Origin of the sequence: Streptomyces sp. MCA2, from assembly GCF_023544705.1 — a bacterium.
GTDB lineage: Bacteria > Actinomycetota > Actinomycetes > Streptomycetales > Streptomycetaceae > Streptomyces > Streptomyces decoyicus.
On the sequence record NZ_JAMJFM010000005.1, the window covers coordinates 172,338 to 229,574 of the forward strand.

General features: G+C 71.8%; 54 protein-coding genes (2 of these 54 running past the window's edge). 36 read left to right on the top strand and 18 right to left on the bottom strand.

What is annotated here, in order from left to right; translation table 11 throughout:
- Positions 1-172: the beginning of a 2-phospho-L-lactate guanylyltransferase gene (cofC, locus tag M8I34_RS06175; RefSeq protein ID WP_250048260.1), read on the bottom strand. 566 nt of this gene lie to the left of the window's left edge; 172 of the gene's 738 nt are visible here — the first part of the coding sequence; its start codon is at positions 170-172; its stop codon lies beyond the left edge, outside the window.
- Between the two features lie 140 nt (positions 173-312).
- On the opposite strand from cofC, the gene M8I34_RS06180 reads away from it, so the two are divergent.
- From M8I34_RS06180 to M8I34_RS06190, 3 genes are all read left to right on the top strand, one after another.
- Positions 313-1,155: a lysophospholipid acyltransferase family protein gene (locus M8I34_RS06180; RefSeq protein WP_250048261.1), complete on the top strand. Its 843-nt coding sequence runs from the start codon at positions 313-315 to the stop codon at positions 1,153-1,155.
- Positions 1,152-2,153, top strand: coding sequence for an NAD(P)H-dependent glycerol-3-phosphate dehydrogenase (locus M8I34_RS06185; RefSeq protein WP_308371943.1), 1,002 nt, complete (start codon positions 1,152-1,154; stop codon positions 2,151-2,153). The genes M8I34_RS06180 and M8I34_RS06185 overlap by 4 nt, the downstream gene beginning before the upstream one ends.
- A 68-nt stretch (positions 2,154-2,221) precedes the next feature.
- Positions 2,222-3,358, top strand: coding sequence for a D-alanine--D-alanine ligase family protein (locus M8I34_RS06190; protein ID WP_250048262.1), 1,137 nt, complete (start codon positions 2,222-2,224; stop codon positions 3,356-3,358).
- Between the two features lie 59 nt (positions 3,359-3,417).
- Here the strand turns inward: M8I34_RS06190 and M8I34_RS06195 are convergent, their stop codons facing one another.
- Complete coding sequence (locus M8I34_RS06195; RefSeq protein ID WP_244418532.1) at positions 3,418-3,897, bottom strand: DUF3515 domain-containing protein; 480 nt, start codon at positions 3,895-3,897, stop codon at positions 3,418-3,420.
- A gap of 21 nt (positions 3,898-3,918) precedes the next feature.
- The gene (locus tag M8I34_RS06200; protein WP_030982260.1) at positions 3,919-4,152 is read right to left on the bottom strand and encodes an Lrp/AsnC ligand binding domain-containing protein; all 234 of its coding nucleotides are present in this window, start codon (positions 4,150-4,152) and stop codon (positions 3,919-3,921) included.
- A 158-nt stretch (positions 4,153-4,310) separates the two neighbouring features.
- On the opposite strand from M8I34_RS06200, the gene M8I34_RS06205 reads away from it, so the two are divergent.
- Together M8I34_RS06205 and thiD are read left to right on the top strand one after the other, a co-directional pair.
- A complete protein-coding gene (locus M8I34_RS06205) occupies positions 4,311-5,279 on the top strand; it encodes a thiamine-phosphate kinase (RefSeq protein WP_244418531.1) in 969 nt (322 codons plus the stop codon).
- A 91-nt stretch (positions 5,280-5,370) separates the two neighbouring features.
- On the top strand, positions 5,371-6,180 hold the full coding sequence (thiD, locus tag M8I34_RS06210; protein ID WP_250048263.1) for a bifunctional hydroxymethylpyrimidine kinase/phosphomethylpyrimidine kinase: 810 nt from the start codon (positions 5,371-5,373) through the stop codon (positions 6,178-6,180).
- A 128-nt stretch (positions 6,181-6,308) separates the two neighbouring features.
- On the opposite strand, the gene rpmB is transcribed toward thiD, so the two are convergent.
- A complete protein-coding gene (rpmB, locus tag M8I34_RS06215; protein WP_018087178.1) occupies positions 6,309-6,494 on the bottom strand; it encodes a 50S ribosomal protein L28 in 186 nt (61 codons plus the stop codon).
- Between the two features lie 232 nt (positions 6,495-6,726).
- Here rpmB and M8I34_RS06220 point away from each other — a divergent pair, with 232 nt between their 5' ends.
- The 9 genes from M8I34_RS06220 to mutM all read left to right on the top strand — a co-directional run bounded on the left by M8I34_RS06220 (position 6,727) and on the right by mutM (position 17,124).
- Positions 6,727-8,370 (top strand): DAK2 domain-containing protein, encoded by a 1,644-nt coding sequence (locus M8I34_RS06220; protein WP_250048298.1) that lies wholly within the window; start codon positions 6,727-6,729, stop codon positions 8,368-8,370.
- 76 nt (positions 8,371-8,446) lie between these two features.
- On the top strand, positions 8,447-11,485 hold the full coding sequence (locus M8I34_RS06225) for a helicase-related protein (RefSeq protein WP_250048264.1): 3,039 nt from the start codon (positions 8,447-8,449) through the stop codon (positions 11,483-11,485).
- 221 nt (positions 11,486-11,706) lie between these two features.
- Positions 11,707-12,306 carry a 16S rRNA (guanine(966)-N(2))-methyltransferase RsmD gene (gene rsmD, locus M8I34_RS06230; RefSeq protein ID WP_244418528.1) on the top strand — a complete coding sequence of 200 codons (600 nt, stop codon included), beginning with the start codon at positions 11,707-11,709 and terminating at the stop codon, positions 12,304-12,306.
- Positions 12,307-12,332: 26 nt separating this feature from the next.
- Positions 12,333-12,815: a pantetheine-phosphate adenylyltransferase gene (gene coaD / locus M8I34_RS06235; protein ID WP_244420201.1), complete on the top strand. Its 483-nt coding sequence runs from the start codon at positions 12,333-12,335 to the stop codon at positions 12,813-12,815.
- Between the two features lie 127 nt (positions 12,816-12,942).
- Positions 12,943-14,118, top strand: coding sequence for an ATP synthase F0 subunit B (locus tag M8I34_RS06240; protein WP_250048265.1), 1,176 nt, complete (start codon positions 12,943-12,945; stop codon positions 14,116-14,118).
- Positions 14,119-14,319: 201 nt separating this feature from the next.
- On the top strand, positions 14,320-14,919 hold the full coding sequence (locus M8I34_RS06245) for a DUF177 domain-containing protein (RefSeq protein WP_234340959.1): 600 nt from the start codon (positions 14,320-14,322) through the stop codon (positions 14,917-14,919).
- A gap of 2 nt (positions 14,920-14,921) precedes the next feature.
- A complete protein-coding gene (rpmF, locus tag M8I34_RS06250) occupies positions 14,922-15,095 on the top strand; it encodes a 50S ribosomal protein L32 (protein WP_030087884.1) in 174 nt (57 codons plus the stop codon).
- Positions 15,096-15,114: 19 nt separating this feature from the next.
- Complete coding sequence (gene rnc, locus M8I34_RS06255; RefSeq protein ID WP_244418526.1) at positions 15,115-15,933, top strand: ribonuclease III; 819 nt, start codon at positions 15,115-15,117, stop codon at positions 15,931-15,933.
- A gap of 264 nt (positions 15,934-16,197) precedes the next feature.
- Positions 16,198-17,124 (top strand): bifunctional DNA-formamidopyrimidine glycosylase/DNA-(apurinic or apyrimidinic site) lyase, encoded by a 927-nt coding sequence (gene mutM, locus M8I34_RS06260; protein ID WP_250048266.1) that lies wholly within the window; start codon positions 16,198-16,200, stop codon positions 17,122-17,124.
- 27 nt (positions 17,125-17,151) lie between these two features.
- Here the strand turns inward: mutM and M8I34_RS06265 are convergent, their stop codons facing one another.
- Positions 17,152-17,577: a helix-turn-helix domain-containing protein gene (locus tag M8I34_RS06265; protein ID WP_250048267.1), complete on the bottom strand. Its 426-nt coding sequence runs from the start codon at positions 17,575-17,577 to the stop codon at positions 17,152-17,154.
- Positions 17,578-17,729: 152 nt separating this feature from the next.
- On the opposite strand from M8I34_RS06265, the gene M8I34_RS06270 reads away from it, so the two are divergent.
- Positions 17,730-18,320: a flavodoxin family protein gene (locus M8I34_RS06270; RefSeq protein WP_250048299.1), complete on the top strand. Its 591-nt coding sequence runs from the start codon at positions 17,730-17,732 to the stop codon at positions 18,318-18,320.
- Between the two features lie 118 nt (positions 18,321-18,438).
- Here M8I34_RS06270 and M8I34_RS06275 read toward each other — a convergent pair whose 3' ends face one another.
- Positions 18,439-19,371: a CAP domain-containing protein gene (locus tag M8I34_RS06275; protein WP_250048268.1), complete on the bottom strand. Its 933-nt coding sequence runs from the start codon at positions 19,369-19,371 to the stop codon at positions 18,439-18,441.
- 179 nt (positions 19,372-19,550) lie between these two features.
- On the opposite strand from M8I34_RS06275, the gene M8I34_RS06280 reads away from it, so the two are divergent.
- From M8I34_RS06280 to M8I34_RS06300, 5 genes are all read left to right on the top strand, one after another.
- Positions 19,551-19,832 carry an acylphosphatase gene (locus M8I34_RS06280; RefSeq protein WP_250048269.1) on the top strand — a complete coding sequence of 94 codons (282 nt, stop codon included), beginning with the start codon at positions 19,551-19,553 and terminating at the stop codon, positions 19,830-19,832.
- Between the two features lie 382 nt (positions 19,833-20,214).
- A complete protein-coding gene (locus tag M8I34_RS06285) occupies positions 20,215-20,418 on the top strand; it encodes a hypothetical protein (RefSeq protein WP_030084672.1) in 204 nt (67 codons plus the stop codon).
- Positions 20,419-20,722: 304 nt separating this feature from the next.
- Positions 20,723-24,622 carry an AAA family ATPase gene (locus M8I34_RS06290; RefSeq protein ID WP_250048270.1) on the top strand — a complete coding sequence of 1,300 codons (3,900 nt, stop codon included), beginning with the start codon at positions 20,723-20,725 and terminating at the stop codon, positions 24,620-24,622.
- A gap of 311 nt (positions 24,623-24,933) precedes the next feature.
- On the top strand, positions 24,934-26,352 hold the full coding sequence (locus tag M8I34_RS06295; protein WP_244418519.1) for a sugar porter family MFS transporter: 1,419 nt from the start codon (positions 24,934-24,936) through the stop codon (positions 26,350-26,352).
- A gap of 304 nt (positions 26,353-26,656) precedes the next feature.
- Positions 26,657-26,980 carry a cupin domain-containing protein gene (locus M8I34_RS06300; protein WP_250048300.1) on the top strand — a complete coding sequence of 108 codons (324 nt, stop codon included), beginning with the start codon at positions 26,657-26,659 and terminating at the stop codon, positions 26,978-26,980.
- Positions 26,981-26,995: 15 nt separating this feature from the next.
- Here M8I34_RS06300 and M8I34_RS06305 read toward each other — a convergent pair whose 3' ends face one another.
- From M8I34_RS06305 to M8I34_RS06315, 3 genes are all read right to left on the bottom strand, one after another.
- Positions 26,996-28,009, bottom strand: coding sequence for an LLM class flavin-dependent oxidoreductase (locus M8I34_RS06305; RefSeq protein ID WP_250048271.1), 1,014 nt, complete (start codon positions 28,007-28,009; stop codon positions 26,996-26,998).
- A gap of 100 nt (positions 28,010-28,109) precedes the next feature.
- Complete coding sequence (locus tag M8I34_RS06310) at positions 28,110-29,594, bottom strand: cytosine permease (protein ID WP_250048272.1); 1,485 nt, start codon at positions 29,592-29,594, stop codon at positions 28,110-28,112.
- A gap of 226 nt (positions 29,595-29,820) precedes the next feature.
- Positions 29,821-31,053, bottom strand: a complete 1,233-nt coding sequence (locus M8I34_RS06315) for an NAD(P)/FAD-dependent oxidoreductase (protein WP_250048273.1) — start codon at positions 31,051-31,053, stop codon at positions 29,821-29,823.
- 146 nt (positions 31,054-31,199) lie between these two features.
- Here M8I34_RS06315 and ftsY point away from each other — a divergent pair, with 146 nt between their 5' ends.
- The gene (gene ftsY / locus M8I34_RS06320; RefSeq protein ID WP_250048274.1) at positions 31,200-32,429 is read left to right on the top strand and encodes a signal recognition particle-docking protein FtsY; all 1,230 of its coding nucleotides are present in this window, start codon (positions 31,200-31,202) and stop codon (positions 32,427-32,429) included.
- 176 nt (positions 32,430-32,605) lie between these two features.
- Here the strand turns inward: ftsY and M8I34_RS06325 are convergent, their stop codons facing one another.
- Positions 32,606-33,274: a bifunctional DNA primase/polymerase gene (locus M8I34_RS06325; protein ID WP_250048275.1), complete on the bottom strand. Its 669-nt coding sequence runs from the start codon at positions 33,272-33,274 to the stop codon at positions 32,606-32,608.
- 493 nt (positions 33,275-33,767) lie between these two features.
- On the opposite strand from M8I34_RS06325, the gene M8I34_RS06330 reads away from it, so the two are divergent.
- From M8I34_RS06330 to ffh, 5 genes are all read left to right on the top strand, one after another.
- Positions 33,768-35,246 (top strand): hypothetical protein, encoded by a 1,479-nt coding sequence (locus M8I34_RS06330; protein WP_250048276.1) that lies wholly within the window; start codon positions 33,768-33,770, stop codon positions 35,244-35,246.
- 358 nt (positions 35,247-35,604) lie between these two features.
- Positions 35,605-36,945: an ammonium transporter gene (locus M8I34_RS06335; protein ID WP_250048277.1), complete on the top strand. Its 1,341-nt coding sequence runs from the start codon at positions 35,605-35,607 to the stop codon at positions 36,943-36,945.
- Positions 36,942-37,280 (top strand): P-II family nitrogen regulator, encoded by a 339-nt coding sequence (locus M8I34_RS06340; RefSeq protein ID WP_030084644.1) that lies wholly within the window; start codon positions 36,942-36,944, stop codon positions 37,278-37,280. Before M8I34_RS06335 ends, M8I34_RS06340 begins: the two co-directional genes overlap by 4 nt.
- Before the next feature lie 234 nt (positions 37,281-37,514).
- Positions 37,515-39,980: a [protein-PII] uridylyltransferase gene (locus M8I34_RS06345; protein WP_250048301.1), complete on the top strand. Its 2,466-nt coding sequence runs from the start codon at positions 37,515-37,517 to the stop codon at positions 39,978-39,980.
- Between the two features lie 119 nt (positions 39,981-40,099).
- Positions 40,100-41,659 carry a signal recognition particle protein gene (ffh, locus tag M8I34_RS06350; protein ID WP_250048278.1) on the top strand — a complete coding sequence of 520 codons (1,560 nt, stop codon included), beginning with the start codon at positions 40,100-40,102 and terminating at the stop codon, positions 41,657-41,659.
- Between the two features lie 360 nt (positions 41,660-42,019).
- Here ffh and M8I34_RS06355 read toward each other — a convergent pair whose 3' ends face one another.
- The 8 genes from M8I34_RS06355 to M8I34_RS06390 form a co-directional block, all read right to left on the bottom strand.
- The gene (locus M8I34_RS06355) at positions 42,020-43,192 is read right to left on the bottom strand and encodes an alanine racemase (protein WP_250048279.1); all 1,173 of its coding nucleotides are present in this window, start codon (positions 43,190-43,192) and stop codon (positions 42,020-42,022) included.
- A gap of 2 nt (positions 43,193-43,194) precedes the next feature.
- Positions 43,195-44,325 (bottom strand): aminotransferase class V-fold PLP-dependent enzyme, encoded by a 1,131-nt coding sequence (locus M8I34_RS06360; RefSeq protein ID WP_250048280.1) that lies wholly within the window; start codon positions 44,323-44,325, stop codon positions 43,195-43,197.
- A complete protein-coding gene (locus M8I34_RS06365) occupies positions 44,322-45,308 on the bottom strand; it encodes a phosphotriesterase (RefSeq protein WP_250048281.1) in 987 nt (328 codons plus the stop codon). The genes M8I34_RS06360 and M8I34_RS06365 overlap by 4 nt, the downstream gene beginning before the upstream one ends.
- A 51-nt stretch (positions 45,309-45,359) precedes the next feature.
- The gene (locus tag M8I34_RS06370; RefSeq protein WP_250048282.1) at positions 45,360-46,724 is read right to left on the bottom strand and encodes a YhfT family protein; all 1,365 of its coding nucleotides are present in this window, start codon (positions 46,722-46,724) and stop codon (positions 45,360-45,362) included.
- A gap of 3 nt (positions 46,725-46,727) precedes the next feature.
- A complete protein-coding gene (locus M8I34_RS06375) occupies positions 46,728-47,087 on the bottom strand; it encodes a DUF2620 family protein (protein ID WP_250048283.1) in 360 nt (119 codons plus the stop codon).
- On the bottom strand, positions 47,084-47,488 hold the full coding sequence (locus M8I34_RS06380; protein ID WP_250048284.1) for a transcriptional antiterminator: 405 nt from the start codon (positions 47,486-47,488) through the stop codon (positions 47,084-47,086). The genes M8I34_RS06375 and M8I34_RS06380 overlap by 4 nt, the downstream gene beginning before the upstream one ends.
- 190 nt (positions 47,489-47,678) lie before the next feature.
- Complete coding sequence (gene yhfZ / locus M8I34_RS06385) at positions 47,679-48,653, bottom strand: GntR family transcriptional regulator YhfZ (RefSeq protein ID WP_250048285.1); 975 nt, start codon at positions 48,651-48,653, stop codon at positions 47,679-47,681.
- 72 nt (positions 48,654-48,725) lie between these two features.
- The gene (locus tag M8I34_RS06390; RefSeq protein ID WP_244418504.1) at positions 48,726-49,592 is read right to left on the bottom strand and encodes a methyltransferase domain-containing protein; all 867 of its coding nucleotides are present in this window, start codon (positions 49,590-49,592) and stop codon (positions 48,726-48,728) included.
- A gap of 545 nt (positions 49,593-50,137) precedes the next feature.
- Between M8I34_RS06390 and M8I34_RS06395 the strand changes: the two genes are divergently transcribed.
- From M8I34_RS06395 to lepB (M8I34_RS06440), 10 genes are all read left to right on the top strand, one after another.
- Positions 50,138-50,728, top strand: coding sequence for a hypothetical protein (locus tag M8I34_RS06395; protein WP_030982331.1), 591 nt, complete (start codon positions 50,138-50,140; stop codon positions 50,726-50,728).
- Between the two features lie 156 nt (positions 50,729-50,884).
- Entirely contained in the window at positions 50,885-51,325 is a 441-nt protein-coding gene (gene rpsP / locus M8I34_RS06400; RefSeq protein ID WP_030080385.1) for a 30S ribosomal protein S16, read from the top strand.
- Between the two features lie 2 nt (positions 51,326-51,327).
- Positions 51,328-51,567 carry an RNA-binding protein gene (locus tag M8I34_RS06405; protein ID WP_030080383.1) on the top strand — a complete coding sequence of 80 codons (240 nt, stop codon included), beginning with the start codon at positions 51,328-51,330 and terminating at the stop codon, positions 51,565-51,567.
- Between the two features lie 168 nt (positions 51,568-51,735).
- Positions 51,736-52,281 (top strand): ribosome maturation factor RimM, encoded by a 546-nt coding sequence (gene rimM, locus M8I34_RS06410; protein WP_250048286.1) that lies wholly within the window; start codon positions 51,736-51,738, stop codon positions 52,279-52,281.
- Positions 52,281-53,090, top strand: a complete 810-nt coding sequence (gene trmD, locus M8I34_RS06415; RefSeq protein ID WP_250048287.1) for a tRNA (guanosine(37)-N1)-methyltransferase TrmD — start codon at positions 52,281-52,283, stop codon at positions 53,088-53,090. Before rimM ends, trmD begins: the two co-directional genes overlap by 1 nt.
- 132 nt (positions 53,091-53,222) lie before the next feature.
- Positions 53,223-53,570: a 50S ribosomal protein L19 gene (gene rplS, locus M8I34_RS06420; RefSeq protein WP_018087148.1), complete on the top strand. Its 348-nt coding sequence runs from the start codon at positions 53,223-53,225 to the stop codon at positions 53,568-53,570.
- A 96-nt stretch (positions 53,571-53,666) separates the two neighbouring features.
- Complete coding sequence (gene lepB / locus M8I34_RS06425) at positions 53,667-54,431, top strand: signal peptidase I (RefSeq protein WP_244418503.1); 765 nt, start codon at positions 53,667-53,669, stop codon at positions 54,429-54,431.
- Complete coding sequence (lepB, locus tag M8I34_RS06430; protein ID WP_250048288.1) at positions 54,424-55,581, top strand: signal peptidase I; 1,158 nt, start codon at positions 54,424-54,426, stop codon at positions 55,579-55,581. Before lepB (M8I34_RS06425) ends, lepB (M8I34_RS06430) begins: the two co-directional genes overlap by 8 nt.
- On the top strand, positions 55,523-56,500 hold the full coding sequence (gene lepB / locus M8I34_RS06435) for a signal peptidase I (RefSeq protein ID WP_244420197.1): 978 nt from the start codon (positions 55,523-55,525) through the stop codon (positions 56,498-56,500). Before lepB (M8I34_RS06430) ends, lepB (M8I34_RS06435) begins: the two co-directional genes overlap by 59 nt.
- A 54-nt stretch (positions 56,501-56,554) precedes the next feature.
- Positions 56,555-57,237, top strand: the 5' portion of a protein-coding gene (gene lepB / locus M8I34_RS06440; RefSeq protein WP_250048289.1) for a signal peptidase I. The gene runs 46 nt beyond the window's last position; the window shows 683 of its 729 coding nt (coding positions 1-683); its start codon is at positions 56,555-56,557; its stop codon lies beyond the right edge, outside the window.

A 57,237-nucleotide genomic window follows, 5' to 3' on the forward strand; every position in this document is an offset into this window, starting at 1 on the left:
TGCAGGCCAGAGCCGCTGCCACGGTATCCAGGGCGAACGCGAGGGCCAGTCGGGGACGGAACTCCTCACCGGCGGCCCCGGAGAGCCTGCTCTTGGCCCGCACCAGCGGTTTCAGCGGCACGACCAGGCTCCAGGCCGCCTCTGCTCCGCCCTCTGTTCCGTCTCTTCGCATCGGCGCCATTCTCACCTGCTGCCGCCGCTCCGCGGGAGCGTCGGGGTTACGGTGTCCTCGACATAGCGGGTACCTGGGGCGACACTTGTGCGGCTGCCGGCCCGCAGCAGCTTTGCAGGTCCCACAAGGAGGGTGTCCCAGTGTCCCGCCGCAGAATCGGCTTCTGGTACCGCTTGGCCGCGGTCATCTGCAAACCGCCGCTCTTGGTTCTGTTCAAGCGGGACTGGCAGGGAATGGAGCACATTCCGGCCGACGGCGGATTTATCACCGCGGTCAACCACAACTCGTATCTTGATCCGCTCTCGTATGCGCACTATCAGTACAACACCGGGCGGGTCCCCCGATTCCTCGCCAAGGCCGGACTCTTCAAGAGCGGCTTTGTGGGCCTGATGATGCGCGGCACCGGACAGATCCCCGTGTACCGGGAAACCACCGACGCCGCGACCGCGTTCCGCGCCGCCGTCGACGCCATCGAGAAGGGCGAATGCGTCGCCTTCTACCCCGAGGGCACCCTCACCCGCGACCCCGAGCTGTGGCCCATGCAGGGCAAGACCGGTGCCGCCCGGGTGGCGTTGCTGACCAAGGCGCCGGTCATCCCCGTCGCCCAGTGGGGCGCCAATGACGCGATGCCGCCGTACGCCACGGAGAACAAGCTCCGCCTCCTGCCGCGCAAGACGCTGCGGGTGAAGGCGGGGCCGCCGGTCGACCTGAGCGCGTTCTACGACCGGGAGCCGACCGCGGAGGTGCTGCGGGCCGCCACCGACGTCATCATGGCCGCGATCTCCGAGCAGCTGGCCGGCCTCCGCGGTGAGCCCGCGCCGGCCGAACCGTACGACTGGCGCAAGGCGATCGCCCGGGAGCGCCGCGCCGCCCGGGAGGCCGCCAAGGCCGCCACAGCGGCCGCGGCCGCCGCCCCCGAACCGGCCGTCGGCCCGCAGCAGGCCCGAAGCACCCAGCAGGCACAGGAGGATGAAAGCAAGTGACGCGCTGCGCCGTCTACGGCACGGGGTCCTGGGGTACCGCCTTCGCGATGGTGCTCGCCGACGCGGGATGCGAGGTGACCCTGTGGGGGCGCCGGACGGCCCTGGTCGACGCCATCAACAACGGCCGTACGAACCCTGACTATCTGCCGGGGATCGAGCTCCCCGCGTCCGTACGGGCCACCACCGACCCGGCACAGGCAGCACACGGCGCGGAGTTCGCCGTGCTGGCCGTGCCCGCGCAGACGCTGCGCGGCAATCTCGCCGAATGGGCGCCCCTGCTGCCCGACGGCACGGTCCTGGTCTCCCTGATGAAGGGCGTCGAACTGGGCACCGCCAAGCGCATGAGCGAGGTCATCGAGGAGGTCGCGAAGGTGCCGGCGGAGCAGGTCGCCGTGCTGACCGGCCCCAACCTCGCCAAGGAGATCGCCGCCCGGCAGCCGGCCGCCGCGGTCGTCGCGTGCGCCGACGAGGCGGTCGCCCAGCGGTTCCAGACCGCCTGCCACACCTCCTACTTCCGCCCGTACACCAACACCGACGTGGTGGGCTGTGAACTGGGCGGCGCGGTCAAGAACGTCATCGCGCTCGCCGTCGGCATCGCCACCGGCATGGGCCTGGGCGACAACGCCAAGGCGTCCCTGATCACCCGCGGTCTGGCCGAGACCACCCGGCTCGGCCTCGCCATGGGCGCCGACGCGCACACCTTCGCGGGTCTGGCCGGCATGGGCGACCTCGTCGCCACCTGCTCCTCGCCGCTGTCGCGCAACAACACCTTCGGCACCAACCTCGGCCGCGGAATGACGCTCCAGGAGACCATCGCGGTCACCAAGCAGACCGCCGAGGGCGTCAAGTCCTGCGAATCCGTACTGGATCTGGCCCGCAGGCACGGCGTCGACATGCCGCTCACCGAGACGGTCGTGGAGATCGTCCACGAGGGCAAGCCGCCGATGGTCGCCCTCAAGGAGCTGATGTCGCGCAGCGCCAAGTCCGAACGGCACTGAGGCGCCACGCCACTATCGGCGGCCGCAGCGCTGACTCCACGGCTACCAGCAGGTACCCTCAACCCGATATGAGCAGCGAGACCTCCCCACACAAGCCCCGCGTCGCCGTCGTGTTCGGCGGCCGCAGCTCCGAGCACGCGATCTCCGTGCTCACGGCTGGCGCCGTGCTGCGCGCCATCGACCGTGACAAGTACGACGTGCTGCCCATCGGCATCACCACCGACGGCCGCTGGGCGCTCACCGCCGACGACCCCGAGCGGATGGCCATCGCGGACCGGCGGCTGCCCAGCGTGGCCGAGCTCGCCGAGTCCACCGAGGGCGGCGTGGTGCTCCCCGTCGACCCCACCAACCGCGAGGTCGTCTACAGCGAACCGGGCTCGGTGCCCAAGGCGCTGGGCGAGGTCGATGTGGTCTTCCCGGTGCTGCACGGCCCCTACGGCGAGGACGGCACCCTGCAAGGCCTGCTGGAGCTCTCCGGTGTGCCCTACGTCGGCTCGGGCGTCCTCTCCTCCGCCGTCGGCCAGGACAAGGACTACATGAAGCGGGTGTTCGCCTCCTTCGGGCTGCCGGTCGGCCCGTACGAGGTCATCCGCCCGCGCGAGTGGGATAAGGATCCGGCGGCCGCCCGCAGGAAGATCGTGGACTTCGCCGGCGAGCACGACTGGCCGCTCTTCGTGAAGCCCGCCCGGGCCGGCTCGTCCATGGGCATCACCAAGGTCGACGACCTCGCGGGCCTGGACGAGGCGGTCGAGGAGGCCCGCCGGCACGACCCCAAGATCCTCGTGGAGTCGCTGCTGAGCGGCCGCGAGATCGAGTGCGGGGTGCTGGAGTTCGAGGACGGCCCGCGGGCCAGCGTGCCGGCCGAGATCCCGCCGGTCACCGCGCACGACTTCTACGACTTCGAGGCCAAGTACATCGACTCGGCCGACGGGATCGTGCCGGCGCCGCTGACCGCCGAGCAGACCGCCGAGGTCCAGGAGCTCGCCGTCGCGGCCTTCGAGGCGGCGTCCTGCGAGGGTCTGGTGCGCGCGGACTTCTTCCTTCAGGACAACGGCGAGTTCGTGATCAACGAGATCAACACGCTCCCGGGATTCACGCCCATCTCGATGTACCCGCGGATGTGGCAGGAGAGCGGCGTGAGCTACCCGGAGCTGATCGACCGGCTCCTCCAGGCCGCGCTGGAGCGCTCCACGGGACTGCGCTGAGCCGGTTCCGGCCCCCGGCCCCTCGCCGTACGGCACCGGGCTGATCCGGGAGGGAAGTCCTAGACCCCCACGGGCACGGTCTTCTTCACGGCGCGCCCGAGATCGGTGAGCACATCGACCTCGGGCGCGTACTTCCGGGGAACGGTCACCTCGACGAAGGCCTTCCGCAGCACCGTCGTGAAGCGATAGCCGTCCTCCTGCTTCTCGAAGAGCCATTCGACCCCATTGACTTCCGCCGCGTCGGCCTTGGGGTTGTAATGTTCACTCCCGTACGTCAGGACGTCGGGCTTCGGCACCCCGCAGCGCAGTTTCACGGCAGGATCGCCCCATATGGCAGTGAAGTCGGAGACGGGCTCGGGAGTACCCCGCTTCAGCCCGTCCACGGTCTGCGGCAACTCCTTGTGGAGCGCCCGGCAGTGCCGCGCCGCCTCACCCTTGGGGGAGGGTACGGCCACGTCTTCGGAAGCGGAGCAGCTCACCGCGGCGAACAGGACCGTGAGCAGGGGGAGGGCCAGGTACCGGCGGCGCGTAGAGATCACCCGGCCGAGGATACGGGGGAGCTAAATATGGACGACCGGGCAGGTAAGGGTGCGCGTGATGCCTTCCACTTGCTGGACCTTCGCGACCACCATGCGGCCCAGCTCATCGACGGTTTCGGCCTGCGCGCGCACGATGACGTCATAGGGCCCGGTCACGTCCTCGGCCTGAAGCACACCATGGATCGTGGAGATCGTCTCAGCTACCGCCGAGGCCTTGCCGACCTCGGTCTGGATCAGGATGTAGGCCTGTACCACGGAACCTCCAGGGCGGCTACGAGGATCATGTGGGAAGAAGGGACGCCACGGTACCGCGTCACCGAGCGGAGCGGGGAGACCCGCGCGGTGAACTCGGCAAGTGCGGCACAGTCGTCAGCCACGTACGGACCGTCCGTACACATGGGAAGGGCAACAGCATGAAGGGCACCGTGGGCGAGCTGGGGGAGTTCGGGCTGATCAGGGAGCTCACCTCCCGGCTCACCACCACTCCGGCCGTACGGATCGGGCCGGGTGACGATGCCGCGGTGGTCACCGCGCCGGACCGGAGGGTGGTCGCCAGCACCGACATCCTCCTGGAGGGCCGGCACTTCAGGCGCGACTGGTCCACCGCCTACGACGTCGGCCGCAAGGCCGCCGCCCAGAACCTCGCCGACATCGCGGCGATGGGCGCGGTGCCCACCGCGATCCTGCTCGGCCTGGTCGTGCCCGCGGAGCTCCCCGCGACCTGGCCGACCGAGCTGATGGACGGCCTGCGCGACGAATGCCAGGTGGCCGGCGCCGCGGTCGTCGGCGGGGACGTCGTACGCGGTGACACCATCACCATCGCGATCACCGCGCTCGGCGATCTGCGCAACCAGGAGCCGGTCACCCGCGCCGGTGCCCAGCCCGGCGATGTGGTCGCGGTGACCGGCTGGCTCGGCTGGTCCGCCGCCGGGCACGCCGTCCTCTCCCGCGGCTTCCGCTCGCCGCGCGCCTTCGTGGAGGCCCACCGCCGCCCCGAGCCGCCGTACCACGCGGGCCCGGCGGCCGCCGGACTCGGCGCCACCGCCATGACCGATGTCAGCGACGGACTGGTCGCCGACCTCGGGCACATCGCCGAGGCCAGCAAGGTCCGGATCGATCTGCGCTCCGCCGGTATCGACATCCCCTCGCAGATGTCCGACATCGGCACGGCCGTGGGCGTGGACCCGATGCAGTGGGTGCTCAACGGCGGTGAGGATCATGCGATCGTGGCCACTTTCCCGCCCGATGTGAAGCTGCCCGCCCGGTGGAAGGTCATCGGCGAGGTGCTCAACCCCTCCGCGCTGCCCCAGGTGACGGTGGACGGCGCCCCGTGGGCCAAGGCCGGCTGGGACCACTTCGGGGACAACGGGGACACCGAATAGGTTCCGAACGGACCACGGACGACGCGGGTACGGGCGGAGCCGGTACGGGCGCCCGCAGGTCCGCGGGGTGCCGCCGAGTAGATTCGGCGGTATGCACATACCTCCACGCGTCCTGACCGTCGCCGGGTCCGACTCCGGCGGCGGCGCGGGCATCCAGGCCGACCTGAAGACGATGCTGGCGCTCGGCACCCACGGCATGAGCGTGCTCACCGCCGTCACCGCCCAGAACTCCCTGGGCGTACAGGGCGCGTGGGAGCTGCCGGCCGAGGCCGTACGGGCCCAGTTCCGCAGCGTCGTCGACGACATCGGCGTGCAGGCGGTGAAGACCGGGATGCTCTCCTCGGCCGAACTCGTCGAGACCGTCGCCGAACTGCTCGCCGGACTGCGGGTCCCGGTGGTCGTCGACCCCGTAGGGGTCTCCAAGCACGGTGACGCACTGCTCGCCGCCACCGCCCTGGACGCGGTCCGCACCGCGCTGCTGCCGACCGCCACCGTCGCCACCCCCAACCTGGACGAGGTCGCCCAGCTGACCGGGATCCGCGTCGAGGAGGAGGCCGATATGCGCCGGGCGGCCGCCGCGGTCCTCGACTTCGGGCCGCGCTGGGCGCTCATCAAGGGCGGCCATCTGACGGCCGGGCACGGCGGCAGCGCCGTCGATCTGCTCACCGACGGCACCGAGGAACACTGGCTGCGCGCCCCCCGCCACGACAACCGGCACACCCACGGCACCGGCTGCACCCTCGCCAGTGCGCTCGCCGCGCAGCTCGCCAAGGGGGACACCGTCCCGCAGGCCGCCGCGGCGGCGAAGGACTATGTCACCGGCGCCCTCGCGGCCGGCTTCCGGCTGGGTGCGGGCATCGGCCCCGTGGACCACGGCTGGCGCTGGCGCGACGCGCACTGACCGCGGGCACCGGGGCCCCACGGGCGAAGCGTCCGCGGCGCCCGGCCCCGGGAAAGGCAGAAGCCGGTCCACCACGAAGGTGGACCGGCTTCGCAAGCAACCGGTTGGGCTGCGCTACGGCTTAGGCGTCAGCGCGAGACCTTGCCGGCCTTGATGCACGAGGTGCAGGCGTTCAGCCGCTTCGGCGTGCGCCCGATCACTGCACGCACCGTCTGGATGTTGGGGTTCCAACGACGGTTGGTACGGCGATGCGAGTGCGAGACACTCTTGCCGAAGCCCGGCCCCTTGCCGCAGACGTCGCAGTTGGCAGCCACGGGTCACTCCAAAGACTTCAGATGCACTTACGGTGAAATCCCGACGAGCCGAGTGCATTGCCCGAACGGCACCGTCAGGAGAGGAATGGCCCGATTCTCATCGGGCAACCGGAGCAGCATACAACGACCGCTCCCGTAGAACGAAACTACCACGCACCCCCGGGCCCCCGCCCCGGCCCTCCCGCCGGAGCGCGGCTACTGTGCGGTGCATCCCGTGACCCAGGAGGACGACGTGCCGTACCCGCTCGACGCCGCCGCGGTCCGCTCCTGGTGCGGGCTCGCGCTGGAGGCGCTCGGCCGGGAACGCGAGCGGATCGACGCGATCAACGTCTACCCGGTGGCCGACGGCGACACCGGCACCAACCTCTATCTGACGCTCGAATCGGCCGCCCGCGCGGTCGAGGCCGCCTTCGACGGGCACGCCTCGGCCGGTACCGCGCCCCGCCTCGCGGACGCCATCGGGGCCATGGCGCACGGCGCCCTCATCGGGGCGCGCGGCAACTCCGGCACGATCGTGGCGCAGCTGCTGCGCGGGATGACCGAGGTGCTGGCCGCCACCGACGGCTCCGCGGACGCCCTGTGCCGGGCGCTGCGCCGGGCCGCCGCATCGACGTACGAGGCCGTCGCGCACCCCGTGGAAGGCACCGTGCTGACGGTGGCGACCGCAGCCGCGGACGCCGCGGAGCGGGCCGCGGGCGAAGCCGCCGGGGCCGCCGAGGTCGCCCGCGCCGCCCATGAGGGGGCACGGACCGCCCTCCGGGCGACCCCCGGGCAGCTCGCGGTCCTGGAGCGGGCCGGTGTGGTGGACGCCGGCGGCTGCGGGCTCGTCGCGCTGCTGGGCGCGCTCGCCGATGTGCTCTCCGGTGAGGTCTCGGCGGCGCCGGTCGCCGTACGGGCCGACGCCCCGCTCCCCGAGGCGGCCGGCTGCGAGGCCGCGGGCCGGGTGGCGGCGGCCGGCTGCGCGGAGCCGGCCGGGCCCGCCTTCGAGGTGATCTATCTGCTGGAGGCCGACGACGCCGCTGTGGCGCGGCTGCGGACCCGGCTCGACGGGCTCGGTGACTCGCTGGTGGTGGTCGGCGGGGACGGTCTGTGGAACGTCCATGTCCATGTCGACGACGCGGGCGCCGCCGTGGAGGCCGGTATCGAGGCGGGCCGCCCCTACCGGATCCGTATCCAGCACTTCGGCGGCGCCCGCGCCAAGGAGCCGGAGATGACGGCGCGTGCCGTGGTCGCGGTGGTGCCCGGCGCCGGGCTCGCCGCACTGTGCGCGGAGGCCGGCGCCACCCCTGTCTCCGTACGCCCCGGAGAGCCGCCCGCCAGCGGCGAACTGGTGCAGGCGATCCGGCAGGCGCACGCCCGTGAGGTGATGCTGCTGCCGAACGACCACGACCTGCGGCACACCGCCGCGGCCGCCGCCGAACAGGCCCGCACCGAAGGCGTACGGGTCGCCCTGATCCCCACCCGCTCCGCCGTCCAGGGCATCGCGGCGCTGGCCGTGCACGAACCGGGCCGCAGCTTCGACGAGGACGTGGTCGCGATGACCGCGGCCGCGGGGGCCACCCGCTACGCCGAGCTGGCCCTCGCCGAGCGGCAGTCGTGGACGATGGCAGGCGTCTGCCAGGCCGGGGACGTCCTCGGCCTGATCGACGGGGACGTCGTGGTGATCGGCTCCGAGCTCACCGCTACCGCGATGACCGTGCTCGACCGGATGCTCTCCGCGGGCGGGGAGATGGTGACCCTGGTCCTCGGCGCGGAGGTGCCCGACGGGCTCGCCGGGCAACTGGAGGGCTATGTCCGCGAGCACCATCTCGCCGTGGACACGGTCGTCTACGACGGCGGCCAGCATGCCGCGCCGCTGCTCATCGGCGTGGAGTGAGCGCACAGGGCCCGTGTGAGCGCGCCGGGCCGGTGAGCGGGCCACGATTGTCACAGGCGTGGTGTGCAATAGATGCGTGGCAGCGCTCGACGAACCTCTGAAGAAAATCCTCGGTGGCACCACCGCGAAGGTGCTGGCCGAGCATCTCGACCTGCAAACGGTCGGCGATCTGTTGCATCACTATCCGCGCCGCTATGCCGAGCGCGGCGAACTGACCCGCCTCGCCGACCTCCCGCTGGACGAACATGTCACGGTCGTCGCTCAGGTCGCGGATGCCCGGGTGATGAAGTTCAACGGCGGCCGGGGACAGCGCCTGGAAGTGACGCTCACCGACGGCAGCGGCCGGCTCCGGCTGGTCTTCTTCGGCAAGGGCATTCACAAGCCCCACAAGGACCTGCTCCCGGGGCGCCGCGCGATGTTCGCCGGCAAGGTGTCGGTCTTCCACCACAAACTCCAGCTCGCCCACCCCGAATACGAGCTCCTCGACGGGGACGGGAGCGGAGCCGACGCGGTCAGCGCCTTCGCCAGTCAGCTCCTGCCGATCTACCCGGCCTGCCAGCAGATGGCGTCCTGGAAGATCGCCAAGGCGGTCGACGCGGTGCTGCCCAGCGCGCAGGACGCCGTCGATCCGCTGCCCGGAGCGCTCCGTGAGGGCCGGGAGCTGGTCCCGCTCACCGAGGCGCTGCTCAAGATCCACCGGCCGGCCACCAAGGCCGATATCGCCGCCGCGCGGGACCGGCTGAAGTGGGACGAGGCGTTCGTCCTCCAGGTCGCACTCGCCCGGCGCCGCCTGGCCGAGACCGAACTCCCCGCGGTGGCCAGGACCTTGGTGGCGGGCGGCATCCTCGATGCCTTCGACGCCAAGCTGCCCTTCACGCTCACCGACGGCCAACAGAAGGTCAGCCGGGAGATCTTCGACGATCTGGCGACCGAGCACCCCATGCACCGCCTCCTCCAGGGCGAGGTGGGCTCCGGCAAGGCCCAGCCGCTCGATGCGCTGGTACTGACGCCGCGCGGCTTCCGCCCCATGGGGGAGATGACCGTCGGCACCGAAGTGGTGGTGCCCAGCGGTGAGCTCGCCGTGGTGGACGGGGTCTTCCCGCAGGGCGAGCGGGAGGTGTGGCGGCTGGTGCTCTCGGACGGGAGCGCCGTCGAGTGCGATGACGAGCATCTGTGGATCGTCGGGGCCCGCGGTACGGGCGAGCAGGTACGGACGACGCGTGAGCTGCGGGGCGATCTGCTGGAGGCCGACGGCCGGCCCAAGTGGTCCATCGCGGCGGCCACGCCGGTGGATCTGGAGGGCGGCGAGGACCGGCCGCTCGATCCCTACGGGGTGGGGCGGGCGCTGGCCGACGGCAGCGGCGGCCGCCCGGCGGACCGGGTGCCGTCCGCGTACCGCAACGCCCCCCTCAAGGACCGGCTGGCCGTGGTGCAGGGGCTGATGGATGCCGGCGGGCAGCCCGCTGGGGATGCCGCGGTGTACCGCTCGGCGGCCGGTCCGCAGGCCGGTGACCTCGCCTGGCTGGTGCGCTCCCTGGGGGGCCGCGCCGAGCTCCATCCCGTACAGGACGGCGTGTATGACGTCTCCGTGGCGCTGCCGGCCGCGTATCCGCCCTTCCGCGACCAGGTCCCCGAACCTGCGGTGACGCGTGGGGACGCCGCCGGACCGGAGGGCGGGGCCGGCTTCCGGCGTACCGTCCGGGCCATCGAGTACGTCGGCCGCAAGCCCGTCCAGTGCATCAGCGTCCGGCACCCCGGCCACGCCTATGTGACCGACCACTTCACCGTCACCCACAACACCATGGTCGCGCTGCGCGCCATGCTCGGCGTGGTCGACAGCGGCGGCCAGGCCGCGATGCTGGCGCCGACCGAGGTCCTCGCCCAGCAGCACCACCGCTCGATCACGGAGATGATGGGCGAGCTGGCCGAGGGCGGGATGCTCGGCGGCGCGGAGAAGGGCACCAAGGTGGTGCTGCTGACCGGCTCCATGGGCGCCGCCGCCCGTCGCCAGGCGCTGCTCGACCTGGTCACCGGCGAGGCCGGGATCGTCGTCGGCACCCACGCCCTGATCGAGGACAAGGTGCAGTTCCACGACCTGGGCCTGGTCGTCGTCGACGAACAGCACCGCTTCGGCGTCGAGCAGCGGGACGCGCTGCGCGGCAAGGGCAAGCAACCGCCGCATCTCCTGGTCATGACGGCCACCCCCATTCCGCGTACGGTCGCCATGACCGTCTTCGGCGATCTGGAGACCTCCGTCCTGGACCAACTCCCCGCCGGACGCTCGCCGATCGCCACCCATGTGGTGCCCGCCAAGGACAAGCCGCACTTCCTCGCGCGCGCCTGGGAGCGGGTCCGCGAAGAGGTGGCGGCCGGCCATCAGGGCTATGTGGTGTGCCCGCGGATCGGCGACGAGGAGGAGACCCCCAAGGGGGCGAAGAAAGCGGCGGGCTCCAAGGGCGCGGCGGCCAAGGAGAGTTCACCGGAGGACGCCGAGGAGAAGCGGCCGCCGCTCGCGGTCCTCGACATCGCCGAGCAGCTCGCCCGGGGACCGCTCGACGGGCTGCGGGTGGCGGTGCTCCATGGCCGGATGGCGCCGGACGACAAGGACGACGTGATGCGCCGGTTCGCCGCGGGCGAGCTGGATGTGCTGGTCGCGACCACGGTCATCGAGGTCGGGGTGAACGTCCCGAACGCCACCGCCATGGTGATCATGGACGCTGACCGCTTCGGTGTCTCCCAGCTCCACCAGCTGCGCGGCCGGGTCGGCCGTGGCACGGCGCCCGGCCTGTGCCTGCTGGTCAGCGAGATGCCCGAGGCCAGCCCGGCGCGCGCCCGGCTCGCCGCCGTGGCCGGCACCCTCGACGGCTTCGAACTCTCCCGTATCGACCTGGAACAGCGGCGCGAGGGCGATGTCCTCGGCCAGGCGCAGTCCGGCGTCCGCTCCTCGCTGCGGATGCTCGCGGTCATCGACGACGAGGAGGTGATCGCGGCCGCCCGCGAGGAGGCCACCGCGCTGGTCGCCGCAGATCCCGGGCTGACCGGCTTCCCCGAGCTGCGGATCGCCTTGTCCGCCCTGCTGGACGAGGAACGGGAGCAGTATCTGGACAAGGGGTGAGCGCGGGCCGGGGCTCCGGCCGGGCGCGGTCGGCGGGCGTCCGGCCGCGCGCCGCGGTGCCGGGCCGCCCGCCGCCACGTGAGATCGATCACCGCTCCGTGCGCTCCCGGGGAGCCCCGGCCGGACCCGGGGCACCGGCCGACGGAATATCGTGGAGGAGCGGCGGAGCCTGCCCGGCTCCTGCCCACCACATCGACCACGCGCAACGTAAGGACGGGCCCATGACCCGCGTGATCGCCGGTACGGCCGGCGGCCGCCGCCTGGCCGTGCCACCGGGAAACGGCACCCGCCCGACCTCCGACCGAGCGCGCGAAGGCATGTTCTCCACCTGGGAGTCGCTCGACGGGCCGCTGGCCGGTGCCCGGGTGCTCGATCTGTACGGCGGGTCGGGCGCGGTCGGCCTGGAGGCGCTCTCCCGCGGCGCCGCCCACGTCCTGCTGGTCGAGGCCGACGCCCGCGCCGTGCGCACCATCCGGGACAACGTCCGTGCGGTCGGCCTCCCGGGCGTCGAGGTCCGGGCCGGCAAGGCCGAGCAGACCGCCGCCGCGGCGGCCCCGGGCGAGCCCTACGACCTCGTCTTCCTGGACCCGCCCTACGCGGTCACCGACGCGGAACTCCGCGAGATCCTGATCACACTCCGTGGTCAGGGGTGGCTTGCGGACGACGCACTCGTCACCGTGGAGCGCAGCACCCGAGGCGGCACATTCCCATGGCCGGACGGTTTTGAAGCGATCAAGGCCCGTCGCTACGGCGAGGGGACGCTTTGGTACGGTCGCGCCGCTTCGACGTCTGCCGAATCGACGTCAGTAAGCGTGTCATGACCGGATCGGAGAGCGAGGAACCCGAGTTGCGCCGCGCCGTCTGTCCGGGGTCGTTCGACCCCATCACCAACGGGCACCTGGACATCATCGCCCGTGCCTCCAAGCTGTACGACGTCGTCCATGTCGCCGTGATGATCAACCAGTCCAAGCAGGGGCTGTTCACGGTCGACGAGCGGATCGAGCTGATCCGCCGGGCCACCGCCGAGTACGGCAACGTGGAGGTCGAGTCCTTCCACGGCCTGCTCGTCGACTTCTGCAAGCAGCGCGACATCCCCGCGATCGTCAAGGGGCTGCGGGCTGTCAGCGACTTCGACTACGAGCTCCAGATGGCCCAGATGAACAACGGCCTGTCCGGAGTGGAGACCCTCTTCGTCCCCACCAACCCCACCTACAGCTTCCTCTCCTCCAGCCTCGTGAAGGAGGTCGCCGCCTGGGGTGGCGATGTCTCCCATCTGGTGCCGGCGTTCGTCCTGGAGGCCCTCACCGAGCGCCTGCGCAAGAAGGGCTGACACCGCACCGGGCGCACCGTCCCGATGCCTGACTGATGGGGCGTCAGTTGGTGTCGGGCGAAGGGCCCGTGGACGTACAGTCGTCCCGTTCCGTCGTTCCAACCCCTCAGAGAGTGGCGAGTCCAAGGTGGACGTGCAGAAGAAGCTCGACGACATCGTCGCGACCGTCGGCGGTGCCCGGTCCATGCCCATGTCGGCATCGTGCGTGGTCAACCGCGCCGAGCTGCTCGCCATGCTGGAGGAGGTGCGCGCGGCGCTCCCGGGCTCCCTCGCGCAGGCGCAGGAGCTGCTCGGCGGGCGGGAGCAGATGGTCGAGCAGGCGCGGGCCGAGGCGGAGCGGATCATCGAGACCGCGCACGCCCAGCGCGGGTCGCTGATCTCCGACACCGAGGTCGCCCGGCAGTCCCAGGACGAGGCGGACCGGATCCTCGCGGAGGCCCGCCGGGAAGCCGAGGAGATCCGGGCCGAGGCCGACGACTACGTCGACAGCAAGCTCGCCAACTTCGAGGTCGTGCTCACCAAGACCATCGGATCCGTCGACCGCGGCCGCGAGAAGCTGCTCGGCCGCGGCCCCGGGCTCGACGACCAGGGATACCCGGACGAGGACGGCACCGAGGCCCCGGAGCGCAGTGCCGACCCGGAGACCCTCCGGCGTCGCGCCGACGCGTATGTGGACGCCAAGTTCGGGGCCTTCCAGGCCGTGCTGACCAAGACGCTCGAAGCGGTCGGCCGGGGCCGTGACAAGCTCCAGGGCGCCCAGGCGATCGACGAGCTGGGTGCCCACCTGGCGGCGCAGGGCGATCCGCAGTCCGGGCACCAGGCCGACGCCGAGTATCTGGCCGGTCTGGCGGGCATCGGTGCCGACCAGGCGCCGCAGCCGCCCCAGGCGCCCCCGATGCCTCAGGCGTCGCCCCTCATGCCCCAGGCGCCGCCGCCCATGCCCGAGGTGCAACCCCAGCCCCAGGAGCTCCAGCAGCCCCTCCAGCCCCAGTTCCAGGACCAGGGCTACTACATCGACCCGGCGGCCTACCCGCAGCAGGACGTCTACGGCTATCAGCAGCCGCAGGAGGTCCCCTACGCCCAGCACCCGGACCCGTACGGCTACGACTGGCAGCAGCAGGCCCAGCAGCAGGGCTACGACCCGAACGCCTATCTCCAGCAGCAGATGCCCCAGCAGCAGGTGCCGCAGCAGCCCCAGCACGGCCACCCCGCGCAGCCCGGCGCACTGGACGAGACCAGCCTCTTCGACACCAGCATGATCGACCTGGACCAGCTCCGGGCCTACGAGGAGGGGCGCCAGTAGGCGGCCCGGCCCGCGGTCCGGGGGAGAGGCCGGGAGCGGATTGGGCCTATCGGGGCCCGTCCAGTATCCTGGCTCTTCGGTCGCGCGTATCTCCGCGATCTCTGCTGCCCGAATCCTCTACAGCAGGAACACGGACGGCACGGAAAACCCCGTAGAAAGCAGGAAGCCATCAACGCCCGCCTCGACCACCGTTCCCCTCTCGTGTTCGACACGCGCGAGCTGGGCCGGCGTCCCGGTGCGCTGAAGAGGGCATCCCGCTCCGCCGAGGCCCCCCGGGACCTCGGCAATGAGGTCATCGGTGTGCCCGAGGGCGCACCGGTCGAGCTCGACCTCCGCCTGGAATCGGTCATGGACGGGGTGCTTGTCACAGGCACCGCCCGTGCAACCGTCAAGGGGGAGTGCGTAAGGTGTCTGGAGCCGCTGGAGCGAGAGCTCGACGCGGATTTCCAGGAGATGTTCTCCTACCCCGACGCCGATGCCCGGGTCCGCGAGTCGGACGCCGGCGACGACGCCGAGGACGAGGAGGACACCCTCTTCCTCGAGGACGACTTGTTCGACCTCGAGCCCGTGCTGCGAGACGCGGTGGTGCTTGCACTGCCGATGCAGCCGGTGTGCCAGGACGACTGTCCGGGTCTGTGCTCCGAATGCGGAGTGCGGCTCGCGGACGACCCGGACCACCACCACGACGCCGTCGACATCCGTTGGGCGGCATTGCAGGGACTCGCCGGGACCGTCAAGGACGGCGAGAAGGACAACATGGGCGGCGCCGAAGCGGGCGTCGACGAGAAGCAGGAGAAGTAGCCGTGGCTGTTCCGAAGCGGAAGATGTCGCGCAGCAACACGCGCCACCGCCGGTCGCAGTGGAAGGCTGCGGTCCCCACCCTGGTGGCATGCGCTAGCTGCCACGAGCCGAAGCTCCAGCACATCGCGTGCCCGAGCTGCGGCACCTACAACAAGCGCCAGGTCCTCGAGGTCTGAGCGGCTGGTGACAGGCTTCATGTCAGACGCCAATTCGACTTCCCGCAAACGCGGGGATGAACCGACTCCGGCGGACACGGCCTCGTCCCACACGCTTCTGGAAGGGCGGCTCGGGTACAAGCTCGAGTCCGCCCTTCTGGTGCGTGCGCTGACACACCGCTCGTACGCATACGAGAACGGCGGTCTGCCCACCAACGAGCGGCTCGAATTCCTCGGGGATTCGGTGCTCGGCCTGGTGGTCACCGACACGCTGTACCGCATCCACCCCGATCTTCCGGAAGGCCAGCTGGCCAAACTCCGGGCCGCGGTGGTCAACTCGCGTGCACTTGCCGGGGTGGGCCGCGGCCTCGACCTCGGCGCCTTCATCCGCCTCGGACGGGGCGAAGAGGGCACGGGCGGCCGGGACAAGGCATCCATCCTCGCCGACACCCTTGAAGCGGTGATCGGCGCGGTCTATCTCGACCAGGGCCTCGACGCGGCCGGCGAGCTGGTGCACCGGCTCTTCGACCCGCTCATCGAGAAGTCCTCCAGCCTGGGCGCGGGCCTGGACTGGAAGACCAGCCTCCAGGAACTCACCGCGACCGAGGGTCTCGGCGTTCCGGAGTACCTGGTCACGGAGACCGGTCCGGACCACGAGAAGACCTTTACTGCTGCCGCCCGCGTCGGTGGTGTCTCGTACGGCACCGGCACCGGCCGCAGCAAGAAGGAAGCCGAGCAGCAGGCGGCCGAATCCGCATGGCGCGAGATCCGCGCCGCGGCGGACGAGGCGGCCAAGGTGGCCGAGGCGGAGAAGGCGGCCGAGACCGTCGAGCCCGCCGGCGAGGACACCGTCGGCTGACCGCACAGCTCACGCCCCTGTGGCGCGGTGCCTCCACCCCCGGTGCGCTTCGGCGCACCGGGGGTCCTTCTTTGCCCGACCCGGGGCGGCGTCCCGACGGGCCGGGCGGCCCAACTGTCGTGCGGGCGAGGCGATATGGCCGGCCCAGGAGCTGACGGCCACGGGCCGGACCGGGGAACCCCGTGCGGCACCGGGCGGGCCCGTAGGGCGTCGGAGGGGAGAGGTACGCTGCGGCTGTCGTCCCCCGTTGTCCCGAGGAGTCCCGTGCCCGAGCTGCCCGAGGTCGAGGTCGTACGCCGCGGACTGGAGCGCTGGGTCAGCGGCCGCACGATCGACGAGGTCGAGGTGCGGCATCCGCGTGCGATCCGGCGGCACACGGCCGGTGCGGCCGACTTCGCGGCCCGGCTCAAGGGGCTGCGCATCGGCGCGGCGTGCCGGCGCGGCAAGTACCTCTGGCTGCCGGTGACCGGCGGCGGTCCGGCCGCACAGACCGCCGCCGAAGGCATCACCCCGATGATCACGCCGTCCGTCACCCACGGCCTGGCGATCCTCGCCCACCTCGGGATGAGCGGTCAGCTGCTGGTCCAGCCGCAGGAGGCGCCGGACGAGAAGCATCTGCGGATCCGTGTCCGCTTCGCCGACGCTCTCGACACCGAACTCCGCTTCGTCGACCAGCGGACCTTCGGCGGCCTCTCGCTGCACGACACCGTCCCCGGCGACGCGGACCACCTTCCCGACGTGATCGCCCATATCGCCCGCGATCCGCTGGACCCCGCCTTCGACGACGCCGCCTTCCACGACGCGCTGCGCCGCCGCCGGACCACCGTCAAGCGGGCGCTGCTCGACCAGACGCTGATCAGCGGCGTCGGCAACATCTATGCGGACGAGGCGTTGTGGCGCAGCAGGCTCCACTACGAGCGGCCGACCGCGACCTTCAGCCGTCCGCGCACCGCCGAGCTGCTCGGCCACGTACGGGACGTGATGAACGCCGCGCTCGCCGTCGGCGGCACCAGCTTCGACAGCCTCTACGTCAACGTCAACGGTGAGTCCGGCTACTTCGAGCGCTCCCTGGACGCCTACGGCCGCGAGGACGAACCCTGCCGCCGCTGTGGCACCCCGATCCGCCGCCGTCCCTGGATGAACCGCTCCAGTTACTTCTGCCCCCGCTGCCAGCGGCCGCCGCGCGGCTGAGCAGTGCGCGCGGGCGCGTCCGCGGGCTCAGCCCGCGGCGTGCCGGGCGTCATAGCGTTCCCGCGCCCGGAGCACCTCCGGCATCCGGTCCTCCACCAGGGTGATCAGCATCTGAAGCTGACCGGCGACCTGGTGGCCCAGCGGCGTCAGCGCGTAATCCACCCGGGGTGGGTTGGTCTGCTGTGCCTCGCGGTGGACGAGGCCGTCCCGCTCCAGTGCGTGCAGGGTCTGGGCCAGCATCTTTTCGCTCACCCCTGACACCCGGCGCCGCAGTTCGTTGAAACGGAAGGTGCCGTCGAGCAGCGCGCCCAGGGTCAGGCTGCCCCATCGGTCGGTGACGTGCTTGAGCGCCTCACGGGACGGGCAGTCGCGCGCGAAAACGTCGTAGGCCAGGTCGTCCGTACAGCCGGTGGTGGGCTCGTCGGCCGTCTCGGCAGTGCTCTCGGTCGCCATATCGCACACCATACCTCTGCGCAGCGCTAACCAATGGGTTGCGCTTTCTAAAAGTTAGTGCTTCTCTTCTCTCATCGCAGCCCGACGTCCGGGGCGCCGACCGCCCCGGGCTGCCGTGACCTTGAGGAGAAACCGCCGTGACCAGCCCTGCCCTGCCCGCCCCCGTCGTGTCCCTCGCGTACCACTCCGGCTTCGGCCACACCGCCGTACTGGCCGAGGCCGTCCGCGCCGCGGCCGCCGAGGCGGGAGCCACCGTCCACCTGATCAAGGTCGATGAGATCACCGAAGCCCAGTGGGAACTGCTCGACGCCTCGGACGCGATCGTCTTCGGTTCGCCGACCTATATGGGGACGGCCTCCGGCGCGTTCCACACGTTCGCCGAGGCGACCTCCCAGCGCTGGGCGACCCGCGCCTGGCAGGACAAGCTCGCGGCCGGCTTCACCAACTCCGCCTCCAAGAGCGGGGACAAGCTGCACACCCTCCAGTTCTTCACGGTGCTCGCCGCCCAGCACGGCATGAGCTGGGTCAGCCTCAACCTGCTCCCCGGCTGGAACTCCTCCACCGCCTCGGAGAACGACCTCAACCGGCTGGGCTTCTTCCTGGGGGCCGCTGCCCAGTCCCCCAGCGACCAGGGCGCCGAGGGGGTCCACAAGGCCGATATCGCCACGGCCGAGCACCTCGGCCGCCGGGTCGCCGAGCAGGCCCGTATCTTCGCCGCGGGCCGCGCCGCTCTCGCCGGCTGACCTGCGCACCAGGCCGCCAAGGGCCCGTACGTAGTACGCCCGCGCCGCCCGTGACGGATCACGGGCGGCGCGGGCGTCTCATGTGTCCGGGGCTGTCACCCCGGGCCGGGCGGCCGGCTCAGAAGCCGAAGTCCTGCGTCCACCACGGGCCGCCCGCCCCGACGTGCACGCCGACGCCGAGGGTCTTGTAGTCGCAGTTGAGGATGTTGGCGCGGTGTCCGGGGCTGTTCATCCAGGACTCCATGACGGCCTGTGCGGTGGCCTGGCCGCGGGCTATGTTCTCGCCGCCCAGGTCCTTGATGCCCGCGGCGTCGGCGCGGTCCCAGGGCGTGTCGCCGTCCGGGTCGGTGTGGTCGAAGAAGCCGCGCCGGGCCATGTCGTCACTGAACTGCTGTGCGAGTCCGGCCAATGCCTTGTCCGCCGTCACGGGGGAGCAGCCGGCCTGCGCGCGCTCCTGGTTGACCAGGGACAGGACCTGCTCCTCGGCGGACGACCCGGTGTCGGGCGCCTTCGTCGGGGCCGCGCTGCGTACGGGCGCCGCCGAGGACGGCCGCTCGGCGGGCTCGGCGGACCGCTGCGAACCGGTCTTCGCCGTGGGCGATTTGGCCGGCCGGTGCGGAGAGGGGGACGTCGAGGGGGTGGTGGGGGAGGAGGCGCGGTCGGTGCCGGGGGCCGCGGAACGGGCGCCGCCGCGGCTCGCCTGCTCCGTGGCGCGGTCGGCCGGGGTCGCCGACCGGCCGCCCAGGGGCGCGGTGGCCTCCGGCAGCGCGCCGGCCCGGACGCGGTCTCCGTGGTCGCCGCTCGTTCCCCCGTCGAACTGGCCGTGGCCGGGGATCAGTCCGGAGGCGACCGCCACGGCCCCCATCGCCATCGCGGCGGACGCGCCGAGCAGTCCGGTGCGGACGGGTGCCCTTCCGCGGCGCGGAGCCGCACGGTGTCCGCGGCGCCGGGCCGCGGCCGACGCGCCGGGCCGTTCGGCCGTCGGTGCGTCAACAGCCCCCGCGCCGGGGGCTTCGGGGGCTGGGGGAGCAGAGCGTCGATGGCGGCCCATCCGCTGTCTTCCTTCCCCCGGTGCAAGCACCGGTTCCACTGGAGCGGCTACCGCCGCAGAGCTTCCTAGGCGTCAAGACGGCTCACCCATAAGAGTGAGCCTCGCTTGTCGGGGGACTGTACGCCATGGCGCAAGGGGCAGAAGTGACCGCTGAGCAATTGGCCGGTTAACGTGCACACATGAACGAAGATGTCCGTGTGACCGCCTGGGTGCGTGGTCAGGTCCAAGGCGTCGGGTTCCGTTGGTTCACCCGGGCCAACGCCCTTCGCATCGGCGAACTCGCGGGATTTGCCGTCAATCTCGGTGACGGCCGCGTCCAGGTGGTCGCCGAGGGACCGAAGGATCACTGCGATGCACTGCTGGAGTGGCTCCGCACCGGAGACACGCCCGGGCGGGTCACCGGAGTCACTGAGATATGGGACACGCTCCGCGGCGGTTACGACGGCTTCGAGATCCGCTGAACGAGCCCGCCGAAAGCGTCCGGACGGGCGTCACGGACGATCTCGCGGATGCGTCTTTGTCAGCTGCTTACAGGAGATAAGGCCTGGTGGTTGCCAACTCGCCCGACCCGTGCAAGGCTGCCGCTGTACGGATGATCTCTACGCCCCCGCGGGACCTTTCTGGGGAGTCGGCGCAGCGCCCTCGCGGCCGCGCACTCTCAGGTGCCCGAGGATACGGGGTGTGATCGTGTTGACCGTCAAACCGTTTGGTGAGACTCTGGAATCCCCGCGCACCTTAGCTGTTTGGCATTGAGTACACCAGAGAATGACAAGCACCGCGGGTGCGAATCCCTCACGACCCACACCGCTTCGGTCGGTCACTCATTGTGGAGGACCATCCATCATGGCAAAGGCGCTTCTCGGTTACGTCGGCGGCTCCGACCCCCGAGTCCTCTCCGAGATGCGACGGCTTCAGCAGCGCGTCCAAGACCTTGAATCCGAGCTTATTCGGATGCAGGCCGAAAACGACATGCTGTCCGCTGCCGCACGTCACGACGACTCGATGCTCGACCTCGACGTACCCCAGGCGGAGCCCGCGCTCACCTGACCTCAACCCAAGGGCGGGTAGGGCTGCTCGCCAGCCGCTTGAGGACCGCTCTCTTCAAGATCTTCAAGGGACGCTTCGGCGTCCCTTCGTCGTTTCCCGCTACTGAGTTACCCCCGCGTTTCTCGCGGACCGTACGGCCACTTTCCGCCGTGCCGCCCCTCCCTTACCGCATGATGTGCCCTGCGCTTTCGTCAATGAAACCGAAAATGAACGGTGCGGTATACCCGGGGGCCGTACGGGGCCGGAGACCGGCGCCGGAATGTTGGGGTCGCCCGCCGAGGAGCGGCCGGTAGAGTCCAACGGCGTGCATCTCAAGAGTTTGACCCTGCGAGGTTTCAAGTCCTTCGCCTCCGCCACGACGCTGCGGTTCGAGCCGGGCATCACCTGCGTCGTGGGTCCCAACGGCTCCGGCAAGTCCAATGTCGTGGACGCGCTGTCCTGGGTCATGGGCGAGCAGGGCGCCAAGTCGCTGCGCGGCGGGAAGATGGAGGACGTCATCTTCGCCGGGACGACCGGGCGGCCGCCGCTCGGCCGTGCCGAGGTCTCGCTCACCATCGACAACTCCGACGGTGCACTGCCGATCGAGTACGCCGAAGTCACCATCACCCGGATCATGTTCCGCAATGGCGGCAGCGAGTACCAGATCAACGGTGACACCTGCCGGCTGCTGGACATCCAGGAATTGCTCTCCGATTCCGGAATCGGCCGGGAGATGCATGTCATCGTCGGGCAGGGGCAGCTCGACTCCGTTCTGCACGCCGATCCGATGGGGCGCCGGGCCTTTATCGAGGAGGCGGCCGGCGTCCTCAAGCACCGCAAGCGCAAGGAAAAGGCGCTGCGGAAGCTGGACGCGATGAAGGCCAATCTCGCCCGCGTCCAGGATCTGACCGATGAGCTGCGGCGCCAGCTCAAGCCCCTGGGACGGCAGGCCGCGGTCGCCCGGCGCGCCGCCGTCATCCAGGCGGACCTGCGCGACGCCCGGCTGCGGCTGCTCGCCGACGACCTCGTCACCCTGCGCCGGGCGCTGCGCGCCGAGATCGCGGACGAGGCGGCGCTCAAGGAGCGCAAGCAGGACGCCGAGGACCGGCTGCGCAGTGCCCAGCAGCAGGAGGCGGCGCTGGAGGAGGAGGTGCGTACGCTGACGCCGCGGGTGCAGCGCGCGCAGCAGACCTGGTACGAGCTCTCCCAGCTCGCGGAGCGGGTGCGCGGCACGATCTCGCTGGCCGAGGCGCGGGTGAAGAGCGCCACGGCGGCCCCGCCCGAGGAACGGCACGGGCGCGACCCCGAGGACATGGAGCGCGAGGCCGCCCGGATCCGCGAGCAGGAGGCGGAGTTGACAGCCGCGCTGGAGGCGGCGAGCCGGGCGCTGGAGGACACCGTCGAACACCGTGCCGGGCTGGAGCGGCAACTGGCGGACGAGGAACGGCGGCTGCGGGACGTGGCCCGGGCCATCGCCGACCGCCGCGAGGGCCTGGCCCGGCTGAGCGGACAGGTCACCGCCGCCCGTGGCCGGGCCGCCTCGGCGCAGGCGGAGATCGGCCGGCTGGCCGAGGCCAGGGATGACGCCCGGCGCCGGGCGGCCGTCGCCCAGGAGGAGTACGAGCAGCTCAAGGCCGAGGTCGACGGGCTGGACGCGGACGACGAGGAGATCGCCGAGCGGCACGAGGCGGCCCGCAAGGAGCTGGCGCAGGCGGAGTCGGACCTGTCCGCCGCACGCGAGGCGCTGACCGCGGCCGAGCGTGAGCGGGCCGCGACCGCCGCACGGCATGACGCGCTGGCGCTCGGGCTGCGCCGCAAGGACGGTACCGGCGCGCTGCTGGCTGCCGCGGACCAGCTCACCGGCCTGCTCGGCCCGGCCGCTGAACTGCTGACCGTCACCCCCGGTTTCGAGGTCCCGGTGGCGGCCGCCCTCGGGGTGGCCGCGGACGCGCTCGCCGTCACCGGCCCCGGCACTGCCGCCGAGGCCATCCGGCTGCTGCGCAAACAGGACGCGGGGCGGGCGGCGATGGTGCTGGGGGGAGCCGGGAGCCGGAGCGCTGCGGGGCTGGTTCCTGCGCCCGCGCGGGCTGTGGAGTCGACGGAGTCGGCAGAGTTGGCGGAGTCGGCAGAGGGCATGGGGGCTGCTGCGGTCGGGGGAGTCGCGGATGACGCCGAGGCTGCCGAGGCAGTTCGGGTGTCGGTGCGGAGTGGGGCCCACAGCACCCACGGGGCTCATGAGGGTGATGCGGCTCTTGGGGCTGGTGGAGCCAATGGGATCGCTGGGAGTAATGGGGCTAGTGGTGGCAATGGTGCGACCGATGGGGGCGAGGGAGCGGTAGGTGACTCCCGTCAGGGGGCGGCCGGGGCGTCGGTGGTTCCCGGGCAGGCCGGGCACCGTGTGCCCGGACCTCGTTCCGAGCCCGTGCCGGCGGATGAACTGGTGCGGGGGCCCGCGGAGTTGACGGCCGCCGTGGCCCGGCTGCTGCGGGATGTCGTGGTGGTCGGGACGCTGGAGGAGGCCGAGGAGCTGGTGGCCGCCCGGCCGGAGCTGATGGCCGTGACCGGTGAGGGCGATCTGCTCGGGGCGCATTTCGCGCACGGCGGCTCCGCCGGTGCGCCGAGCCTGCTGGAGGTACAGGCCTCCGTCGACGAGGCGGCGGCCGAGCTGGAGGAGCTGGCGGCGCGCTGCGAGCGGCTGACGGAGGCGCAGCGGTCCGCGGCGGAGCGCCGTACGGAGTGTGCCGCGCTGGTCGAGGAGCTGGCCGAGCGGCGGCGGGCGGCGGACCGGGAGAAGTCGAAGGTCGCCGGGGACCTGGGCCGGCTCGGCGGGCAGGCGCGGGGGGCCGCGGGCGAGGCCGAGCGGTCCGACGCGGCGGCGGCCAAGGCCGAGGAGGCGCTGCTGCGGGCCACCGAGGAGGCCGAGGAGCTGGCCGAGCGCCTTGCGGTGGCCGAGGAGGAGCCGGGCGTCGGCGACGAGGAGCCCGATACGTCCGTACGGGACCGGCTGGCCGCCGACGGTGCCAATGCGCGGCAGACCGAGATGGAGGCCCGGCTCCAGGCGCGTACGCACGAGGAACGGGTGAAGGCGCTGGCGGGGCGGGCGGATGCGCTGGACCGGGGGGCGCGCGCGGAGCGCGAGGCGCGGATGCGGGCCGAGCGGCGGCGTGCCCGGCTGCGGCACGAGGCGGAGGTGGCCGGTGCGGTCGCCGCAGGTGCCCGGCAGCTGCTGGCGCATGTCGAGGTGTCGGCCGTACGGGCCGAGGAGGAACGGAGCGCGGCGGAGCGGGCCAAGACGGAGCGGGAGCAGGCGCTGGTGGCCGAGCGCAACCGGGGCCGGGAGGTGAAGTCCGAGCTGGACAAGCTGACGGACTCGATGCACCGCGGCGAGGTGCTGGGCGCGGAGAAGCGGCTGCGGATCGAGCAGCTGGAGACCAGGGCGCTGGAGGAGCTGGGGGTGGAGCCGGCCGGGCTGATGTCCGAGTACGGCCCCGAACAGCTCGTCCCGCCCTCGCCGGCCGCCGAAGGCGAGGAGCTCCCGGACGATCCGGAGCATCCGCGCAACCAGCCGGTGCCGTATGTACGGGCCGAGCAGGAGAAGCGGCTCAAGGCCGCCGAGCGGGCGTATCAGCAGCTCGGGAAGGTGAATCCGCTGGCGCTGGAGGAGTTCGCTGCGCTGGAGGAGAGGCACCAGTTCCTGAGTGAACAGCTTGAAGACTTGAAGAAGACCCGGGCCGATCTGATGCAGGTGGTCAAGGAGGTCGACGAGCGGGTGGAACAGGTCTTCACGCAGGCCTACCACGACACCGCGCGCGAGTTCGAGGGCGTCTTCGCGCGGCTCTTCCCGGGCGGCGAGGGCCGGCTGGTGCTGACCGATCCGGACGACATGCTGGCGACCGGGGTGGATGTGGAGGCGCGTCCCCCGGGGAAGAAGGTCAAGCGGCTGTCGCTGCTGTCGGGCGGTGAGCGGTCGCTGACCGCGGTGGCGCTGCTGGTGTCGATCTTCAAGGCACGGCCCAGCCCGTTCTATGTGATGGACGAGGTGGAGGCCGCGCTGGACGACACCAATCTCCAGCGGCTGATCCGGATCATGGAGGAGTTGCAGGAGAGCTCCCAGCTGATCGTGATCACACATCAGAAGCGGACGATGGAGGTCGCGGACGCGCTCTACGGCGTATCGATGCAGGGCGACGGCGTATCCAAGGTCATCAGCCAGCGGCTGCACTGAGCGGGGGCGCGGGGCCCCGTCCACGACGGCTTCGCGGGCCGGTACGGACCGGAATCGGCGGCTCTGGGGCCCTCCGCGGCGCCGTCATTGATCGCCCGGAGTGTCCGACGACCCATCAGTTCAGAACTTGAACGAACTGTCTCTCGGGGGGCCGAGAAACAAATTCATTACGCCCTATTGACTTCGAAACTTGAAGGCATAGTCTCTGCAACGTTGCTTTTACCTTCAAGTGGTGGGTGCCCCCAAGCTATGCACCACTAGAAGGGCCAGCCCCCTAACCCGGCAGCGCAGCCGGGCCACTGGAGTTCACGTTGACCAGCACCGCGCAGCCGACGGGTTCGGAAGGCCGCAAGGCCCATCCCGAGCATCTCGGCCATGTCATCTTCATCACCGCGGCTGCCGCGATGGGCGGCTTCCTCTTCGGCTATGACAGCTCCGTCATCAACGGTGCCGTCGAGGCGATCCGCAGCCGCTACGACGTCGGATCCGCACTCCTCGCCCAGGTGATCGCCATTGCGCTGATCGGCTGTGCCATCGGCGCCGCCACCGCGGGCCGCATCGCGGACCGCATAGGCCGCATCCGCGTGATGCAGATCGCCTCGGTGCTGTTCACCGTCAGCGCCGTCGGCTCCGCTCTGCCGTTCGCCCTCTGGGACCTCGCCTTCTGGCGGATCATCGGCGGCTTCGCGATCGGTATGGCCTCGGTCATCGGCCCGGCCTACATCGCCGAGGTCTCGCCGTCCGCCTACCGGGGCCGTCTCGGCTCGTTCCAGCAGGCTGCCATCGTCGTCGGCATCGCCGTCTCCCAGCTCGTCAACTGGGGCATCCTCAACCTCGCCGACGGTGACCAGCGCGGCAAGATCGCCGGCCTGGAGGCCTGGCAGTGGATGCTCGGGGTGATGGTCGTCCCGGCCGTCCTCTACGGTCTGCTCTCCTTCGCGATCCCCGAGTCGCCGCGCTACCTGATCTCCGCCGGCAAGGTCTCCCGTGCCAAGGAGGTGCTGGCCGAGGTCGAGGGCCACAGCGTGAACCTCGACACCCGGGTCACCGAGATCCAGGACGCGATGCGCCGCGAGCACAAGTCGTCGTTCAAGGACCTGCTCGGCAGCAGGATGGGCTTCCTGCCGATCGTCTGGGTCGGTATCGGCCTGTCGGTCTTCCAGCAGCTGGTCGGCATCAACGTCGCGTTCTACTACTCCTCGGCGCTGTGGCAGTCCGTCGGCATCGACCCGAGCGCCTCGTTCTTCTACAGCTTCACGACGTCGATCATCAACATCATCGGCACCGTGATCGCTATGGTCTTCGTCGACAAGATCGGCCGCCGTCCGCTGGCGCTGATCGGCTCGGCCGGTATGGCCATCTCGCTCGCCCTGGAGGCATGGGCCTTCTCCGCCAAGACCGCGGCCGGCACCCTGCCGCCCACCGAAGGCACCGTGGCCCTGATCGCCGCCCACGTCTTCGTGCTCTTCTTCGCCCTCTCCTGGGGCGTCGTGGTCTGGGTCTTCCTCGGCGAGATGTTCCCGAACAAGATCCGTGCCGCCGCGCTGGGCGTCGCCGCCTGTGCGCAGTGGATCGCCAACTGGGCCATCACGGCCAGCTTCCCGAGCCTGTCCGACTGGAACCTCTCGGGTACGTACGTCATCTACGCAGTCTTCGCCCTGCTCTCGATCCCCTTCGTGCTCAAGTTCGTGAAGGAGACCAAGGGCAAGGCGTTGGAGGAGATGGGCTAACCCCCCGCCAGTCCTTCTCCTCAGTACTGGGTACTGCCCCGGGTCATCAGGGACCCCGGGCAGTACCCGTTTTTTGTGCCCGGGGCCGCCGCGCGCCCCGGGCGTCGTCGTTTTTCCCGGCTCGCGGTGCCGCGGCGATCCGGCGATGGCAGGAAAGTACTCCGGCGCGTCATTTCTGACACTGGGGGAGGGCGTCCCGTCCGGCGAGGGTGGAGACATGAGCGAGACGGAGACGACCGCAAAGGCGGCCACGGACCCGGCCGGGGACGCGCCTCGGACGAGGCACGGACGGGGCGCCGAAGGCGTGGGCGGGACCGCGGGCTATGTGTGGAGCACAGTGGACGACGCCCCGGTCAGGGAGCTGTTCCCCGGCATCCGGAGCAGGCCGCTGTGGACCGGCGCCAACGGGGCGAAGGCCCAGGTGCTGGAGATGGCCCCGGGCAGCTGCTGGGAAGGCATCGATGTCCATGCACCGGGGCCCGAGGAGGTCTTCGTGGTCTCGGGCACCTTCCACGACGGCGACCGGGACCACCCGGCCGGATCCTTCCTCCATGCGCCCGCCGGGTCCTGGCACGTACCGCAGTCGGCGGCGGGCTGTGTCCTGTTCGTCTTCTACCCGGAAGGCTGAAACCCGCCCCTGCCATCAGTCCTTGAGGCCCGGCAGCACCCGCTCGGCGAACAGATGCAGCGAGCGCCAGCCCTCGTCGACGGGCATACCCCCGCACAGCGGATGCAGGATCAACGAGCCCTGGCCGCCCGCCTGCCGGGCGAGCGCGAGGCACTCGTCCGGGGTGACGACGCGGTAGACGCCCTCCTCCCGCAGCGCCGCGGCGTCCCGGGCGGACGAGCGCACCGCCGAGCGGATACCGGCGGACTGCCAGGAGGCGTACATCCGGGCCTCGTGCAGCAGATGGCCGCCGTACTCGGCCCAGGCGCGGTCCGGGTCCTCGGAGACATGGAGGAGCGAGGTCCGCTCGGGCGGCTGAAGCACCCAGCCCTCGGTGCCGAAGTCGGCGCGCTGCTGGTGGTAGTAGGCCTCCAGTGCGGGGAGGTGCGCGCTGGGGAAGAGGGGGAGCCCCAGCCGGGCCGCGCGCCGGGCCGCGGCCCGTGAGCTGCCGCCGATCAGCAGCAGCGGGTGCGGCCGGGTGTACGGGCGGGGGGTGACCTGGACCGTACGCCCCTGGTAGGTGAACGGTTCGCCGGTCCAGGCGGACAGCAGGGTCTCCAGTACCTCGTCCTGGAGCGCGCCACGGCCCGTCCAGTCCTTGCCGTGCGCCGCGTACTCCTCGGGGCGGTAGCCGAGGCCGGCGACGGTGACCAGCCGGCCGCCGCTCAGGAGGTCGAGCGAGGCGAGGTCCTCGGCCAGCCGCAGCGGGTCGTGCAGCGGGGTGATCAGCGCGGAGAGGGTGACGCCGATGCGGCGGGTGGCGCCGAAGACGGCGCCCGCGAAGGTCAGCGGGGAGGGCATCCAGCCGTTGGTGGTGGCGTGGTGCTCCTCGGTCTGGACCATGGTGAACCCGCGGTCGTCGGCGAACGCGGCCATCTCGACGGCGGCCCGGTAGCGCGCGGACAGCGTGGCGGGGGCGGGCGCGGGGTCGACGAGGTTGATCCGCAGGACCGTGACCGGCAGGGAGGGCAGGGAAGGCTGGGCAGACATGGCAAACATCCCCTTCGCCAAGGCGGTTGGCGAAGGGGACGCTAGCTGACGTTGCGTCAGATCACTAGAGGGGGGATCCGGTCCGCGGGGCGGCGCCGGGTCAGCCCACCTCGGCCGGCTCCCGGGCCTCGGACGCGCCCTCGGCTCCGGCCGCCGGGACGGACTCCCGGGGCGCCGGCAGCACGGCGAAGACCAACGCGGCGATCGCGATCGTGGCCGCCCAGCCCAGACCGTTCTCGCCGATCCAGGTGGTGGACAGCGGACCGGCGAACCACTGGACCTTGGTGAAGCACAGGCCCGCGGCCAGCGCGAGGGCCCAGGCCGTCATGGCCTGCCAGCAGAAACCGCCGGTGTACCAGTAGCGGCTGGTGCGGCCGGTGTTCATCAGGCTGTCGGCGTCATAGCGCACCGCCAGCTTGCGCCGCCGGGCCATGTCGATGCCGTAGACCCCGATCCAGGCGGAGAAGGAGACCGCGAGCAGCGTCAGGAAGGCGATGAACTGGCCGATGAAGTCCTTGGCCACCAGCATCATGAACAGGCCGCCGACCAGGCTGATGACGGCGTTGATGCTGACCGCGAGGGCACGCGGCAGCTTGACGCCCATGGTCTGGGCGGTGAAGCCGGCGGAGTACATCGACAGGCTGTTGATCAGCACCATGCCGACCAGCGCGGTGATCAGGTACGGCACCGCGAGCCAGGACGGCAGGATGGTGCCGAGGAACGACATCGGGTCGGTGTTCTGGCCGGCCAGCTTCGGGTTCGAGACGGCCATCACGCCGCCCATCAGCACCATCGGCAGCAGCACCAGGGCCGCGCCGGAGACGGTGGTGCCGACGATCTTCTTCCCGGACGCGGAGTGCGGGAGGTAGCGCGCGAAGTCGGGCCCGGTGGGCACCCAGCTGATACCGCCGGCCGCGATGGTGCCGATGCCCGCGATCACCATGGCGGTGGTGCCGGCCTTCTTGGCGAAGATGGCGTCCCAGTCCATCGTGGCGACCAGGTAGACCAGCACCATGATGCTGAACAGGCCGAACAGATACGTCGAGTACTTGTTGCAGACGTTCAGCGCCTTGCGGCCCAGACCGCTCACCAGGTAGGTGACGGCCACGAAGGCGAGCAGGGTGACGACGACGAGGACGTTGTTGCTCTCGATGCCCAGCAGCAGATGCAGCACGGTCAGTACCGCGTAGGCGCCGGTGACCGCGTTGATCGTTTCCCAGCCGAAGCGGGCGACCCACAAGATCGCGCCGGGGAAGTAGTTTCCGCGGACGCCGAAGGTGGCCCGGGAGAGCATCGCGCCGGGCGCGCCGCCCCACTTGCCGGAGACCGACAGCACGCCCACCATGCCGAAGGCGACGGACGCGGCGATCGCGGCCACCAGCAGGACCTGCCAGAAGTTCAGCCCGTTGCTGACCACGAGCGAGGCGCCCATGGTGAGCAACAACACGCTGATGTTGGCGGCGACCCAGGTCGGGAAGAGCTCGCGGACGCGGCCCTGGCGCTCGTTGTCGGGAACGGGCTCGATGCCGCGGATCTCGACGGCGCCCTCGGGTGCGGGAGCGGAAGTGGAGGACGTGGTGCCCATTGGTGCAGGTATCTCCGTGCGGGGATCTGGACGCACCCCCACGGGGGAGGAGGTGCAGGCAGCGGCTGTGATGCCCGGCCAGAATTGATTGCCAGGACTCTACGCGCGTTGCGCGGCCGTCGACCATCGTACTTTGATCCAACTTGCGCCGGTACGCACTGTTGGACCCCACGACGAGAACGAGTGTCGCCCAGCCTCGTCGAAGGGTCCAGTCGGAGGGTCCTGATCAGGCCGTGGGCGGTACGGGCTGCCGCTGTCCGACCCGGTGGTCGGCCCGCCGCAACAGCTCCTGCGGGTCGTCGACCGGCGGGGAGATCCACGTCTCGTTGATGGCCCGCTTGAGCTCCTTGGCGAACCCCTCCGGCCCCTCCCGCAGGGTCCGGTTCCAGCCAATCGTCGACACCGCACCGGCCGCGCCGAGATCGAGACAGGTGCGGTACGGCCCGGACGCGAAGTCCACCGGCGGCAGGCCGAGCAGATCGGCCGCGGCGTTGTGGCCGGCCACCTTGCCGAGCGGTGTGGCGTGCTGGCAGCTCTGGAGAACGGTGTGGCCGCCCTCGGCAGCGGCCGCCGCGGTGTCCCCGGCCGCGTAGACGCCCTCGACACCGCGCACCCGCAGGGCGCCGTCCACCGCGAGCCGTCCCAGCCCGTCCCGGGGAGCGGGGATCTGCGCGGTCAGGGCGCTCGCCCGCATCCCGGCGGTCCACACGGCGGTACGGGCCGCGAGGGTGCTGCCGTCCGCGAGGTGCACCGCGCGCTCGTCCAGGCGGGTGACCGTGGTGCCCAGGCGCCGCTCCACGCCCAGCTCGTCCAGCGCTCGGGTGATCACAGGCCGGGCCTCCGTGCCCAGCCCCGCGCCGACCACCTCCGCGCGCTCGACCAGCACCACCCGCACCTCGTCCGCCACCCCGCACGGAGCGGCCAGTGCGCGCAGCCGGCCGACCAGCTCGGTGGCGATCTCCAGCCCGGTGAAACCGGCACCGACGACCACCGCGGTCCAGCGGCCCGGCCCGTCCGGCGCCTCGGGCAGCGCCCGCAGATGGTCCGCCAGCCGCACCGCGGCCGGCAGGGTGTCGATGTCGTGCAGCAGCGCGGCGCCGGGCAGTTCCGGCCGCACCACCGCGCTCCCGGTCGCCAGCACGAGGCGCCGGTAGGCCACTGCGCTACGGGTGCCGTCGGGCGCGGTGGCGGTGACCTCGCGCCGGACGGTGTCCACGGCGGTCGCGGTGGCGGCGATCCGCCGCACCCCGACGGGGCCCAGTACCCGGTCGAGCGGCACCCGCAGCCGGGCCGGATCGGGCTCGTAGAGGCGCGGGCGGAGGGCCAGATCGGGGTGCGGGGTGAGCAGCGCGACGGAGCGGCCGGCGGGCCCGGTCTCCGTTGCGCGCAGCAGCCGTGTGGCCGCCGCGGCGGCCCACAGGCCGGCGAAGCCGCCTCCCAAAACCAGGACATCAAACATCCGGATTCTCCTCCCGGTGCACCGCGGGCCGTTCCCGGGCGATGGAATCCGGATACTACCCATCCAGATTTGATTCAGGACACCACTCATCCAGGTTCGGCGCGTGCAGTCCCCACGGACGGGCCGTGGCTGATACTGGAGGGGTTATGGAAACCGTCATCCTTGCCGTAGTCATCGCCGTGGTCGTGCTCGGCGCGATCAGCGGGCTCGTCGTCAGCGGCCGCAAGAAGAAGCAGCTGCCGCCGTCCCCGCCGGCTGCCCCGAAGCCCTCCGTTACCGCGCCCCCCGCCGAACCGCAGGTCGGCGAGGAGGCCGAGACCCCCCGCGACGAAGAGCGTCGCACCATCGAAGAAGTCACGCTGCCCACCGCCGAGGCCCCCGTGGCCGAAGCACCGGCCGCCGAGCCCGAGGCGCCCGCCGCGCCCGAGATCGAGGTCCCCGAGCCCACCGCGGGACGGCTGGTCCGGCTGCGCGCCCGGCTCTCCCGCTCCCAGAACACCCTGGGCAAGGGCCTGCTGACCCTGCTGTCCCGCGAACACCTCGACGAGGAGACCTGGGAGGAGATCGAGGACACCCTGCTGACCGCCGACGTCGGCGTCGCCCCCACCCAGGAGCTGGTCGAGCGGCTGCGTGAGCGGGTCAAGGTCCTCGGCACCCGCACCCCCGAGGGCCTGCGCGGCCTGCTGCGCGAGGAGCTCCTCGCCCTCATCGGCACGGAAGCCGACCGCACCGTGCACACCGCCAACGGCATCGGCAACGGCGGCGACGAGATCCCCGGCGTCGTCATGGTCGTCGGCGTCAACGGCACCGGCAAGACCACCACCACCGGCAAGCTCGCCCGTGTCCTGGTCGCCGACGGCAAGTCCGTGGTCCTCGGCGCCGCCGACACCTTCCGCGCCGCGGCCGCCGACCAGCTCCAGACGTGGGGCGAGCGGGTCGGTGCCCGTACGGTCCGCGGACCCGAGGGCGGCGACCCCGCCTCGATCGCCTTCGACGCGGTCAAGGAAGGCATCGCCGAGACCGCCGATGTCGTGCTCATCGACACCGCGGGCCGGCTGCACACCAAGACCGGCCTGATGGACGAGCTCGGCAAGGTCAAGCGGGTCGTCGAGAAGCACGGCCCGGTCGGCGAGGTGCTGCTCGTCCTGGACGCCACCACCGGCCAGAACGGCCTGGTCCAGGCCCGGGTGTTCGCCGAGGTCGTGGACATCACCGGAGTCGTGCTCACCAAGCTCGACGGCACCGCCAAGGGCGGCATCATCGTCGCCGTCCAGCGTGAACTCGGCGTCCCCGTCAAGCTCGTCGGCCTGGGCGAGGGCGCGGACGACCTGGCGCCGTTCGAGCCGGAGGCCTTCGTCGACGCCCTGATCGACTGACGCCGCGGCCAGGGCACCACGCCCGGACTGTCATCGGCCCCCGGACCCGCACCTGGCGGGTGGCGGGGGCCGACGTCTTGTCCCCGGGAGCGGGGCCGCCGAGGGGCGGCACGAGGTCGCGGCCCGTGCGCCGTACGGCCGGGAGCGGGAAACAGGGGGAAAGGCGACGCCCGGACTCAGACCGCCGAGCGGTTGCACACATACGCCAGGGTGCCCACCACCAGCCGCGCCTGCGGCGGATGGGCCGCGGTGTCCAGCGTCGGCGGGCGCAGCCAGCGCACCGGGCCCTGGCCGCCGAGGTCGGAGGGGGGCGCGGTGATGTGGTCGCCGGGGCCCAGGGAGCGCAGGTCGAGCGTGGCGTCGTCCCAGCCCATCCGGTAGAGCAGATCGGGGAGTTCCTTGGCCGCACCGGGGGCGACGAAGAACAGGGCGCGGCCCGTCGGGGTCACCGCGGCCGGGCCGAGCGGCAGGCCCATCCGCTCCAGCCGCGTCAGCGCGTTGCGGCCCGCGGCCTCCGGCACGTCGAGGATGTCGAACGACCGGCCCACCGGGAGGAGCAGCGCGGCGCCCGGCGTCTCGGCCCATGCCGCGGCGGCCGTCTCCCAGGTGGTCCCGGCCGCCAGCTCCCCGGCGAAGGCCAGTGGATGGGCGCCGGGGGCGGGGCAGTCGGCGGCGCCGCACGAGCAGTCCGTACGCCCGCTGCCCGCGCGCACCGCGCGTGCGCCGGGGACGACAGCCCAGCCCCACAGCCCGGTGTACTCCGCCACCGCCGTGATTTCGGACGAGCGGGCGCGGCGCCGGGAGCCGGAACGCATCTCGCGAATGCCGCCGATCGTGAAGCCCATGCCCCCTCCAACGGGTGGTGCGTGCCTGTGGTTACGAGTCGGTGGGTTGACGACGTGGCGCCCTTCACGCTCCGTCGCCGGCCCGCGTGGCCGGTGGTGTGACGTGGTGTGCCGGGTGGTGCGCTGTGCCGTGCGAGCCCGTGCGCGCTTCGCTCCGCCCGGCCTCGTTCGACCTGTGTCAAGTCAATCGCGGGAGCCTGGCGGGGAGTTCATACGAAGGGGTGGCGAATGGTGGCGTTTCCGCAATCGGCCTCGCGTGAGGCGTGATCGTAGGATTACTTTCGGTGCACGAACCCCGAAGAGGCATCATTCGCACGGGTATGCCGGTGGCAACGCACCGGTGGAGCACAGGCCAAAAGGTGTGGCCGGAATCCGTGGTCGGGTAGATGTACCCCGGACAGGCGTCGCAACGTGCGGCAGGCTGTGGACGGTTCGCGGCACGCACCAGTCAGCCAGGCAGACAGCAGGGCAGCTATCGGGATGGGGGCTTCCAGTGGGCGGCAACGGCGGCAGTGGCGGCACCGACGCCGCCAAACAACCCAACGCACAGCTGGGTTCGTGGTTCATGCGCAGCGGCTGGTCCAAGGGGGAGCTGGCGCGCCAGGTCAACCGCCGGGCCCGTCAGATGGGCGCCCACCACATCAGCACGGACACCTCCCGGGTGCGCCGCTGGCTCGACGGCGAGCAGCCGCGCGAGCCCATTCCGCGGATCCTGTCCGAGCTGTTCTCCGAGCGCTTCGGCTGCGTGGTCGGCATCGAGGAGCTGGGCCTGCGCTCCGCCCACCAGTCCCCGTCCGTCTCCGGTGTGGACCTGCCCTGGGCCGGGTCCCAAACGGTCACCCTCATCAGCGAGTTCTCGCGCAGTGACCTGATGCTGGCGCGCCGCGGCTTCCTCGGCACCTCCCTCGCGCTCGCCGCCGGACCCAGCCTCATCGAGCCGATGCAGCGCTGGCTGGTCCCGGTGCCCGCGGGGCAGGGCGACGGAGGTGCCGAGGAGCCGGACCGTGTCCGTCGGCCCGCGCGGCTGTCCAAGCCGGAGCTGGATCTGCTGGAGTCGACGACCGCGATGTTCCGCCAGTGGGACGCGCAGTGCGGCGGCGGGCTGCGGCGCAAGGCGGTGGTCGGCCAGCTTCACGAGGTCACCGACCTCCTCCAGGAACCGCAGCCGGCGGCGGTGGCCAAGCGGCTGTTCAAGGTCGCCGCCGAGCTCGCCGAACTGGCCGGCTGGATGAGTTACGACATCGGGCTCCAGCCCACCGCGCAGAAGTACTTCGTGCTGGCGCTGCATGCCTCCAAGGAGGCCGGCGACCGGCCCCTGGGCTCGTACATCCTCTCCGGCATGAGCCGCCAGATGATCCACCTCGGGCGGCCCGACGATGCGCTGGAGCTGATCCATCTGGCCCAGTACGGCAGCCGCGAGACGGCCACGCCGCGCACCCAGGCCATGTTGTATGCGATGGAGGCCCGCGCCTATGCCGGCATGGGCCAGCCCAGCAAGGTCAAGCGGGCCGTGCGGATGGCCGAGGACACCTTCTCCGACGTGCTGCCCGGCGAGCCCGAACCGGACTGGATCCGCTTCTTCTCCGAGGCCGAGCTGAACGCCGAGAACGCCCACTCCTACCGGGACCTGGCCTATGTCGCCGGTCGCAGCCCCACCTACGCCTCGCTCGCCGAGCCCGTCATGGAGCGCGCCGTGGAGCTGTTCGGCCAGGACCCCGAGCACCAGCGTTCGTATGCGCTCAACCTCATCGGGATGGCCACCGTCCATCTGCTCCAGAAGGAGCCGGAGGCCTGCGCGGCGATGGCGCAGCAGGCGATCCCGTTCGCCCGGCAGGTCCGCTCGGAGCGGGTCAACACCCGGCTGCGCAAGACCGTGGACACCGCGGCGCGGGAATTCGGCGATGTTGCCGAGGTGATCCGGCTCAGCGACGAGCTCACCCGCCAGTTGCCCGAATCAGCGGCGGCCGTCTGACGGCGCGCCCTGCGAACTCCGGCCGCGGCCGCCGCCCCGTACAGCCCGACTCGGCTCCCCCATGCCAGGTCACGCGGGCGGCAGCCGCGGCCGGGCCCCCTTTTGCGCCTAAACCGGCGCCGCTTTCGCGGAGGTGGCTGGGCGCCGTGGGGGTTGCTCAATTGGGGGTTTCGGTGGGTTGAACGGGTGATGCCGGGCTGATCTGGGAGTTCACCGGGGCGTAACACGGGGGGCGCCTTCGTCACGGTGGTGAAACACCCGCAAGGTTTGGCCGAAACCGTGCTGCGACAACCTCAACGCGAAGTCGGCCCACCAGAAACACGCCCGCACGGGCCGCATCGACGACGAGGAGACGCCGATGCCCCCAGGCATCCTGACGCTTGCAGCAGACAAGGTGACGCTCAGCCCGGCGAACACCGGGTTCATGCTGATCTGCTCCGCCCTGGTGATGATCATGACCCCCGGGCTCGCCTTCTTCTACGGAGGCATGGTCCGGGTCAAGAGCGTGCTCAACATGCTGATGATGAGCTTCATCAGCCTGGGCATCGTCACGATCCTGTGGGTCCTGTACGGCTTCGGGCTCGCGTTCGGCACCGACAAGGGCGGCTTCATCGGCTGGAGCGGCAACTTCGCCGGCCTCAGCGGCATCGGTCTGACCGAGCTGTGGGGCACCAGCACCATTCCGGTCTATGTGTTCGCGATCTTCCAGCTGATGTTCGCGGTCATCACCCCCGCGCTGATCAGCGGTGCGCTCGCCGACCGGGTGAAATTCACCGCCTGGGCGCTGTTCATCACCCTGTGGGTCACCGTCGTCTACTTCCCCGTCGCCCACTGGGTGTGGGGCGAGGGCGGCTGGCTCTTCGAGCTGAAGGTCATCGACTTCGCCGGCGGCACCGCCGTGCACATCAACGCAGGTGCCGCGGCGCTCGGCGTGATCCTCGTCGTCGGCAAGCGCATCGGCTTCAAGAAGGACCCGATGCGGCCGCACAGCCTGCCCCTGGTGATGCTCGGCGCCGGCCTGCTGTGGTTCGGCTGGTTCGGCTTCAACGCCGGCTCCTGGCTCGGAAACGACGACGGCATCGGCGCCGTCGCCTTCGTCAACACGCAGGTCGCCACCGCCGCCGCGATGCTCGGCTGGCTGGCGTACGAAAAGCTCCGGCACGGCTCGTTCACCACGCTCGGCGCGGCCTCCGGCGCGGTCGCCGGACTCGTCGCCATCACCCCGGCCTGCGGCGCGGTCAGCCCGCTGGGCGCCATCGCGGTCGGTGTGATCGCCGGTGTGCTGTGCGCCATGGCGGTCAATCTCAAGTACAAGTTCGGCTACGACGACTCCCTCGACGTCATCGGCGTCCACCTCGTCGGCGGTGTCGTCGGATCGCTGCTGGTCGGTCTGTTCGCCACCGGCGGGGTACAGAGCAAGGCCAAGGGCCTGTTCTACGGCGGCGGCTTCGATCAGCTCGGCCGGCAGGCCGTCGGTGTGGTCTGTGTACTGCTGTACTCCCTGGTCGTCTCGTATGTCCTTGCCAAGGTCATCGACCTGGTGATGGGCTTCCGGGTCGGCGAGGACGAGGAGGTCGCCGGCATCGACCAGGCCGCGCACGCGGAGACCGCGTACGACTTCACCGGCGCGGGCGGTGGCACGGTCGGCCGAAAGGGACCGGCACTCGGCGAGGCCCTGACAAAGAAGGTGGACGCGTGAAGCTCATCACGGCAGTAATCAAGCCGCACCGGCTGGACGAGGTGAAGGACGCCCTCCAGGCATTCGGTGTGCACGGTCTGACGCTCACCGAGGCCAGCGGATACGGCAGGCAGCGCGGGCACACGGAGGTGTACCGCGGCGCCGAGTACACCGTCGACCTCGTGCCGAAGATCCGTATCGAGGTGCTGGTCGAGGACGCCGACGCCGAGCAGCTGATGGATGTGGTCGTCAAGGCGGCCCGCACCGGCAAGATCGGCGACGGGAAGGTGTGGAGCATCCCCGTCGACGACGCGGTACGGGTGCGGACCGGGGAGCGGGGACCGGACGCACTGTGACGGCACCCCGGCCACAGCGCGGCTCCGGCCCCGGAGCGGCGCTGCGGCCGGGGCCGGAGCGGACGCCCGAGCGGCGGATGGCCGCCCGCCCCGCGGCGACCCACACTGAAGGGACGGGGGACGGCGGGGCCATACGGGACGGCGGTACGGGCAGACGGTGACGGCGGGGGACAACACGACCGAGGAGCGCGCGAGTTGACCGACAACGTCGAGGAAACGGCAGGTCCGGGCGGAGTGCCGGGCCCGGGGACCGAGCCCGCGCCCGCCCCGGAAGGCGGCTACCCCGCGGCCCGGCTGCGGCTCCTCCAGGACGAGGCGGCCATCGGACCCGGCCGCCGCGCCGACCTCGCCCGGCTGACCGACGACTGGCTGGCCGGCCTGCTGGCCCGGCACGCCACCGCCGCCGGACTGTCCGGCACCGCCCTGGTCGCCATCGGCGGCTACGGCCGCGGCGAACTCTCCCCGCGCAGCGACCTCGACCTGTTGCTGCTGCACGACGGCCGGGCCGACGCCGGCGCCCTCGCCGCGCTGGCCGACCACCTCTGGTACCCCGTATGGGACCTCGGCATCGACCTCGACCACTCCGTACGCACCCCCGCCCAGGCCCGTAAAGCCGCCCGCGAGGACCTGAAGGTGCAGCTCGGCCTGCTCGACGCCCGTCACCTGGCAGGCGACCCGGAGCTGACCGCGGCGCTGCGCACCACCGCCTACGCCGACTGGCGCGAGAGCGCCCCCAAACGACTCCCGGAACTCCACGACCTGTGCCAGGAGCGCGCCGAGCGGCAGGGCGAGCTCCAGTACCTGCTCGAACCCGAGCTCAAGGAGGCCAGGGGCGGGCTGCGGGACGCCACCGCGCTCCGGGCGGTCGCCGCCTCCTGGCTCGCCGACGCCCCGCGCGGCGGCCTGGAAGCCGCCCGCACCCGTCTGCTCGACACCCGCGACGCGCTGCATCTGACGACCGGCCGCGCCACCGACCGGCTCTCCCTCCAGGAACAGGACCAGGTCGCCGGCGCCCTCGGCATGCTCGACGCGGACGCCCTGCTGCGGCAGACCTACGAATCCGCCCGCACCATCTCCTACGCGGCCGATGTCACCTGGCGCGAGGTCGGCCGGGTGCTGCGCGCCCGCTCCGTCAAGCCCATGCTGCGCGGGCTGCTGCACGGCCGTACCGCGGGCAAGGGCGAGCGCTCACCGCTCGCCGAGGGCGTCGTCGAACTCGACGGTGAGGCGGTGCTCGCCCGCACCGCACGGCCCGAGCGGGACCCGGTGCTGGTACTGCGCGCCGCGGCCGCCGCCGCCCAGGCCGGCCTGCCGCTGGCCACCCACGCCATCCGCCGCTGCGCCACGGCCACCGCCGGCCGGCCGCTGCCCGTGCCGTGGCCCGCCGAGGCCCGTGAGCAGCTGGTGACGCTGCTGGGCGCGGGCACCCACACCGTGCCCGTATGGGAGGCCCTGGAGGCCGAGGGCATCATCACGCGGCTGCTGCCCGACTGGGAGCGCGTCCGCTGCCGCCCGCAGCGCAACCCCGTCCACACCTGGACCGTCGACCGCCATCTCGTCGAGACCGCCGTACGGGCCTCCGACCTGACCCGCCGGGTGCACCGCCCCGACCTGCTGCTGATCGCCGCCCTGCTGCACGACATCGGCAAGGGCTGGCCCGGCGACCACTCGGTGGCCGGCGAGACCATCGCCCACGACGTGGCGGGCCGGCTCGGCTTCGGTGCCCGCGACACCGCGGTGATCGCCACCCTCGTACGGCACCACCTGCTGCTCATCGACACCGCCACCCGGCGCGACCTGGACGACCCGGCGACCGTCGGCGCGGTGGCCGAGGCCGTCGGCAGCACCGGCACCCTGGAGCTCCTGCACGCCCTGACCGAGGCCGACGCCCTGGCCACCGGGCCCGCCGCCTGGAGCGCCTGGCGCGGCGGACTCGTCGCCGACCTGGTCAAACGGGTCGCCGCGCGGCTCGCGGGGGAGCCCGGAACGGAGGAACGCGGCGCCGCCGAGCCCACCGCGGAGCAGGAGCGGCTGGCGATCGAGGCCCGGCGTACCGGCGGCCCGGTCCTGGCACTGCACGCGCGCTCCGAACCCCCCACCGGGGCCGGGGACGGCTCCGAGGCGCCGGACCGGGAACCGGTCGGCGTGGAGCTGCTCATCGCCGTACCCGACCAGCCGGGCGTCCTTGCCGCCGCGGCCGGCGTGCTGGCCCTGCACCGGCTCACCGTCCGCGCCGCGGACCTGCTCCTGCTCGACCCCGTCGACGAGGGCCCGGTCCTGCTGTTGAGCTGGCGGGTGGCCGCCGAATACGGTTCGCTGCCGCGCGCCGACCGGCTGCGCGCCGACCTGGTCCGGGCGCTGGACGGCTCCCTCGACATCCCCGCCCGCCTCGCCGAGCGCGAACGCGCCTACGCCCGCCGTGCGCGTGCCGTGCTGGCCCCGCCACCGCGGGTCAGTGTCGCCCCCGGCAGCTCCCGCACCGCGACCGTGATCGAGGTCCGCGCCCAGGACGCGCACGGCCTGCTGCACCGCATCGGCCGCGCCCTGGAGCAGGCCGGCGTCGCGGTCCGCAGCGCCCACATCAGCACCCTGGGCGCGAACGCGGTGGATGCGTTCTATGTCACGGGGACGGACGGGGAGCCGCTGGCCGACGGCGCGGCCCACGAGGTGGCGGCGGCCGTGGAGCGCGCCCTGCGGTAGCGCAGGAGCGCGCCCTGGGGTACCGGCCCCGGAACAGGGCCGGACCGGTTCGCTTGCGCAGCCGGATACCCTAGAAGCCGACCGAACCCCGCCCCCGACCCCGAGGATCGACGACCGCCGTGTTCGATACGCTTTCCGACCGCTTGGCGAGTACTTTCAAAAACCTCCGGGGCAAGGGCCGCCTGAGCGAGGCGGACATCGATGCCACGGCCCGCGAGATCCGTATCGCGCTGCTCGAGGCCGATGTCGCCCTCCCCGTCGTCCGCGCCTTCATCAAGCAGGTCAAGGAGCGCGCCACCGGCTCCGAGGTCTCCCAGGCGCTGAACCCCGCCCAGCAGGTCATCAAGATCGTCAACGAGGAGCTCGTCGGCATCCTCGGCGGCGAGACCCGCCGGCTGCGGTTCGCCAAGACCGCCCCCACCGTGATCATGCTGGCCGGTCTCCAGGGTGCCGGTAAGACCACCCTCGCCGGAAAGCTCGGCCGCTGGCTCAAGGCACAGGGCCACGCCCCGCTGCTGGTCGCCTGTGACCTCCAGCGCCCCAACGCCGTCAACCAGCTCCAGGTCGTCTCGGAGCGCGCCGCTGTCGCCTTCTACGGCCCCCAGCCGGGCAACGGCGTCGGTGACCCGGTCCAGGTCGCCAAGGACTCGATCGAGTACGCCCGTACCAAGCAGCACGACGTCGTCATCGTCGACACCGCCGGCCGTCTGGGCATCGACCAGGAGCTGATGCAGCAGGCCGCGGACATCCGCGACGCGGTCAGCCCCGACGAGGTCCTCTTCGTCGTCGACGCGATGATCGGCCAGGACGCGGTCAACACCGCCGAGGCGTTCCGCGACGGTGTCGGCTTCGACGGCGTGGTGCTCTCCAAGCTCGACGGTGACGCCCGCGGTGGTGCCGCGCTGTCCGTCGCGCACGTCACCGGCAAGCAGATCATGTTCGCCTCCAACGGCGAGAAGCTGGACGACTTCGACGCGTTCCACCCGGACCGCATGGCGTCCCGCATCCTCGGCATGGGCGACATGCTCAGCCTGATCGAGAAGGCCGAGCAGACCTTCAGCCAGGCCGAGGCCGAGAAGATGGCGGCCAAGCTGGCGAAGGGCCCCAAGGAGTTCACCCTCGACGACTTCCTGGCCCAGATGGAGCAGGTCCGCAAGATGGGCTCCATCTCCAAGCTGCTCGGCATGCTGCCCGGTATGGGGCAGATGAAGGACCAGATCAACAACCTCGACGAGCGCGAGGTCGACCGCACGGCCGCCATCATCAAGTCGATGACCCCGGCCGAGCGCCAGGAGCCGACGATCATCAACGGCTCGCGCCGGGCCCGTATCGCCAAGGGCTCCGGTGTCGACGTCAGCGCGGTCAAGGGCCTGGTCGAGCGGTTCTTCGACGCCCGCAAGATGATGTCGAAGATGGCCCAGGGCGGCGGCATGCCCGGGATGCCCGGCATGCCGGGGATGCCTGGCATGGGCGGCGGTGGTGCCCGCAAGAAGAAGCAGGTCAAGCAGGCCAAGGGCAAGCGCAAGAGCGGCAACCCGATGAAGCGCAAGGCCGAGGAAGAGGCCGCGGCCGCGCGCCGCGAGGCCGCCCAGGCCGGCAACCCGCTGGGCCTGCCGCAGGGTGAGCAGGAGCCGCAGAACTTCGAACTCCCCGAGGAGTTCAAGAAGTTCATGGGCTGAGCCCCGTACTTCCGGATCGAGCCCCTGACCGCCGCGGGTGGTCGGGGGCTCGGTCGTGTCCGGGGTGGGCGGGGTGTCCGTGGCTGTCTTCTTGCCCTTGAAGGCCGAGTGCCTGCGTCTTCCGCCTTGCCCCCGGAGGCCGAGTGTCTGCACTTGCCCCTTGCCCCTCGAAGACCGAGCGTCTGCGCCCTTGCCCCCAAGGCCGAGCGTCTGCACTTGCCCCCTTGCCCCCCAAGGCCGCGCGTCTGCACCCGCCCCTTGCCCCCGAAGACCGACCACCTACACCCGCCCACCCCCCGAAGGGGGGTGGGCGGCGGGGAAAAACAAAAGGTGTGGGTGGGCGGCGGGTAAGGGGAAGGCTCACGGCGGTTCCCCTACGGGCCGCCCCCACGGGTCGTAACACCCCGTCAGCTCCGGTGTGCCGTCGGCCAGACCGGAGACGACCGCGACCGTACTGCGGGTGACGAACACCTGGGTGCGGAAGGCCAGGACGGCGGTGTCCCCGGGCCGCGCCTCGCCGGGCGCCAGCAGCCGGTAGTAGTCGATGTGCTCGGGCGGGGCGTCCTGTACCGCCAGGCGCGCGCCGGTGCGCGGGATCAGCGCGGAGCGGACGGTGGCACGCGGGTAGAAGCCGCCGCCGAACAACGCCGGCCGGCCGTCGGCGAGGACATGGGCGACCTCGCTCACGTACACATAGCCGGGCCTCTCCGGCTGCCGCGGGTCCGCGGCGTGCAGGGGAGTGGTGCCGGTGAGCGCATGCCCCGGCTCCCCGTGCGTGGCGCCGAGCCGCGCCAGCAGCGGCAGACTCGCCATCGACGTGACGCCGGGGGCGCTCAGCAGCAGCCCCGCCGGATCGGCCCCTCTCCGCGCGGCCAGCACCTCCCGTGCCGTACGGGCCAGGGCGAGGTTCGCGGTGGCGCGCGGCCGGCCCGTACCGGGGTCGCAGCGCAGACAGGGGAAGGCCGTCACCCCCGCCACCCGTACACCCGGCAGCCGCTCCGCCGCGGCGGCGAACGCCTCGATGCCGTCCGGCGGCACCCCGCCCTCCTGCCCCGGATACCCCGCACCCGGCGCCCCCTCGATACGTACGAGGATGTCCTGGACACGGCCGAGCCGGACGGCCGCCTCCGACACGGCACGGGCGTTGGCGAGGTCGTAGACGGTGACCGCCTCCGGGCGCCAGGACAGCATCTCGGGCAGCGCCCGGTGCGGGATCTGCACCAGATGACCGAGGTTCCCGGCCCGCGCGCCCGCCGCATGCAGCACCCGCGCCTCGGGCGGGTCGATGGCGGCGAAGCGCGGGATATGGCGGGCCACGGCCCGGACCAGCTCCGGATTGCGGCCGAGCTGCTTGACCACGAACCAGAGGGAGAGCCCCAGCCGCCCGGCCTCCGCGGCCAGCAGCGCGGCGTTCGCGGTCACCGCGTCCAGGTCCAGCACGTAGGTGTCGGGCGGGATGGCGCCGCTTCGGTGCAGCTCGGCCGCACAAGCGACCAGCCGGGGATTGCGGGCGAGGACGGTGTCGAGGAACACGGTCAGTCCGCCCCGTCCGCCCCGTCCGCGCCCCGCCCCAGGTCCGCCAGCGCCCGCCGGAGGATGTCCACCACGAGGTCCGCACCGGCCCGCATGGGGTTGATCCGTACGGCCCAGTCGGCGAGTCGGGGGGCGTCGGCCAGCGCGGAGCCGGACAGCCGGTAGAAGAGCGGGGCGATCTCGTAACGGGAGTTGGCGCCGACCGGATACGGGGCGGCGCCGTGCCGTGCCGCGGCGGCCGGCAGCGCGCGGGCGAGCGGGCGGGCCAGGCGCACCAGCACACACCGGTCCTGCGCGTTGGCGAGCGCGGCCTCGGCGACGCCCGGCACCTCACCGGCCGTCAGCCGCCCGGCGACCTCGGCCGCCACCTGCGACTGCACCGCCCACATCACCGGCACATGCGTCAGCGCCCGCAGGACGTCCAGCGCCTGATGCCCCTGGACCTGTCCGCCGCCCGAGTAGTTGTCCCGGTGTACCCGCGCCACCAGGTCCGCCGTGCCCACGACGGCGCCGACGCCCTCCGGGCCGTGCAGCTTGAACAGCGAGAAGCAGGAGGCGTCGGCGCCCAGCTCGACCCCGCACTCCGGCACCCGCAGCGCCGCGTAGTTGTCGTCCACCACGGTGCGTACCCCCGCGGCCCGGCAGGCCGTCAGCACCGCGCCCAGGTCGTAGGAGTCCGCGAGGCGCTGCCGGGTGTGCTGGACGTACGCCCAGCGAAAGTCCCCCGAGGCGAGTGCCAGGGCAGGCTCCCGCGGATCGTTGAAGTCCGCTTCGACGGCCCGCAGGCCCAGGCCGCGCAGGGTGTGGGCGGTGGTGCGGTAGACCGGCGCGCGGTGGATCAGCAGCCGGTCCTCCGCCTCCAGGACGGCCGTGAGCGCGGCCCGGATCGCGCCGGTGCCCGCGCCCTGCACCAGCGCCGCGGCCTCGGCCCCGAAGAAGTCGGCGAGCACCGCCTCGACCCGCGCGGTGGTACGCGGGCGGCCGGGCCCCGGCACCACTCCGGCGTCCGCCGCGAAGAGCTGGGGCCCTTCGAAGTGCCGGGCGGTGCACTCCAGCAGCCGGAACTGCCGGGCCAGGGCCTCGGGCACGGTGACGGCCGGGAGGGGGAAGGTCCGGGGCAGCCGCACGCTCATGCCGGATCGCCTTCCGGCGGCCGCCCGCCGTCCGCCGACGCCCCGCCGTCCGCCGTGTCCCGCCCCGTGAGGAACCGCAGCGGATTGCGCCGCGTCAGCCCGTCGATCAGCTCCTCGTCCATCCCGGCGGCCCGCAGCCGCGGCAGAAAGGACCGGAACAGATGCCCGTAGCCCATACCGCCCTCGCTGACCAGATAGCCGTGCCGGGAGACATCGCAGCTGAGCAGCACCCGGTCGGCGTACCCGGACTCCACGAGCGCCAGCAGCAGCCGCAGCCGCACCCGGTCGCTCTGGTAGCTCTCCTTGCCGACCGTGTCGAACGCGATGTACGCACCGGCCGCCGCCAGCTCCCGGTGCACCGCCGGATCGTCGAGCAGGTCCTGATGGCCGATGCTGACGCGGTGCGGCGGCAGTCCGGCCGCCGTCAGCAGCTCCAGCTGGGCGAGGCCGCCGCGGCCGAACTGGGCGTGGGTGGCCACCGACAGGCCGGTGTGCGTGGCGGCGAGTGCCGCCGCGGTCAGCGTCCGCGCCTCCGGCTCGCTCGGCCGGTCGCCATGGCTGCCGACCTCGCCGATCACTCCGGGACGGATCCCGGAGCCACCGCAGCCGCGCTCGATCTCCCCGACCAGTGTCCTGGCCAGCCGTTCGGCGCTGGTGCGGCTCAGCTCGGCGGGGTGGAACGGCTCGTAGTACCAGCCGGTCGCCGCGACGACCGCGACCCCCGAGTCCGCGGCGATCCGGGCCATCGCGGCCACATCGCGGCCCATGCCCCGGCAGGTCAGCTCGATGAGCAGGGAGAGCCCGAACTCGCCGCGCAGCGACGCCAGTTCCTCGGTGATCGCGGCCCGGTGCCCCGGCGTCAGGGTGGCCGCGCTGTCGGCGCCCCGGGTCAGATCCAGCGCCAGATGCTCATGGGCGAGCACCGGTCCGCGCACGGCGGAGGCGGGCTGGGGGCCCGTGACGGTTTGCAGCAGATCGTTCATCAGTGCCTTCCCGGCCGCCCGGCGCGGCCGAACCCCGTCCGGGAGGTCCCGTCAGGAGGTGAGAGGAGTGAACAGGTCCAGCCAGTACAGGACGTTGAGCAGGACACCGCCGACGACGACCGCGGCGGGCCCCGCGGCGGTCCGGACCACGACCCGCCCCATCGCCTCGTTCAGCAGATACAGCCCGCCGACGAGCAGAATGCCCAGTCCGCCGCCCATCGCCTGGGCGGCCAGCAACGAGCCGAAGAGCAGCGCCAGTTGCAGCGTCGCGCCGATCGCGCCGCGCAGCTGCTCGGAGGAGTCGCGTACGGACGGCAGCCCGCCCAGCACCCGGCCGATCCCGCTGAGCGCCAGCACCTCGACGGCGAAGACCAGCGCCCCGCACACCAGCGCCCACCAGGGGCTCGGCAGCAGATAGCCGATCGGGTAGACGAACGTGAAGCCCGCGATGCCGTACGCGCCGGAGGCCAGCGCGGTGGTGGCGATGAGCGGCAGGAACCCGAAGGCGCGGTAGAAGTCGACCTGTGCCGCCTCCGCCGACCGCCCCTTGGCGATCAGGAAGCTCGTCGCCTCACCACCGCCGAATATGTGCAGCTGCGCCAGCAGACACACCCCGGCACCCAGCGCCATGAACAGCGGCAGATGGCGGCGCAGCCGGGCCGCGCTCGCGCTGAACAGCGACACCATGGGGTCGTCGTCCGGCACCGCGGGCCGCTCCTCCGCCGTCCCGGCCCGCTGGGCACGGCGCTGCCGCAGGTCCTTGGCGACCGCGAAGCCGATCAGCAGCAGCACCCCGGCGGCCATCGCCGGCGCCCCGGCGAACACCTTCGGCCACAGCTTCATCGTGAGGACGACGAGGGCGAGTTCCACCACGCCCGCCACCGCACCCGCCGGCCTGCCGAACTGCTTGCTGATCGCCAGCACCGGGAAGAGCGTGAACAGAAACAGGATCGGCGTCGCCATCTGCTGCATGGCCGTCAGGAAGTCGACCGGCAGCTCGTGCGCCATCTCGTTGGCACCCTTGAGCCCGAAGACCACCACCGCGCCCCAGGCCGCGCCCAGCACCGGCGCGAGCCACTTCCGCGGCGCGAGAATGCCCAGCAGATCGGTCGGCAGGAACACCAGCCAGGGGTTGAGCACACCCGACGACAGCGCCATCGGCGCGCCCAGACCGAAGATGAAGCCGGCCGACAGGCCGAAGGAGACCGCGCCGGTCGCCGTGCGGGTGGTCCGCCCGTGCAGGAAGTCCAGCATGAACGGCCGTACGCCGTCGTTGAACACCGCCAGCGCCAGATGCGCCAGGTACGCGGTCAGCGCGCACAGCCCGATGACGGTCAGCTGCCCGGCCACCGGGAAGTCGAGCCCGCCGGCCGCGGCCGACGGGCCCGGGTGCACGGCGGCGGGGAGGCTGCCCATGGGTCAGGCCGTACGGGCGGCGAGGGCGCGGGCGAGTACGGGGGTGACCGCGTCCATCTGGTCGAGGGCGTAGCCGAAGACCCGCTTGCCCTCGTCGAGCAGCGCCTCGATCTGCTCCGTGGTGGGCACCGACCGCCCGAAGGTGTGGCAGACGGCCGACCCCAGCAGTCCCACCAGCACGCCGAGCGAGGCCCCCGCCCCGGTGTGGCAGGTACCGAGGAAGTAGTCAGCGCGCCCGGCCCGCAGCGCGGCCGCCGCGTCCATGTCGTTGCTGACGGCGATCTCGACGCCCGGCAGTCCGAGTCCGGTCACCTGGCCGGCGACCTCGGACTTGCCGACGCCGCCGGTGAGGATCTTGGTCATGGGGTGTCCCTTCGCGGTCGGGCCGCGGGCACCGCCGGGCCCCCGCGCCATACGGCCAGATGCAGTGCCAGGAAGTGGACCTCCGGGCCGGGGAGCGAGGCGCCCAGTTCGCTCTCGGCCCGTAAGGCGACGGCGCGGGCACGGGCCAGCGCCTCGGGATGGGCCGCGAGCTCCTCGGCCACCGCCGCCTCCGTACCGGCCGGCTCGACGGTCCCGCCGTCCAGCAGCCGGGTCAGCGCCATCAGCAGATGACTGGTCAGCATCCCGGCGCTGTCCTCGGTGACCGGCCGCCCCTCGGCGGCCAGCGTCTCCAGCTCGGCCGTCACGAACGCGGCGACCGCCGGCCGCACCTGCCCGCTGTCGCGGAAGAGCCGGATGCGCCGGGCGAGCCGGGAGTCCATGGGCGGCCGTCCTTCCCTCGAAGGCAACAGTAACCAGGATTCTGGATTTTTCTCCCTGACGTGCCGTCACTTTTTGCCGTGCGGCCTGCGCTTCGGCCGCCCGCTCCGCACCACGACCGGCGCCCGCCCGCGGCCCGGGTGCAGAGCCGGACTCCTTGCCGGTGCGAGCGGCCCGCGCCGCCCCCGCGCATCAGTACGCGGGCACCCGCTCGCCCCGCAGTACCTCGCCCTGCACGGCCGTGACCATCGACAGATCCACGACATCCCGCACGGCCGCCAGCGCCCCGGCCCCCGCCGCCTCCCCCGTACGGCCTATCAGCGCGGCGCTCGTATGCCGCACCGCCAGATCGCGGGTGAGCTCGTCGCCCAGGGGCAACACCTGCACCTCCGACCCCAGTTGCCCCGGCACCTCGTCGAGGTTCCACACCGTCGCATCGGCCCGGCCCTGCGCCAGCGCCTCCCGCACCTGGGGAGCGGAGCACGGCACCCACGCCACCCCGGGGCGGTGCGCAAAGACCCGCTCGGCGAGCATCCGCTGATCCGCCGAGGCGTCGTCGACGGCGATCCGCAGACCGGGGGAGCCGAGCGTGACACCGGGCCGCAGCACCAGGCCGTGCGCGCCGACATAGGTGCCCGGGCCCAGATCGGCGATCAGCTCGACGGCCTGCCGCCCGGTCAGCCGGTCGGCGGCGAAACGGGACAGCACCGCCAGCTCGGCCCTGCCCTCGGCCAGAGCCGCGAGCCGGGCGGCCGCGCCCCGCAGGAAGGTGAGCGCGAAGGGTGCGCCGGCCTCCTCGAAGGCCGCCCGCAGCCCCGTCGCGAGTCCCTCGAAACGCAGGGAGTGCGGCAGCGGCATCGCGGCCTGTACCGCGCCGAGGCCGGACAGACGCCACAGGGCGGCCCGGTCGGACCCGACGAGGAAGGTGCCCAGGTGGCCCCGGGCGACCGTCTTGATCGCGCCGGCCTCCTCCAGCAGCCGCAGCGCGGACTGCACCGTGCCGTTGCCCACCCCCAGCAGCTCGGCGACATCGCGGACCCGCGGCAGCCGCGCGCCCGCCCCGTCGGCGCCCTGCCGGATCAGCAGGGCCGCCAACTGCCGGGCGGCGTGCCCGTTGCGGGTCAGAAACCGCTCGTCGAGGCCGCCGGGGCCGAGGATGCCGTTCACACAAATGACAGTAAACAGGATCCTGGATACTGCCAAACGCCCGCCGGACGCCCACCTGCCGCCGCCCCGGCGCTACCTCGTCCGCGCGATCAGATAGCGGAAGACATTCGGCATCCACACCGTCCCGTCCGCCCGCTGATACGGATGCAACGCCTCCGCGAGCTCCTTCTCCACCTGACGCTGCTCGGCCGCCTCCAGCGCCGCGTCGAACAGTCCCGTCGACAGCAGCCCCCGCACCGCGCTCGCCAGATCCGCATACCCGAACGGGCAGGCCACCCGCCCCGAGCCGTCGGGCCGCAGCCCGGCCCGCTCCGCCAGCTCCTCCAGATCGTCCCGGCCGCTGGGCCGCCACCCGGTGGCACCGACGGCGCAGCCGCCCGGGGTGCCGGCCGGCCCCTGCGCCACCCGCAGCACCCCGACCGTGGCACACCGCTCCACGGGGCCCCAGCCGCCCAGCACCACCGCGCTGCCGCGCTCCGACAGCCCGGCCGCCGCGGTGAGCGACGCCGTCAGCCCCTCCACCGTGCTCACACAGCCCACCGGGTGGAACGCGGTGACCACATTGAAGGGGGCATCCCCGGGAGCCGCGTCCTCCAGACCGCCGCTGACCAGCCGGGTGTGCTCCGGCATACCGTCCGGCGTGAGCCGTTCACGCGCCAGCTCCAGCCGCGACTCGTCCGCATCCACCCCGCTGACCTGCGCGCCGCGCGCCGCCGCGAGCAGCAGCGCCAGACCGGAGCCGCAGCCCAGCCCCAGCAGACGGGTACCGGGACCGATCCCGAGACGGTCGTACGCGGCTTCGTACAGCGGTACCAGCATCCGCTCCTGGATCTCGGCCCAGTCACGGGTGCGCGCCCGTGACCGGGCCGGAACGGGCGGGTCGTCGCAGCGCATGGATCCGGAGTGCGGAAGCTGGTGCCGCACGAGCGTGGGTGACATCGAGAGCGCCCCTATTCGCCGAGAACCCGAAGCTGTCCGTACCGATCGCCCCCGTGTTCGCGCGTTGTGCGCCCCCGCAATCCAGACAACTGCGCATCCGTCCGGGCGTCCAGGGGGTGCGCCGGGGTTGTCTCCCGCGCGCCCCCGTGTGCGCCGGGCCCGCTCCCTGGAGCGCCGTTCCAGGGTGCCCCGGCCGGCGCCGTCCCGCCACGGCAGTGCCCGCCACCCGGACGCATCCCGCACCCCCGGGTGCCGTGCGGTCATCCGCCGCCACGCCCCCTACGGTGGGACGCGAGCCCGTGCCGGGCGGGCACAGGAAGGCCCCGTACGATCGCCGCGGTGATCGTTGCCCCGGCATGCGACCGGCTACGCCATGCGGCGTACGCGGGGATACGTACCGGCTTGAGGGCCGCTGGGCGCCTTCTGCGCAGATCTGCGCACCGCGCCCTCGGCACGACTCATGACCGGAAACTGACTGGTACGTGCAAATTATTTGGGATGCCCCGGAATCGGAACACTGGGCGACCTCGGCTCGTTGTCACGACGTGAGCACGACACCGCCTGTCCTCGCCGCCGAACTGGCGCTCGCCTGGGCCGATATTCAACGGCACCACCCCGAGCTGCCGGACCTGGCCGCGCCCGAGTCCCTGATCGGAGAGTCCTCGTCCGCCTGCGGCGCCGAACTCTCCTTCGAACGGCTGCTCCACGAGGCAGTCCACGGCATCGCCGCCGCCCGCGGCGTCCGCGACACCTCCCGCGCAGGCCGCTACCACAACCGCCGTTTCCTGGCGATCGCCGAGGAGCTGGGCCTGGACCATGTCGACGAGCCGCACCCCAGCAGCGGCTTCTCGCTGGTCACGCTCAACCCCGAAGCCAGGAGACGCTACCGCTCCACCATCGAACGGCTGGCCCGCGCCCTGAAGGCGCACACCGCCGCAACCGCCACGGACACCGCCCGCAGCTTCCGGGGCCCGGCCGCCCGGCACGGCTCCTCCGGAGGAGGCGTCCGCGTCAAGGCCGTCTGCGACTGCGGCCGCAATGTCCGCGTCGTCCCGTCCGTGCTCGCCCAGGCGCCGATCGTCTGCGGCGGCTGCGGGAAGCCCTTCCGGATCCCCGAGGTGGCCGCGGTCGGCTGACCCATGGGCGTGTGGCACAATGGCTAGCTGTACTCGACAGTCGCATAGGACCCCTCTCTCCTCCGGCTGACGCGTCCATCGGGCACCCCGAGTACCGCAACCCCACGTGGCATCCCGTTGTGCCCCACCACGTCAAGACCAGGAGACACCACTTCCGTGGCAGTCAAGATCAAGCTGAAGCGTCTGGGCAAGATCCGCGCGCCTCACTACCGCATCGTCATCGCCGACTCCCGTACCCGCCGTGACGGCCGGGCCATCGAGGAGATCGGCCTGTACCACCCGGTGCAGAACCCCTCGCGCATCGAGGTCGACTCCGAGCGTGTCCAGTACTGGCTGGGTGTCGGCGCGCAGCCGACCGAGCCCGTCATGGCCATCCTCAAGGTCACCGGCGACTGGCAGAAGTTCAAGGGTCTGCCCGCCCCGGCACCGATGAAGGTCGCCGAGCCGAAGGCCGACAAGCGCGCCCTCTTCGAGGCCGCTGCCAAGGACTCCGGCAACGAGCCGAAGGGTGAGGCCATCACCCCGAAGGCGAAGAAGGCTGACAAGAAGGCGGACGAGGCTGCGGCCGAGTCCACCTCCGAGTCGACCGAGGCCTGAGCATGCTCGAGGAAGCCCTCGAGCACCTCGTCAAGGGCATCGTCGACAACCCCGATGACGTGCAGGTGGCTTCGCGCACCCTGCGCCGTGGGCGCGTGCTCGAGGTCCGGGTCCACCCCGACGACCTCGGCAAGGTGATCGGCCGCAACGGCCGTACCGCCCGCGCACTGCGGACCGTCGTGGGCGCCATCGGCGGCCGTGGCATCCGCGTCGACCTCGTCGACGTGGACCAGGTCAGCTGACAAGTTGAACACCGGCTCGGGCCGGGGAGGGCCCTCGGGCCGTCCCCGGCCCGAGTTCGTTGGTGACCGTGGATCCACCCTCGTCACCACCATTGAGAAACCACGACGGTCCTCGGCCACCGCCGCGAGAGCGGCGGCGGGCCGGCCGCGAAAAGGGGAGAGAACAGCGTGCAGTTGGTAGTGGCACGGATCGGCCGCGCCCACGGCATCAAGGGCGAGGTCACCGTAGAAGTGCGCACCGACGAGCCCGAACTGCGGCTCGCCCCGGGCGCCGTCCTCGCCACCGAATCGTCCTCCGTCGGACCGCTGACCATCGCGACCGGCCGGGTGCACAGCGGCCGGCTGCTGCTGCGCTTCGAAGGGGTCGCGGACCGTACGGCGGCCGAGGCGCTGCGCAACACCCTGCTGATCGCGGAGGTCGACCCCGAGGAAGTCCCCGAGGACCCCGAGGAGTTCTACGACCACCAGCTGATCGACCTCGACGTCGTCACCCGCGACGGCACCGAGATCGGCCGGATCTCCGAGATCTCCCACCTGCCCTACCAGGATCTGCTGGTCGTCCAGCGGCCCGACGGCAGCGAGGTGCTGATCCCGTTCGTCTCCGAGATCGTCCCGGAGATCGACCTGGAGGAGCAGCGCGCGGTCGTCGACCCGCCGCCCGGCCTCCTCGACGACAGCCAGGCCGAGATCGCCAGCAGCCGCGAGGACAGCTGATGCGGCTCGACGTCGTCACGATCTTCCCCGAGTACCTCGAACCGCTGAACGTCTCCCTCGTCGGCAAGGCCCGCGCCCGCGGACAGCTCGATGTGCGCATCCACGACCTGCGGGAGTGGGCCCACGACAAGCACAACACCGTCGACGACACCCCCTACGGCGGCGGCCCGGGCATGGTCATGAAGCCCGAGCCATGGGGCGAGGCGCTCGACGAGATCCTCGCGTCCGGTGAGGGCCGGCCGGTGATCGTCGTCCCCACCCCGAGCGGCGCCCCCTTCACCCAGCAGCTGGCCGTCGAACTCTCCGCCAAGCCCTGGCTGGTGTTCACCCCGGCCCGTTACGAAGGCATCGACCGCCGCGTCATCGAGGAGTACGGCGACCGCGTCGACGTCCGCGAGGTCTCCATCGGCGACTACGTCCTGGCCGGCGGTGAGGCGCCGGTGCTGGTCATGGTCGAGGCGGTGGCCCGGCTGCTGCCCGGCGTCCTCGGCAACGCCGCCTCCCACCAGGACGACTCCTTCGCCCCCGGCGCGATGGCCGACCTCCTGGAGGGGCCCGTCTACACCAAGCCCCCCGAGTGGCGCGGCCGCGGCATCCCCGACGTGCTGCTCAGCGGCCACCACGGCAAGATCGCCCGCTGGCGTCGTGACCAGGCCTTCCGCCGCACCGACGTCAACCGCCCCGATCTGATCGAGCGCGCCGACCCCGCCGCGTTCGACAAACACGACCGCGCGATCCTGGCCGCTCTCGGCTGGTCGGAGGGCGAGGACGGCCGATTTGAGCGGACGACCGGAGCCGTGGAAGAATAGGCCGCTGCTGTGTGCGTCCGGCGCGCGCCCCTGCCACAGGGGGAACGACGCCCGCCCGACGGAACGGCATCCGAAACATCCTTCCCATATCCCGTTGATGACCTGTGGCATCAGCGAAGAAAGCAGTAGGTCATGCACCTTCTCGACTCCGTCGACGCCGCGTCCAAGCGCAGCGACATCCCGGCCTTCCGCCCGGGTGACACCGTCAACGTCCACGTCCGCGTCATCGAGGGCAACCGCTCCCGTGTGCAGCAGTTCAAGGGCGTTGTCATCCGCCGTCAGGGCGCCGGCGTGCGCGAGACCTTCACGGTCCGCAAGGTCAGCTTCTCCGTCGGCGTCGAGCGCACCTTCCCGGTGCACACCCCGATCGTCGAGAAGATCGAGGTCGTGACCCGCGGTGACGTCCGTCGCGCCAAGCTGTACTTCCTGCGCGAGCTCCGCGGCAAGGCCGCGAAGATCAAGGAGAAGCGCGACAACTGAGCCGGGCCGTCCCGGCGCACGATTTTTTGCGCCGGGGCAACGCAAACCGACGCTCACGTACGGCGTCCGGATCCGGCCGGATAGGCTCAGGGCCCGATGGACACCGACGCACAGCTCACGGAGCGCGACCCCTCTCCCACCCCCGACCAGGGGCCGGAGCAGGGGTCGCGCTCCGCGCGTTTGCTCGCCCGTGCGGCCGGGCTGCGCCATCGTCCCGCCACCCTGCTCGTGCTCTGTCTGGCCTTCGTCCTGCTGCTCAGCGCGTGGGTGGCGCAGCCTTTTCTGATTCCCAGTTCCTCCATGGAGAACACCCTGCGGATCGGGGACCGGGTGCTGGTCAACAAGCTGGCGTACCGTTTCGGCAGCGAGCCGGAACGGGGCGATGTGGTGGTTTTCGACGGCACGGGGTCCTTCGTTCACAGGGAGCAGGGGGAGAATCCCGTCACGGGGCTGCTGCGCGGAGCCGGCGCGGCGCTGGGCCTGGCCAGGCCCGCCGAGACCGACTACGTCAAGCGTGTGATCGGCATCGGTGGTGACCGTGTGACCTGCTGCGACAAACGGGGGCGGATCGAAGTGAACGGTGAGCCCGTGAGTGAGGCGTATCTCCACCCCGGGGACACGCCGTCCTCGGTGGATTTCGACATCGTGGTGCCGGAGGGCAAGTTGTGGGTCATGGGGGATCACCGAGCCAGATCCAGTGACTCCCGCGACCACCTCGGTGACCCCGGGGGCGGCACGGTGCCGGTGGACCGGGTCGTCGGCCGCGCGGACCTGATCACCTGGCCGGTGAGCCGCTGGCGCACCTTCGAGCGCCCACGTTCCTTCGACCGGATACCCGCCGCGGCAGGCCCCCATGGGTAACCGCGGACGTCCCCGTCACGGAGGCCAGGGCACCGGTCGGTCCGGAAGGGGCGCCGACAGGTCCCAGCGGGGCCGCGGCGGCACGGGGCAGGGAACCGGCGCCCCGTACAGCGGCAGCGGCGCGTACGGCGACCCTCAGGAAACCGGCGGGAGCGACGGTTCCCGGGCGGGCGGGGCCACGACCGGCAGACGGGCGGGACGGGCCGGGACCGGTGGCCGGGCCGAGCGGCGGCGCATGGCGCGGCGCATCAAGCGCCGCAGGCAACGCTCCTACCTCAAGGAAATCCCCATCCTGGTCGGCGTGGCGCTGGCCATCGCCCTCGTCCTGAAGACGTTCCTCGTCCAGGCCTTCGTCATCCCGTCCGGCTCCATGGAGCAGACGATCAAGATCGGCGACCGGGTGCTCGTCGACAAGCTGACGCCGTGGTTCGGCTCCAAGCCGACGCGCGGCGATGTCGTCGTCTTCAAGGACCCCGGAGGCTGGCTCAAGGGCGAGCAGAACAAGCCCGCCGAGACCGGCGGCGCCTTCCAGCCGGTCAAGGACGCCATGACCTTCATCGGGCTGCTGCCGTCGGCCGATGAACAGGACCTGATCAAGCGGGTCGTCGCGGTCGGCGGTGACACCGTCAAGTGCTGTGACAAACAGGGCAAAGTCACCGTCAACGGAACCCCGCTGACCGAACCGTACGTCCATCCGGGCAACCCGCCGTCCACGCTGAAGTTCACGGTGAACGTCCCGACCGGACGGATCTTCGTGATGGGCGACCACCGCTCCAACTCCGCGGATTCGCGCTTCCACCTGGACGAGCCGTACCGTGGCACGGTCTCGGAGGACGGTGTCGTGGGCCGGGCCGTGGTGATCGGCTGGCCGTTCAGCCACTGGCGGCGCCTGGAAGAGCCGGACACCTTTACGACCGTGCACGACGCGCCGGGCGCCAAGGCGTCGGCGGCAGGTGCGCCGCATAGGCTGTCCATCGAGAGTTTGACCGTACTCCCGACCCCTGCGGAACTCCCGCTCGTTATGGGAGTGGTGGGCCTGCACCGGTTGACGGGTGGGCGAGTGCGTGGAGTGAGGAGCAGATGTGGGGGACTTGGCGGTCGGCGCGCGGTCCGGAACCGGAGAGCCCGAAGAGCCGGCAGGGCGTGGTGAGACCACGCGGCCGGCGACGAGTTCCGTGCATCAGTCACCGGCTCAGTCGCAGGCAGGGGCGCAGGCGCAACGTTCTGCCCCGGCGGGTCCTTCGGACACGTCGGATGCGTTGGACACGTCAGCGCGCGAGGAAGTGAGCGGCGGCATGAAAAAGGCCAAGAAGCCGCGTGCTTTCTGGAAGGAGCTGCCGATCCTCATCGGTATCGCGCTGCTCCTCGCGCTGCTGATCAAGACATTCCTGGTACAGGCGTTCTCGATCCCGTCCGACTCGATGCAGGACACCCTGCAACGCGGGGACCGGGTCCTGGTCGACAAGCTGACACCGTGGTTCGGTTCCAAGCCGCAGCGCGGCGAGGTCGTCGTCTTCCACGACCCGGGCGGCTGGCTGAACGAGACGCCGACGCCCGAGCCCAACCCCGTCCAGAAGGTCCTCAGCTTCATCGGCCTGATGCCCTCGGCCGAGGAGAAGGACCTGATCAAGCGGGTCATCGCGGTCGGCGGCGACACGGTCGAGTGCCACGGCACCGGCCCGGTCAAGGTCAACGGCAAGGCCCTCAAGGAGGACTCGTACGTCTTCCCCGGTGCCACCCCCTGCGGCGACCGGGCCTTCGGTCCGATCCACGTCCCCAAGGGCCGGATCTGGGTCATGGGTGATCATCGCGACGACTCCCTCGACTCCCGCTACCACCAGAACCTCAAGGGCAACGGCACGGTCTCGGAGGACGAGGTCGTCGGCCGGGCGTTCACCATCGCCTGGCCCATCAACCGCTGGGCGACCCTGCCGGTGCCGGACACCTTCGACCAGCCCGGAATCAACAAGGCCATGGCGGCGGCTCCGGCCGCTCTGGGCCTGGCCGGGGCGGTGCCGCTCGTGATGTGGCGTCGCCGGAGGCTGACCGGAACACGTAACCCCAGGTAAGGTGCCGTCCCGGATCTTCGACGCGGGCACTGTCCGCGGGGTGGGAGCGCTGGGATGAGCAGCAGTACGGAACGCAGGACCGACGGCCGCGGCCGGACGACGGGCAGTGTGCTGTCCGGTCTGGCCGTGGCCGTCGGCTGTGTGCTGTTCCTGGGCGGCTTCGTATGGGCGGCGCTGATCTACCGTCCCTATACGGTGCCGACCGATTCGATGTCGCCGACGATCGCGGTCGGGGCGCGGGTCCTGGCGGAGAGAGTGGACGGCTCCGAGATACGCCGCGGCGACATCGTCGTCTTCAAGGACTCCACCTGGGGCGCCCTGCCGATGGTCAAGCGCGTCGTTGGCGTCGGTGGCGACAAGATCTCCTGCTGCACCAAGCAGGGCCGGCTGACCATCAACGGAACCCCGGTCGAGGAACCGTATCTTCAGGGCAGCGGCCCCGCCTCACCCATTGGCTTCAAGGCCGAGGTCCCCACCGGCCAGCTCTTCCTGCTCGGCGACCACCGCAGCGACTCCCTCGACTCCCGCGTCCACCTCACCGACGGCGACCACGGTTCCGTGCCGCGCAGCGCCGTCGATGCCCGGGTCGACGCCCGCGCCTGGCCGCTCGGCAGCGTCGGCGTGATGCAGCGCCCGGCCACCTTCTCCGCTCTCCCCGGCGGCACCTCGCAGCCCGGCCCGGTGCAGCCCATCACCCTCGCGGTGGTTGCCGGTGCGGCCCTCATCCTCGTCGGCGC

What these genes read in the sequence shown, in the direction of transcription:
- M8I34_RS06190 (WP_250048262.1), top strand. Translation starts at nt 2,222, where the DNA reads ATGAGCAGCGAGACCTCCCCACACAAGCCCCGCGTCGCCGTCGTGTTC.
- lepB (WP_250048288.1), top strand. Translation starts at nt 54,424, where the DNA reads ATGGGTAACCGCGGACGTCCCCGTCACGGAGGCCAGGGCACCGGTCGG.
- M8I34_RS06360 (WP_250048280.1), bottom strand. Translation starts at nt 44,325, where the DNA reads ATGAGCGTGCGGCTGCCCCGGACCTTCCCCCTCCCGGCCGTCACCGTG.
- ftsY (WP_250048274.1), top strand. Translation starts at nt 31,200, where the DNA reads ATGGAAACCGTCATCCTTGCCGTAGTCATCGCCGTGGTCGTGCTCGGC.
- M8I34_RS06375 (WP_250048283.1), bottom strand. Translation starts at nt 47,087, where the DNA reads ATGACCAAGATCCTCACCGGCGGCGTCGGCAAGTCCGAGGTCGCCGGC.
- M8I34_RS06380 (WP_250048284.1), bottom strand. Translation starts at nt 47,488, where the DNA reads ATGGACTCCCGGCTCGCCCGGCGCATCCGGCTCTTCCGCGACAGCGGG.
- M8I34_RS06275 (WP_250048268.1), bottom strand. Translation starts at nt 19,371, where the DNA reads ATGGGCCGCCATCGACGCTCTGCTCCCCCAGCCCCCGAAGCCCCCGGC.
- M8I34_RS06335 (WP_250048277.1), top strand. Translation starts at nt 35,605, where the DNA reads ATGCCCCCAGGCATCCTGACGCTTGCAGCAGACAAGGTGACGCTCAGC.
- M8I34_RS06365 (WP_250048281.1), bottom strand. Translation starts at nt 45,308, where the DNA reads ATGAACGATCTGCTGCAAACCGTCACGGGCCCCCAGCCCGCCTCCGCC.
- M8I34_RS06305 (WP_250048271.1), bottom strand. Translation starts at nt 28,009, where the DNA reads ATGTCTGCCCAGCCTTCCCTGCCCTCCCTGCCGGTCACGGTCCTGCGG.
- M8I34_RS06370 (WP_250048282.1), bottom strand. Translation starts at nt 46,724, where the DNA reads ATGGGCAGCCTCCCCGCCGCCGTGCACCCGGGCCCGTCGGCCGCGGCC.
- rplS (WP_018087148.1), top strand. Translation starts at nt 53,223, where the DNA reads ATGCACCTTCTCGACTCCGTCGACGCCGCGTCCAAGCGCAGCGACATC.
- M8I34_RS06280 (WP_250048269.1), top strand. Translation starts at nt 19,551, where the DNA reads ATGAACGAAGATGTCCGTGTGACCGCCTGGGTGCGTGGTCAGGTCCAA.
- trmD (WP_250048287.1), top strand. Translation starts at nt 52,281, where the DNA reads ATGCGGCTCGACGTCGTCACGATCTTCCCCGAGTACCTCGAACCGCTG.
- M8I34_RS06310 (WP_250048272.1), bottom strand. Translation starts at nt 29,594, where the DNA reads ATGGGCACCACGTCCTCCACTTCCGCTCCCGCACCCGAGGGCGCCGTC.
- rsmD (WP_244418528.1), top strand. Translation starts at nt 11,707, where the DNA reads ATGACCCGCGTGATCGCCGGTACGGCCGGCGGCCGCCGCCTGGCCGTG.
- M8I34_RS06265 (WP_250048267.1), bottom strand. Translation starts at nt 17,577, where the DNA reads ATGGCGACCGAGAGCACTGCCGAGACGGCCGACGAGCCCACCACCGGC.
- M8I34_RS06315 (WP_250048273.1), bottom strand. Translation starts at nt 31,053, where the DNA reads ATGTTTGATGTCCTGGTTTTGGGAGGCGGCTTCGCCGGCCTGTGGGCC.
- M8I34_RS06205 (WP_244418531.1), top strand. Translation starts at nt 4,311, where the DNA reads ATGAAGGGCACCGTGGGCGAGCTGGGGGAGTTCGGGCTGATCAGGGAG.
- M8I34_RS06285 (WP_030084672.1), top strand. Translation starts at nt 20,215, where the DNA reads ATGGCAAAGGCGCTTCTCGGTTACGTCGGCGGCTCCGACCCCCGAGTC.
- thiD (WP_250048263.1), top strand. Translation starts at nt 5,371, where the DNA reads ATGCACATACCTCCACGCGTCCTGACCGTCGCCGGGTCCGACTCCGGC.
- M8I34_RS06390 (WP_244418504.1), bottom strand. Translation starts at nt 49,592, where the DNA reads ATGTCACCCACGCTCGTGCGGCACCAGCTTCCGCACTCCGGATCCATG.
- rnc (WP_244418526.1), top strand. Translation starts at nt 15,115, where the DNA reads ATGTCAGACGCCAATTCGACTTCCCGCAAACGCGGGGATGAACCGACT.
- M8I34_RS06325 (WP_250048275.1), bottom strand. Translation starts at nt 33,274, where the DNA reads ATGGGCTTCACGATCGGCGGCATTCGCGAGATGCGTTCCGGCTCCCGG.
- lepB (WP_244418503.1), top strand. Translation starts at nt 53,667, where the DNA reads ATGGACACCGACGCACAGCTCACGGAGCGCGACCCCTCTCCCACCCCC.
- M8I34_RS06405 (WP_030080383.1), top strand. Translation starts at nt 51,328, where the DNA reads ATGCTCGAGGAAGCCCTCGAGCACCTCGTCAAGGGCATCGTCGACAAC.